At 54.9% G+C, this 47,446-nt stretch carries 33 protein-coding genes, 13 pseudogenes and 1 other annotated feature; of the genes and pseudogenes, 13 read left to right on the plus strand and 33 right to left on the minus strand.

What is annotated here, in order from left to right; translation table 11 throughout:
• Positions 1-120: 120 nt before the first annotated feature.
• Positions 121-1,503, plus strand: a pseudogene (tnpC, locus tag IAG25_RS38945) (IS66 family transposase); the annotation flags it as partial.
• Positions 1,504-1,814: 311 nt separating this feature from the next.
• On the opposite strand, the gene IAG25_RS38955 reads toward tnpC, so the two are convergent.
• The 8 genes from IAG25_RS38955 to IAG25_RS38990 form a co-directional block, all read right to left on the minus strand.
• On the minus strand, positions 1,815-2,414 hold the full coding sequence (locus tag IAG25_RS38955; RefSeq protein WP_187609606.1) for a lytic transglycosylase domain-containing protein: 600 nt from the start codon (positions 2,412-2,414) through the stop codon (positions 1,815-1,817).
• A gap of 115 nt (positions 2,415-2,529) precedes the next feature.
• Entirely contained in the window at positions 2,530-3,594 is a 1,065-nt protein-coding gene (locus tag IAG25_RS38960; protein WP_187609607.1) for an EscU/YscU/HrcU family type III secretion system export apparatus switch protein, read from the minus strand.
• Positions 3,591-4,370, minus strand: coding sequence for a type III secretion system export apparatus subunit SctT (gene sctT, locus IAG25_RS38965; RefSeq protein WP_187609608.1), 780 nt, complete (start codon positions 4,368-4,370; stop codon positions 3,591-3,593). Before sctT ends, IAG25_RS38960 begins: the two co-directional genes overlap by 4 nt.
• A gap of 1 nt (position 4,371) precedes the next feature.
• The gene (gene sctS, locus IAG25_RS38970; RefSeq protein WP_187609609.1) at positions 4,372-4,641 is read right to left on the minus strand and encodes a type III secretion system export apparatus subunit SctS; all 270 of its coding nucleotides are present in this window, start codon (positions 4,639-4,641) and stop codon (positions 4,372-4,374) included.
• A 1,371-nt stretch (positions 4,642-6,012) separates the two neighbouring features.
• Positions 6,013-6,381 (minus strand): type III secretion protein, encoded by a 369-nt coding sequence (locus tag IAG25_RS38975; RefSeq protein WP_187609610.1) that lies wholly within the window; start codon positions 6,379-6,381, stop codon positions 6,013-6,015.
• Positions 6,375-7,694 carry a FliI/YscN family ATPase gene (locus IAG25_RS38980; protein WP_187609611.1) on the minus strand — a complete coding sequence of 440 codons (1,320 nt, stop codon included), beginning with the start codon at positions 7,692-7,694 and terminating at the stop codon, positions 6,375-6,377. Before IAG25_RS38980 ends, IAG25_RS38975 begins: the two co-directional genes overlap by 7 nt.
• Positions 7,678-9,735 (minus strand): EscV/YscV/HrcV family type III secretion system export apparatus protein, encoded by a 2,058-nt coding sequence (locus tag IAG25_RS38985; protein WP_187609612.1) that lies wholly within the window; start codon positions 9,733-9,735, stop codon positions 7,678-7,680. The genes IAG25_RS38980 and IAG25_RS38985 overlap by 17 nt, the downstream gene beginning before the upstream one ends.
• Before the next feature lie 640 nt (positions 9,736-10,375).
• A complete protein-coding gene (locus IAG25_RS38990; protein WP_187609636.1) occupies positions 10,376-11,482 on the minus strand; it encodes an IS5 family transposase in 1,107 nt (368 codons plus the stop codon).
• Between the two features lie 271 nt (positions 11,483-11,753).
• Between IAG25_RS38990 and IAG25_RS42070 the strand changes: the two genes are divergently transcribed.
• The 3 genes and pseudogenes from IAG25_RS42070 to IAG25_RS42370 all read left to right on the plus strand — a co-directional run.
• On the plus strand, positions 11,754-11,894 hold the full coding sequence (locus IAG25_RS42070) for a hypothetical protein (RefSeq protein ID WP_309244019.1): 141 nt from the start codon (positions 11,754-11,756) through the stop codon (positions 11,892-11,894).
• 87 nt (positions 11,895-11,981) lie between these two features.
• Positions 11,982-12,659, plus strand: a complete 678-nt coding sequence (locus tag IAG25_RS42075) for a DDE-type integrase/transposase/recombinase (RefSeq protein ID WP_304502704.1) — start codon at positions 11,982-11,984, stop codon at positions 12,657-12,659.
• An 82-nt stretch (positions 12,660-12,741) separates the two neighbouring features.
• Positions 12,742-12,861: pseudogene (locus IAG25_RS42370) on the plus strand (IS3 family transposase); the annotation flags it as partial.
• A 130-nt stretch (positions 12,862-12,991) separates the two neighbouring features.
• Here IAG25_RS42370 and IAG25_RS39005 read toward each other — a convergent pair.
• The 3 genes and pseudogenes from IAG25_RS39005 to IAG25_RS39010 all read right to left on the minus strand — a co-directional run bounded on the left by IAG25_RS39005 (position 12,992) and on the right by IAG25_RS39010 (position 16,966).
• A complete protein-coding gene (locus tag IAG25_RS39005) occupies positions 12,992-14,521 on the minus strand; it encodes a hypothetical protein (RefSeq protein WP_187609613.1) in 1,530 nt (509 codons plus the stop codon).
• Positions 14,522-14,867: 346 nt separating this feature from the next.
• Positions 14,868-15,347: pseudogene (locus IAG25_RS41850) on the minus strand (IS3 family transposase); the annotation flags it as partial.
• 692 nt (positions 15,348-16,039) lie between these two features.
• Positions 16,040-16,966 (minus strand): hypothetical protein, encoded by a 927-nt coding sequence (locus IAG25_RS39010; RefSeq protein ID WP_187609614.1) that lies wholly within the window; start codon positions 16,964-16,966, stop codon positions 16,040-16,042.
• A 797-nt stretch (positions 16,967-17,763) separates the two neighbouring features.
• On the opposite strand from IAG25_RS39010, the gene IAG25_RS39015 reads away from it, so the two are divergent.
• The 3 genes and pseudogenes from IAG25_RS39015 to IAG25_RS39025 all read left to right on the plus strand — a co-directional run bounded on the left by IAG25_RS39015 (position 17,764) and on the right by IAG25_RS39025 (position 19,552).
• The gene (locus tag IAG25_RS39015) at positions 17,764-18,147 is read left to right on the plus strand and encodes a helix-turn-helix domain-containing protein (protein WP_255504318.1); all 384 of its coding nucleotides are present in this window, start codon (positions 17,764-17,766) and stop codon (positions 18,145-18,147) included.
• Positions 18,030-18,335, plus strand: a pseudogene (locus IAG25_RS39020) (transposase); the annotation flags it as partial. The gene IAG25_RS39015 and the pseudogene IAG25_RS39020, both read left to right, overlap by 118 nt.
• An 83-nt stretch (positions 18,336-18,418) precedes the next feature.
• Positions 18,419-19,552 (plus strand): IS701 family transposase, encoded by a 1,134-nt coding sequence (locus IAG25_RS39025; protein ID WP_187609615.1) that lies wholly within the window; start codon positions 18,419-18,421, stop codon positions 19,550-19,552.
• Between the two features lie 552 nt (positions 19,553-20,104).
• Here IAG25_RS39025 and IAG25_RS39030 read toward each other — a convergent pair.
• The 5 genes and pseudogenes from IAG25_RS39030 to IAG25_RS42375 form a co-directional block, all read right to left on the minus strand.
• On the minus strand, positions 20,105-20,827 hold the full coding sequence (locus IAG25_RS39030; protein WP_187609616.1) for a hypothetical protein: 723 nt from the start codon (positions 20,825-20,827) through the stop codon (positions 20,105-20,107).
• A gap of 68 nt (positions 20,828-20,895) precedes the next feature.
• A pseudogene (locus IAG25_RS41855) lies at positions 20,896-21,454 on the minus strand (IS3 family transposase); the annotation flags it as partial.
• A 598-nt stretch (positions 21,455-22,052) separates the two neighbouring features.
• On the minus strand, positions 22,053-22,694 hold the full coding sequence (locus tag IAG25_RS39045) for a two component system response regulator (protein WP_187609618.1): 642 nt from the start codon (positions 22,692-22,694) through the stop codon (positions 22,053-22,055).
• Between the two features lie 238 nt (positions 22,695-22,932).
• A complete protein-coding gene (locus tag IAG25_RS39050) occupies positions 22,933-25,728 on the minus strand; it encodes a two component system sensor kinase (protein ID WP_187609619.1) in 2,796 nt (931 codons plus the stop codon).
• Positions 25,729-25,948: 220 nt separating this feature from the next.
• The gene (locus IAG25_RS42375; protein WP_375336573.1) at positions 25,949-26,389 is read right to left on the minus strand and encodes an ESPR domain-containing protein; all 441 of its coding nucleotides are present in this window, start codon (positions 26,387-26,389) and stop codon (positions 25,949-25,951) included.
• Between the two features lie 528 nt (positions 26,390-26,917).
• Here IAG25_RS42375 and IAG25_RS41860 point away from each other — a divergent pair.
• The 3 pseudogenes from IAG25_RS41860 to IAG25_RS39065 form a co-directional block, all read left to right on the plus strand.
• Positions 26,918-27,339 (plus strand): annotated as a pseudogene (locus IAG25_RS41860) (Tn3 family transposase).
• Positions 27,303-27,646, plus strand: a pseudogene (locus IAG25_RS41865) (Tn3 family transposase). The pseudogenes IAG25_RS41860 and IAG25_RS41865 overlap by 37 nt, the downstream one beginning before the upstream one ends.
• A gap of 628 nt (positions 27,647-28,274) precedes the next feature.
• Positions 28,275-29,362 (plus strand): annotated as a pseudogene (locus IAG25_RS39065) (IS256 family transposase); the annotation flags it as partial.
• A 43-nt stretch (positions 29,363-29,405) separates the two neighbouring features.
• Here the strand turns inward: IAG25_RS39065 and IAG25_RS39070 are convergent.
• Positions 29,406-30,576 (minus strand): annotated as a pseudogene (locus IAG25_RS39070) (IS3 family transposase).
• Positions 30,158-30,274: a sequence feature (AL1L pseudoknot), on the minus strand. Its footprint overlaps the pseudogene before it by 117 nt.
• A 79-nt stretch (positions 30,577-30,655) precedes the next feature.
• On the opposite strand from IAG25_RS39070, the pseudogene IAG25_RS39075 reads away from it, so the two are divergent.
• Positions 30,656-31,033: pseudogene (locus IAG25_RS39075) on the plus strand (integrase core domain-containing protein); the annotation flags it as partial.
• 335 nt (positions 31,034-31,368) lie between these two features.
• On the opposite strand, the gene IAG25_RS42190 reads toward IAG25_RS39075, so the two are convergent.
• From IAG25_RS42190 to IAG25_RS39140, 13 genes are all read right to left on the minus strand, one after another.
• Positions 31,369-32,520, minus strand: coding sequence for an EAL domain-containing protein (locus tag IAG25_RS42190; RefSeq protein ID WP_187609622.1), 1,152 nt, complete (start codon positions 32,518-32,520; stop codon positions 31,369-31,371).
• Positions 32,521-33,998: 1,478 nt separating this feature from the next.
• Positions 33,999-35,042, minus strand: coding sequence for an HrpJ domain-containing protein (locus tag IAG25_RS39085; protein WP_187609623.1), 1,044 nt, complete (start codon positions 35,040-35,042; stop codon positions 33,999-34,001).
• Positions 35,035-35,655 (minus strand): hypothetical protein, encoded by a 621-nt coding sequence (locus IAG25_RS39090; RefSeq protein ID WP_222946851.1) that lies wholly within the window; start codon positions 35,653-35,655, stop codon positions 35,035-35,037. Before IAG25_RS39090 ends, IAG25_RS39085 begins: the two co-directional genes overlap by 8 nt.
• 11 nt (positions 35,656-35,666) lie before the next feature.
• On the minus strand, positions 35,667-36,251 hold the full coding sequence (locus IAG25_RS42380; RefSeq protein WP_187609625.1) for a type III secretion system domain-containing protein: 585 nt from the start codon (positions 36,249-36,251) through the stop codon (positions 35,667-35,669).
• Positions 36,224-36,916, minus strand: coding sequence for a type III secretion system inner membrane ring lipoprotein SctJ (sctJ, locus tag IAG25_RS39100; protein WP_222946853.1), 693 nt, complete (start codon positions 36,914-36,916; stop codon positions 36,224-36,226). Before sctJ ends, IAG25_RS42380 begins: the two co-directional genes overlap by 28 nt.
• Before the next feature lie 11 nt (positions 36,917-36,927).
• A complete protein-coding gene (gene sctI / locus IAG25_RS39105; RefSeq protein ID WP_187609627.1) occupies positions 36,928-37,179 on the minus strand; it encodes a type III secretion system inner rod subunit SctI in 252 nt (83 codons plus the stop codon).
• Positions 37,180-37,193: 14 nt separating this feature from the next.
• The gene (locus IAG25_RS42385; RefSeq protein WP_375336574.1) at positions 37,194-37,457 is read right to left on the minus strand and encodes an EscG/YscG/SsaH family type III secretion system needle protein co-chaperone; all 264 of its coding nucleotides are present in this window, start codon (positions 37,455-37,457) and stop codon (positions 37,194-37,196) included.
• Positions 37,454-37,672, minus strand: coding sequence for a type III secretion system needle filament subunit SctF (gene sctF, locus IAG25_RS39115; RefSeq protein ID WP_187609629.1), 219 nt, complete (start codon positions 37,670-37,672; stop codon positions 37,454-37,456). The genes IAG25_RS42385 and sctF overlap by 4 nt, the downstream gene beginning before the upstream one ends.
• Entirely contained in the window at positions 37,669-38,409 is a 741-nt protein-coding gene (locus tag IAG25_RS39120; protein ID WP_222946854.1) for an AraC family transcriptional regulator, read from the minus strand. The genes sctF and IAG25_RS39120 overlap by 4 nt, the downstream gene beginning before the upstream one ends.
• A 61-nt stretch (positions 38,410-38,470) precedes the next feature.
• Positions 38,471-38,716, minus strand: coding sequence for an EscE/YscE/SsaE family type III secretion system needle protein co-chaperone (locus IAG25_RS42390; protein WP_187609630.1), 246 nt, complete (start codon positions 38,714-38,716; stop codon positions 38,471-38,473).
• Between the two features lie 40 nt (positions 38,717-38,756).
• Positions 38,757-39,527: a type III secretion system inner membrane ring subunit SctD gene (gene sctD / locus IAG25_RS39130; RefSeq protein ID WP_187609631.1), complete on the minus strand. Its 771-nt coding sequence runs from the start codon at positions 39,525-39,527 to the stop codon at positions 38,757-38,759.
• Positions 39,528-40,071: 544 nt separating this feature from the next.
• Complete coding sequence (locus IAG25_RS39135; protein ID WP_187609632.1) at positions 40,072-41,550, minus strand: EscC/YscC/HrcC family type III secretion system outer membrane ring protein; 1,479 nt, start codon at positions 41,548-41,550, stop codon at positions 40,072-40,074.
• Positions 41,547-41,948, minus strand: coding sequence for a protein EsaB (locus tag IAG25_RS39140; RefSeq protein WP_187609633.1), 402 nt, complete (start codon positions 41,946-41,948; stop codon positions 41,547-41,549). Before IAG25_RS39140 ends, IAG25_RS39135 begins: the two co-directional genes overlap by 4 nt.
• Before the next feature lie 1,642 nt (positions 41,949-43,590).
• On the opposite strand from IAG25_RS39140, the gene sctR reads away from it, so the two are divergent.
• Complete coding sequence (gene sctR, locus IAG25_RS39145; protein ID WP_187609634.1) at positions 43,591-44,232, plus strand: type III secretion system export apparatus subunit SctR; 642 nt, start codon at positions 43,591-43,593, stop codon at positions 44,230-44,232.
• Between the two features lie 107 nt (positions 44,233-44,339).
• A pseudogene (locus IAG25_RS39150) lies at positions 44,340-45,577 on the plus strand (IS701 family transposase).
• A 365-nt stretch (positions 45,578-45,942) separates the two neighbouring features.
• Here IAG25_RS39150 and IAG25_RS39155 read toward each other — a convergent pair.
• The 3 genes and pseudogenes from IAG25_RS39155 to IAG25_RS41270 all read right to left on the minus strand — a co-directional run.
• Positions 45,943-46,449, minus strand: coding sequence for a hypothetical protein (locus tag IAG25_RS39155; RefSeq protein WP_187609635.1), 507 nt, complete (start codon positions 46,447-46,449; stop codon positions 45,943-45,945).
• Between the two features lie 411 nt (positions 46,450-46,860).
• A pseudogene (locus tag IAG25_RS39160) lies at positions 46,861-47,061 on the minus strand (IS3 family transposase); the annotation flags it as partial.
• Positions 47,062-47,327: 266 nt separating this feature from the next.
• Positions 47,328-47,446 (minus strand): annotated as a pseudogene (locus IAG25_RS41270) (IS3-like element IS407 family transposase); the annotation flags it as partial.

Consider the following 47,446-nt stretch of genomic DNA (forward strand, 5'->3'; position numbering starts at 1 on the left):
TGTGGCCGAGAAGCTGCACGCAGCGGCAAGTTCACCACATCAAGATATCTAGCCGCTCCACCTGAGGCAATCCTGCGCCCAGGCGCGCACGCCTCTACACACGGCCTAGGCGAGCCGCTTACGGAGAAAATCGACCGGCAGATCGAACAGTTGGAGTTGCGTCTCGAAGATCTTCAGGCCGACGATGGCGCGGCAACCGTCGATGCACCGAAGCGGCACCGCCTTGAAGGTGGGAAGCCAACGGGACGCAAACCACTTCCGGCTCACCTGCAGCGCGTCGACGTCGTTCACCAACCTGATGATGGGTGTTGTCCGCAATGTGGCGGCAAACTTGGTGAGCTTGGCGAGGACGTTGCCGAGCAACTTGACTACGTTCCCGGGCATTGGCGTGTAATCCGTCATCGGCGGCCCAAGAAGGCCTGTACCTGTTGTGACTGCATTGTGCAGGCGGCTGCGCCCAGTCGGCCAATCGATCGAGGCATGCCAGGCCCCGGACTACTCGCACACGTCCTGGTTGGCAAATTCTGCGATCACCTTCCCCTGTATCGGCAGTCAGTGATTTACGCGCGCGATGGTGTGGAACTCAGCCGATCGACACTCGCCGACTGGGTGGGTCAGTGCAGCGCGTTGCTCCGGCCACTGGTGGAGGTGATTCGCCGGTACGTGATGGCAGCCTCGAAGATCCACGCCGACGACACGCCGGTACCGGTGCTCGAACCCGGTAACGGCAAGACCCGGACCGCTCGGCTCTGGACGTACGTACGGGACGACCGGCCAGCTGGCTCGAAGGAGGCGCCGGCGGTCTGGTTTGCATACAGTCCTACACGGGCTGGAGAGTATCCACGAGCCCATCTGAAGGACTTCAAGGGAACATTGCAGGCCGATGCGTTTGCGGGGTACAACGCGATCTACGAGGGTGGCGACGTGCGCGAGGCTGCATGCATGGCGCACGCGCGCCGCAAATTCCACGATCTGTTCGTCGCACGCAGCAACGAGGTCAACACCGAAGCGTTGCGCCGGATCGGCGAACTGTACGCAATTGAGGCCGCGATTCGAGGCAAGCCGCCCGACGAGCGCAGACGTGTCAGGCAGGAGCAGGCGCGTCCGCTACTCGAAGCCTTCGCGATTTGGCTGCGCTCTACATTGGATACGGTATCGCAAAAAAGCGATACCGCCAAAGCCATCCACTACTCGCTGAATCAGTGGTCGGCGCTCGCGCTGTACGTCGAAGACGGCAGCGTGGAAATCGATAACAACGCCGCTGAACGCGCTCTACGAGCCGTCGCTCTCGGTCGAAAAAACTTCCTGCACTTCGGCTCTGATAGCGGAGGCGAACGCGGCGCCGCCATCTACACGCTGGTCGGCACCGCCAAACTGAACGGCCTTGATCCCGAGGCCTACCTGCGCCACGTCATCGCTCGCATCGCCGAGCATCCCGTCAATCGCGTCGACGAACTTCTGCCATGGGTCGTTGCCGATCAGCTTCACTTCGACAGCGTCTAAACCCGCTACGTCCAACTCTTCGATATCAACACGCTGTCAAGAACGCGCCGTGGTCGGACGCTTACTGCTCATCGGAATACCTCGGCCTTGAACAAACATAGCCCGCCCGTAGATCGTGGCACTGCTCGTATTCGCGATGCCAGGCCTTGAGAGAGTTCTTGGTCGGATAGCCCAACTGCCGAATGGTAGCTCCGATGCGCTTGCCCAGCTTCAACTAAAGTCGAACCGCTCGAATGCGATCTTCGTATGAGAACATGAACTACCTCCAGGTAGTCCAAGATTTTGTCCGCACCCCCGGTTCGCTTACATGGCTATGATTTCTTGTCTACTGCGGGTAACGGGCTTCCAATAAGTAAGTCAAGAATCAACCTTAAGCTGTTAGATTCTCTCGTTGCCTTCCGACCCGCGGCCACCACTGGCTCGGTTGGACGAGAGCGCTCCGCGGCAACTGGTCCGCCACTCAAGCCCGTGTAATAGCCTAGCACTCTACGGACATAGGTCTGGGTTTCCGCATAAGGAGGAACTACGTTTCCGTAACGCGCGACGGCACCCTCGCCAGCATTGTAGCCGGCCAATGCGAGATCGAGCCGCCCCTCAAAGCGTCGCGTCAGCCAACTAAGGTAGGCGACCCCGGCCTCCAGATTATCGCGCGGATGGGCTAACGTTGACTTTCCGAAGCGCATTCCCGTGGCCGGCATCACCTGCATCAATCCTAGCGCTCCCTTGTTGGATATCGCCAACGGTTCGTAGTTCGACTCGGCACGTATCACCGCATGCACTAACAATGGATCGACCCCATACTGCTCCGAGATATCGACGATCAATGCGTCGAACTGTCTTACCCGCGACGACGCCGTTCTTATCTGCTCTATTTGACCTGGATCCGGACCGCCCGCGGAGCTGAGCTCCATTGCACTAGTCGGCGGAAGCGGTGTCGCTACGGTGCGGGGAGTTGGTTCGGAAACCGAATACCACTGTAACTGCTGCGCCTCGGCGGGCGCACACAGTCCAAAGCACAGCACTAGACTAGACCGTAACATCATCCCCTCCTTCGTCGCGCCATCTGTCTTGCACTTCACGGAGCACTTGTGCCACGGCATGGAACAAGGGCTCGGGAATGTAATCGCCAGGGCTGGTTGAAGCCGCCAGTGCGCGCGCCAATGCAACACTCTCCACCACCGGTATTCGCTGTGTCTCCGCCTCCGAGACGATTCTCAGTGCAAACGCACCGCGCCCAATCTCCAGTACTTGCGGTAACGGTGTCTCGCCCGCCTCATACCGAAGGCATACGGCGAGGTGGGTAGGATTGCGTACGACAATTGACGATTTCGCCACCCTTTTTGCTAAGCTACCGCTCTGTACTTGCTGATGCAACTCCCGCCGGCGGTGTTTCACCTCCGGATTGCCTTCGGAGTTTTTAAACTCCTGCTTGATGTCGTCGTGCGACATCATCAATTGCTTAATCAATTCTCGATGCTGCATCGTGTAGTCGGCAATCGCGAACACAGCCGTCAACCCCAACAAAATGGACCACATCCATTGCGCCATTTCCACGCACACTGCCAACCCCGACTCTGGCGCCGCCAGTGGCAAATGCGCAAACGATGAAGAATATCGCTTAATAAAGTAAAAAAAGATGCAACTAAGTACCAGAACCTTAAAGACCATCTTCGCAAATTCAAACAAATTGCGGATCGAAATAATCTGTTTAACGTTCGAAAGTGGACTAATGCGCTGAGCGGATGGCATCAAAGCTTTCGGTGCAAACAGAAATTGTGACTGCACCAGGCCCGTCAATACTAATGCAATCGAGAGAGCCCCGGCCAAACCAAAAACAAACCGAACCATCAATAGCGAGAACTGGCCGCTTAGCTGCGAAAGGGCACTGCGTATCGGTAGGTTGATAACAGATATTGTCGTGGTAATGGTCCCCGCCATGGCTGTCTGTAATGAGGCGCCTTCCGCGATCATCCAAAGTAAAGTCACCGCCAAGAGCACGGCCGCGTTGACCTCCTGGCTCTTTGCAATTTGCCCTTCTTGCCGTGCATCTGACACACGTTTTCGGGTCGGCTTTTCGGTCTTTTGACTCATCGCTCAAGCGTAAGCACGCGCATAAGCCCACCGTCAAAAGACTCAAAGAGCGAGATGAGGTCTGATAGAGAAAACTGGAGACTGATTATAAGCATCAGCAACGTGATAGCGCTCTTGATCGGCATCGATAAGGAAAAGACGTTCAGTTGTTGCACTGAACGGTTGACCAAGCCCAAGGCCAGATCTACCAACACCATCATTACTGTTGCAGGCAACGCAAAGGTAAGGGCCAGGTTGTAAAGGAGATTCCACTGGCTCTTTAGAAGTGGTATAAAATCGACGCCCCATCGCCATGTCACACCGACTACCAAGATTTGATAAGAATCATATATTGCGGATAGAAAGGCGTGGAACCCGCCTAAAACAATATACAACACCCCTAGTATATTGGAGAACAAAGCGCCCAAAGGGGATGATTGACCTCCTAGCATCGGATTGAGAACACCGGCCATCGAGGCGCCGCGTAGTGTGTCCAAAAGAAAGCCGGCGGCATCGACTGCCCAGAACGGAATAGCGGCAGAGAAGCCCAGCATCAGGCCAATGGCAAACTCGCTACACAGGAGGAACGTGTAGACACTAGGTGACTGAATCGGATCGGGTAACGATGTCGATGTTAAGACTGGTAACATTGGAAAGGCCATCAACATTACCATTGAATTTCGGATTAGCGTTCCACCGAGCATGGACGGTCCGAATATTGGTAGCAGTAGGGTCGCACCTAATGGGCGCATCATGGCTATTCCGAGCAGAGGCCACCAGCGGCTGATTTCAGTCATCCTAAACCCCCATCTGCGCGACGAGATCAAAGCAGTGCTGAGTGTACCGAAGTAGCGCGTCGCCCATCCAACGATACGATACTGCGAGGGTGATGCAGGTCGCGACGAGCTTTACTAGAAATGAGACAGTCTGATCTTGGATCTGCGTAAGTGCCTGTACCAGGCTAACCAAAATTCCGACTACTGACGCAACCAATACCGTTGGTAACGACAGCACGAGAACTAACCACAGTAATTCGCTGGTTAGCTGAACGATGTGTGCCTTTCCCATAGAGCTTTAGATGCCTTCTTTCCTATCCAATCGAGCGCAGATCTGAACCGCGCAGCTATCGTCAAAATATATTAATCTGCCCAACGCTAGCGTTCTATTACCGGCAGTGAGTCGCAACATAGCAAATGCGGTGGCCTGCAAGGTCATATGAGACCCGGCGTCCCAGCGGGCGAGCGCTTCGGCTCCAATGCCAGCGCGACCAACCTCAACCGCCATGCAAAGCGTGCCTTGAGGCATATCAACGATGCCACTTACGCCCTCTTCCACCACGGCCCGACCGCCCTCGATCAATTGAATTCGGCCGGGCGAGGCTGCAGGATGTAGCCAGAAGCGGTCGAGTCCAACTGCCTTCCCGTGTATTGGTAACGCGTCCCCAATCGTGACCCTGGCCCAAGCTTCCTCCGTTAGCAAGCACCAACCTAGCCCAAGTTCGAGTTGATGCACCGTACCGGAATTCGGCAGAAACATTGAGAGAACGGACCGGCACCAATGGGCGGAAACACCTGTCAAATAGAGTGGTAGGAATTGGTTACCTATCTGCAATGTGATTCGCCAGTGATCTGAATTAGGTGCTGGAGCGGTCTCTGCATTGGCCGCACTCAAGCCAGGCGAATCCTGAGTCTCTAGAAATTCGTGCAGGGGGGCGATCGTCCAACTCGCGAGCAGCGGTCTCAGTTCGTCTTCGACATCCTTGGCCGAGCGAATGGAGATCTGTGGTGAGACCCAAGCGCACCAAGCGAGTTCTGGGACCCAAAAGGTTAGCGACTCTTCGCCACAACGACAGGAGATACGGACGCCATCGCCAGAAGGGTGTCCCACACGGCAGTTCAATCGATATTCGCCAATCTCGGCAGTGGCCCCAATACGGCTGAGCTCGAAAATGTCGAGAACGCGTTCAACGCGCATGGTGCACCTCGATGAACACTTGCACGGCTAAGTCAGTACACAGTAGTACTTGAAGTTGTCTACGCTCCCGCTCTAGACGGGAGGTCATCGCCGCATTTGGCGCACAAAGGCGCAGGTTCAGACGTTGGTTACGCCATTCCGCCTGAATCACTAGCCCGGCTAGGGGTCCGCTGCTCGCTCGCAACGTCAGCACTTCGCCGTCTAAAGCCGAACGCGCCTGATTCTCCTTAAAGTGATCGCCCAACAACGAAGCCGTGCGCGCGCAGGCCATCTCGGTAGACTCTCTCGCATCCGCATGCTGAACGCTGGTCTGCCCGCGCTGATCTTCAAACGGGACGGTTGCAGGCTCTGACAGCGAATCTAACAATTCCTGGAACCGACGCCCGTCACCCCGGTTTGATGGCCGTGCGTCGCCTCGCGGGTATCCGGAAGGTTCAGCACAGGAATGACGCGAAAGACGAACCATTACACGTTCTCCAACAGAAGCATGAGCTTCTCTTGTTCCCGCAAATTGCGACGCAATAGCGTTTCCTGCTCGGCGCGACACGTGGCAAGCTGACTGCGCTCAGCGACGAGAGCTTCTTGATGGCGTTGAAGTGTCTGATCCTCGCTCTTTAGCTTGGCAAGGTCTGCGCGCAGCGTTGCCAGCTTGTGTTGAGTGAATTCGCCACTTGTTGCCGCGAGGACACGCCACCGCTCTTGGAGCAGGCGGCGGCGTACGTGGAGTGCTTCCTGCTTCTTGACAAGCTTCAGATCATCGTCCGCGAGTCGCGCCAAACTGCGACGGCATCGTTGTTCCCGACGACTCTTTATCTCAAGCAGCTGTTTCAGCATGGTAGCCCCACCGTCTCGGTTAACAGCATCAAAGCCTTCTGGAATGCGCATAGCTCATCAACTGGCTGTCGCAACAGTGCTTCAATCTGTGAGCGCCGAGCCAACGCATCGTCTGCGTCCGGATCCTGCCCGTGCTGATACTCCCCCACTCTGACAAGCAGTTCAACCTCATGCCAGGCTGCCAGAAGTTGCCGTAATCTGGCCGCCGCGCGTCGGTGTTGCTCTGTAGTTACCTGGAGCATCACACGGCTGACACTGGCCAAAACGTCGATTGCGGGGAAGTGATTGGCCTCAGCAAGCTTCCGTGAAAGCACAATATGGCCGTCCAAGAGCGATCGCACCTCCTCCGCTAGAGGATCAATCTGCTGCTCCATTAGTACGGTGTAGAAAGCGGTAATGTTCCCCCGCGCGGCAGGACCCGCACGCTCCAACAAGCGCGGCAGTCGCGCGTACAAACTCGGGGGGTAGCCACCGCCTACGATCGGCTCGCCTGTCGCCAAGGCGATCTCGCGTACAGCACGCGCATATCGAGTGAGTGAATCCACCAACAACAGCACGTGCCGCCCCTGGTCCCGAAAATATTCCGCAATAGTAGTGGCAACAGCAGGTGCTTTGACCCGTTCAAGAGCCGGACGATCCGAAGTAGCAACGACGACAACGCAACGTGCACGCGTTGTCTCGTTCATCATATTCTCCAAGAACTCGCGGACTTCTCGACCTCGCTCGCCAACGAGAGCGAGAACAATTACGTCGGCTTCGCAGCCGGAGCTCAGCATCCCAAGCAATGTACTCTTCCCGCAACCTGCTGGCGCAAATATGCCGATCCTTTGACCGGCACCGATAGTCAATGCCGTGTCGATAGCACGGACGCCGACTGGCAGGACATTGCATATTGTCTTCCGCTCCATCGGGTCCGCCGGAACCACATCGATTTCCCGTCGCAACGCTGTTTGCATTGGGGGCAGGCCATCCATCGGTCGGCCTAGAGCGTCAAGCACCCGTCCCAATAACGAGGGACCCACCGCAACGTCGGCGCGAGTTCCGTTAGGCCGCACCATCATGCCGCAAGTCATGTTGCTTGGCTCTTGATACGGCGACAACATCGCAGTCGTGCCGTTCAGCCCCACAACTTCCGACAGCCCTCCGTTTGGCAGCGTACACAACTCGCCAATTTTTACGCCCGGCAGGTGAGCACGCAGGAGAGTGGGGCCGATTTCGAATAAGCGTCCTTCCAGCCGGACATCACCATTCAAACTTAGCTTCGGCGGCTCCAGGGCGGCCAGAATCGCGCGAGTGTCAGGCAGTCGCCGCATGCTCTTCTCCAATCAACTCAATGTGCCCTAGTACCTTGAGTTCCGCTTCATCCCCTACCTCCTGGAAGGACAGTACTGGCACGCTCGACAACTCCTGCTCGATTAGCTTTCGCACAAACCGACGCACATCAATGGCTGTAACTAGAACCGTGCCGGCAGGCCTACTTGAACTAAGCGCGCGTCGGATCCGCTCTACGATGTCAGCATTCTCCTCGACACTTAGCGCTGAGTAAGATCCCGCTGAGGTCTGCCGAATGGACTCGCGAAGACTTTGTTCGATTTGTCCACCAATCACCCAGGCGCTGATCCAGGTTTGGCGCCCGCGATAACGACCGACAATGTGTCGGCGTAGAGCCATACGAGCGTACTCGGTCAACATGACAGGATCTTTCTCTCTAGGCGCCCATTCGACGAGTGCTTCGAAGATCGCGCGGAGGTCTCGAATCGCAACGCTCTCGGCCACCAGACGTCGCAACACATCAGCAACGCGACTCACCGGAAGATGGCGTTGTAATTCTTTCACCAATTCTCCATAGTGCTGCTCCATCTGATCCATCAAGTAGCGTGCTTCCTGCACACCGATTAACTCTGATGCATAACGGTCCAATGCAAGCGATATGAAATGAACGATTCGCTCGTGCTCACGGTATAGCACAACACCCAAAGCACTCAGATCCGCGGCATGGCCCGGTTCCACCCATTGCACAGTCAAACCATTGAACGGAAGGCTATCGTGCGCCACCGCCTGTGAGACTGGGGTGCTTCTAGCATCAAGTAGCACTAGCGGGCGCAGAGTTACTTCCAGCACGGGCTCTTGGTAAACCGAAAAAGCGATACGCTGAGCGGGTAGACGTTCATCCTCCTGCAGATGGATTTCGGACATCGGGAGACCGAGCTGCTCTATCTTCTGCTGCCGCAACTCGCCTAGTGCGCGATGCAACTTTGGGCCTTGCGCTAACTCCGGAGAGATACGGAGGAGCAATGGGATAGCCCCCACTTTCGGGATCGAGTAGGCGCCTAAACTATCATGATCCGTCGCCCCCGCCGAACTCGGATTAAGTGCCCCGCCCCCTGCCGTGCGACGCGATAGATAAAAGACACCGCCAGCCATGGACGCTGCCAATGCGAAGAAGATTAGCGTCGGAAAACCAGGAAGACAACCAAAAATCACCAGTACCGCGGAGACGATGAAAAGAGCCTGTCGCTGGCGCAATATTTGCGTCGATAATTCGGCAGCAAGATTTTGGCGTATCTCGCCCGGTACGCGGGTCACGATAATGCCGGCCGCGATTGAGATTAGAAGCGCAGGAATTTGGGCAATTAAGCCATCGCCTACGGATAGTATCGCATAGGTTGACGCCGCTTCGCCAGCACTCATATCGTGCATGAATACGCCGACCGCGATACCACCGAAAATATTTACCAAAATTACGATTATCGAAGCAATAGCGTCGCCTTTCACAAACTTCATCGCGCCATCCATCGCTCCATATAACTGACTTTCCTTTTGCACTAAGAGACGTTGGCGACGCGCCTCGTCAGCGTCTATGATACCGGATCGCATATCTCCGTCGATACTCATCTGCTTACCGGGCATTGCATCGAGAGAGAAGCGCGCACTCACTTCCGCCACTCGCTCGGAACCCTTGGTGATCACGATGAATTGAACTATCGTGATAATAGCGAATACAATGACGCCCACAGTGAGATTGCCACCAACAGCGAAACTTCCAAACGTCTGAACGATTTCGCCGGCATCGTGCTGCAATAAGATCAGGCGACTTGTACTTATAGTCAGCCCCAACCTGTATAAGGTGGTGATCAAGAGAAGCGACGGGAACACCGAAAATTCCATTGCATCACGAATGTACAACGACATGAGCAATAGAATTATCGATAATGTCAGATTGATCGCGATGAGCACATCCACAAGAAGAGTTGGAAGTGGTACGATCATCATGAAAATGGCCAACAGCAGCATCGCTGCGAGGACGACGTCCTGACGCCCCCTTAAAACGCCTAACCAATTATTTAACTTCATGTCTGCTTTCGGTAACACGGTCGAGCAATCGGCATTGTTGACGCGCGAGTCTCGCCCATACTTCTGCCCCGCTATCTTGCGGTGCGGTAGCGGCCAACCATAGGCAGCCGCGGGCCAACCACGCTCGCAAAGGTATTCCCTCTGCAGCTTCCGGCGACAACAAGATCAATAGACGCATGAGCGCTGGCACTTGAAAGGTTTCGGCGACTGGCCTTGCTAGCGATACCAGCGCCCGACCGCCCGCGTCCTCTAGATAATGTACATCTTTACCACGATGTAAAGTCAACTGCGGGGCCGGGATGCCACCGGGGGCTTCCATCAGTCGCAACCAAAGTTCGACCTGTCGCTGCCACTGCAGGTCCATTTAGACGGTCCTCACGTGTGATGGAACCATCTTGCCGTGTTGAAACGATATGAAGGATCAGGTGGAAACCTGAGATCACGCGACAACCCTCATCGGGACCGCGACTGCCCATATCGAGCATCGACGTGCCCGGTCTAGCAGGCTGTTGAAATATCCCCTCTTGAACGGGCGCTCGTTCACTCGAAAGAGCCAACGCGGCGTAGAGTCCAACTAATTCGACGCCGAACTTCGTTGATTCAGGTGCTGCTAAGGTCGCATTCTTCTGCGCGTTCGCGCTCATTCCGCCCGAGCGGCCAGCGTTCGCATGCGCGTCAGGTTGTAGGCGGCCTGAGTCAGCACAAAGAGTTGGTCGACGCGCTTCAGACCTCGATACATCACCTGCCGAATCCTCCCGACTGTCTTACTCCAACCAAACACCTGCTCAATGCATTTGCGTTTGCGCTGACTGATAGCGTAGCCGGGCCATCGTGTCGTTCGAGCATCGATGGCGGAGCCGCCCGCGCGGCCGACGTTTTGTGCCACGTGCGGCGTCACATTATTCGCGCGGCATGTTGCCACGAAGCCCGCCGTATCGTAGTTTTTATCAGCGCCGACCGTAATGGAAGTACCGGCGACTCGCGCGGCGTCCGCAAGCATCTGCGCCGCCGTGTCTCGCTCGGCCGTGCCGTTGGCCTGCGTGACCTGTGCGTTCACGACCAGGCCATGCCGATTATCGGTCAGCACGTGACCCATGTAGCAAAGCATCGCGCCCGTGCCACGACTCTTGCGAAACAAACGCGCCTGAGCGTCCGTACTGGATTCATGTGTGTCTTTGCTACGCTTCTGGCCATGCCAGTTCTCTTGAGAACCGGCACCGCCGTCGGGCGGCGAGTCGTCGTTCCACTTCGTCTTGGGCACGAGGCTCTTATGCCCAGCCCAAGCCTGAATGAGCGTGCCATCGACACTGAAATGCTCTCCCGACAGATGACCGCGCACGCGTGCGGTCTCCACCGTCTCGTTAAACAGACTAACAATGACATCGTGAACTACCAGTCGGTCACGGTTCTTACTGAAATTGGAGTGGTCCCAAACCGCATCGTCCATCGCGAGTCCGACGAACCAGCGAAACAGCATCTTGTAGGAGATTTGCTCCATCAACATGCGCTCGCTTCTTATCGAATACAGCACCTGCAACAGCAATGCGCGAATCAGTTTCTCTGGCGCGATGCTCGGACGACCGCCCTTGAGCTTGCTCTCATACATGCGCGAGAAGACCGCGTCCATGCGAGCGAGCGCCTCGTTCAACCACAGTCGAATCGGTCGCAACGGGTGATTGGCCGGAACGAAGTCATCCAGTCTGAACATCGTGAACATCGATTCGGTGTAGCCGTCCGCTCCGTGCATCGCTTCGGTCTCAGTGTCGTTTGATTCCTTCAATCAACGTTTGCCCCTCCAGCCCGGAAGACCCGCGTAGAGGGTATTTCAACAGCTTGCTAGATTTGCGGCGGCACCTAAAGGGGTTCCCGGCCATCAAAACGCCGGACGATTACGGATTCGCGGTCGGAGCGCCACGCGAATCCATCCAGGAGATGGGCGCGCCGCGCTCTATCGAGCGCAGCGAGAATGCCGTGCCTCTCGTCCCTCCGGCGTCTGGAAAACGCAACTTCCAATAGTCATCGGATACGCAGCAACTCAAGCCGGCATCAAGACAAAGTTCATCACAGCAGCAGACTTGATGTTGCAACTCGAAGTGGCGCGCCGACAGGAACGTAACGACGCAGTAGTCCGGCACAACATTCTCGGCCAAGGCTACTAATTTTCGACGAAATCGGCATCTGCCGCTCTCTGGGATCAGGTCAGCCCGTTCCTCGAGATCGTCGCCAAACGCTGCGAGAGTGGATCCATGATCCTGACAAGCAACCTACCGTCGCCAGTGGACGAGACCTTCGGCGGCACGCCACGTTTACCGCCGCGATGCTCGACCGCATTCTGCAAGAAGTTGACGACCGTGCGCCGGGAAGCCGAGGGGCTCGGATGGCTGGATCCGACACAGCCGTTGCCAGATGACGCCACGATCGCTGGCGTTTTCGGTCGCTCGCCGCACTTGCCGCACACCTGCGTGTCGACGGCCAAGCCGTTCCGTGAACAGATCCGCGACTGGGCGGCTGCGGGCGTCCAGGGCACCACCATCCACGCCGCCCTTCAACGCAATCACGACCACACGGGCAGCTATGACGCCGTGAAGCGCATGCTGCGTCGTCTGGGTGCCGAGCGCAAGCCGGGGACCACGACGACGATCCTAGAGTTTCCTCCGTCGGACGCGGCGCAAGTCGACTTCGGCGCCGGCCCGGTGCTCACAAATGAATCCGGCCTTCCGCTCAAGACGTGGATCTTTGTGATGACGCTTTGCTGGTCGCGTCACCAGTACGCCGAGATCGTGCTCGACCAGACGGTAGAGACGTGGCTGGCCTGCCATCGGCGCGCCTTCGAATGGTTCGGCGGCTGTCCCGGCCGGGTCATGTTCGATTTTGTGGCCAGCCACAAAATCTATGTTTTGTGCCCGGACTCGTTTTGTGCCTAGCGAACTGAGACGCGCACCGCGCCTCAAGGCGCGACTGCGAGCGGACACATAACGAGTCCGGGCACAAAACATAGATAACCCCAAGTGTGAGGTCATCGACTGGTTGAGCTTCTACAATCATTCGCGCCTGCACTCAACGTTGGGCTACGTCAGTCCCATGAAATTCGAGCAGCACTGGTACGCCGCTCAAATCTACGGGTGACATAATCTCCGCTCAGCTAAGGGATCTGAAATTCGCGGGCAAGGTCACGCCTCTAAGAAAGGAACCTCGCAGGCTGCATTATCGGACGAACATCTTTTGCGCGACATCGACCGATGTCAGTTTAAGTTGCTTACTGAACGGAGCACTTCTTGCTCGGTTGTTCGCGCTTATCGGAAAAAATCATTCCGTACCTTGCTTCTACGGCTTTTATAGCGCGCGATAGATCGGATGGGCGTACTTGCCCTTTGAATCTGTAAGCAAGAAGTTCGCCGACTTGTTGACGATGAGGGTAACTAAGCGGCGCCAGCATACTTAAAAAACGATATAAGGTGTGCGGCCTGTTGTCAGGAAAACGCAACGATCCGCGCACCCGCTTGACATTGCGCGCGACGGCGAACAAGGCGCTACCTCGGTCGCTAGTATCGAGTCGCTCAATGGCATCGAAGATTCGCTGGTAATATAGGGAGCGGTACTGCTCGGATAGGAAACCGACTTTGGCGAACAGCCTAGCCAGCACGACGCCTCGCTCGGGGACGTCGAGTTGCTCAACATGAGTCAGCACACGAGTGAAAACGTCGCTCCGTTTTTCCTTACGAAGACTATCTATCCTGTCTGACAGGGCGATCAATGGTCCTACTTGATGTGCCATGTTGAGCCGCTTTACAGCACTTAATGTACGTGTGAATGCATCCGTTCTAGAAGGTCGGGGCAGTTCGTAGGTTGCGTGAGCAATGGAGGTCAGCAATCGGCTTGTGTCTGCCACATTGAGTTGCTCGGCAGCAGCTAAAACCCGATCGAGCTGTGTTACGCGCTGATCCCGAGGCAGCCATAGCAATCGAGCAAGAAGTTTGGTCAACGGCTTTTGCCGATGCCCTGGCAGTAGCTTCTCAATATCGTCGATGACTGTCTCAAATTCTTTTTGACTCTTCACGTTGGCGGCCACCTCCATCAACGCATTAGCGTTAGCCACTTCATCGGCATCGAGGGTGGAGAACTCCCTATTGACGCATCGCAACGCATCCAAGTCTCGGCGAGGCATGTAGCTTTGAATCTTCAGCAGCATTTCGACCGGTAGCTCGGTCTTCGAAGAGAAGATCCCCCGCGAACTCGGCTGCTCTGATTGTACGTATGCCGATGTATGTGAGTTCAACCTTCCCACTGCAGCTTGAATCTCAGAATCACGCCCCTCTGGATCAAGGCTGAGTGCTTCATTGAGCGCCGCAGCGATCAGGGACGACGCGAACTGATCGCTCACATCGGCCAAATCTTTGAGCTCATCGCCGAGCCTCGACTCGTTGAAGCTCAGGCCCATCAAGGGGTCGATCCAATCACGGCCGGAATGAAAGCGAAATTCCAGCCCCACGTGACCGCAGTCAGGATTGGCTTGAAGGAGAAACGCACTTACTCCCACTGGCGAAAGGCGAGAGACCAGAATGATTTGCGCCGTCCGGAGATCCCGCGAAGTCAGTCCCTGGACTTCGTCATAGCTTTGACGCTGCGCCTGCCTGGCTAGCGCGAGCGTCGCGACTTGCTGCAGGGCACTTTGCTTGGCATCGCGTTCAAATAGGTGATCGCCCAAGGCGTCTTCCAATGCACTGCAGATGCTGTTGCGGGCTTGCTGGATTGATGATGCAGTAGTGAAATCAACCGAAAGCAGCATTTCTGCGACGTGCTCCCGAGACGCAGGAGACAGCTCTAGGCGGTTACGATGAGTGACCGATCCTGTAACATCTGACACGTTCCAATGTCCTCTATGTTCTACTCATCTCAATGGGGAATCCCTTGGAGCTGATGTAAGGCATTCCAATGATTTCATTTCCATTTGCAGCCGTTGGCCCCGAGAACGTTCGATGTGCTTCCTCGAAGGGAGGTAAAGAACGTCAGACCGGGCGACAAAGGTACGTGTCACGCCATGACGGCACTTTGGCGATGTGGCCTCGATTTTCCGAAATGAGCCGAGTGATAGTTCATTGATTGTGCATGGTGCGACGAAATTCTTGGACTGATCCGAGTAGCTGGTCCTTCAAGTTGTGCAGCGTTGACCGACTCGCACTTGCTTTCTCGGCAACCACGCGTGCGCTTTGCTCGCTGGTGAACAGTTCAATAACTGCTGCCTACTTTACCTTTTTGATTTTGTAACGCTACCAAACGCCCGGCCTGCAATACGTTGTATGATTTCTGGACACAGCTCTTCGATCCAGGCCGCGAGTGTCTCGCGACTCGGAGAACCCAAGCCTTCAGAGTTTCGGCAGCACACCGGCCATAGCTCAAATAATAATCGACGGCTACCTTCTTATCGTCATCCGGATCCCCCCGGGCTTGACCGGACAAAGCCCGCCCGTAGATCGTGGCACTGCTCGTACTCGCGATGCCAGGCTCTGAGAGAGTTCTTGGTTGGGTAGCCAAAATTCCAAATGGTGTTCCGATGCGCTTGCCCAGCTTCATGTAAATTCAAACCCTCGAATGCGAGCTTCGTATGAGAATATGAACCTCCAGGTAGTCCAGGATTTTGTCCGCACCCCCTGTGGTCAGGTTTCAGTGGGCGTTGACACATTGCGGACGTCCACGACGTGTTGCCGGGCTTTGACGAGCGGGAAGTGGCGCGCATTGCGAGTAGAACGAGAGGCATACAGATCAGAAAGTCGTGATCGTGTGCCGGGTCCTTTAACGGGGCTTCGATAAGCACTCTTGACGCCGCGCCGGGAGTAAACCGTGCGCCATGCACCAATGGACAAGCGGGATCGCTTCTACACACGAGAAAAACTGAAGGCGTTTCCTCACGGCCGTGTTCGCACGCGCTCTACTCGTGATAGCACCGGGGGTTGAGATCGGTTGCCCTTTGTATAGACGTTCCTAACATTGAGCGGAAAAATCCAGGTTAGTTGCGTCGGGCATCGTCATGGTTGCATGGAGTGTAGATTGAAGGGGTGCGCGTGACTTCTTGTACTCCATCGGCCTACTTGCGGAGAAAATTCACGCCTAATAAAAGGCGCACCATCCTGCGAGTTACCCATTGCTTGACAGCAGCAAGATTCGTGATGCGACCTGCAAGCATGCGATACATTTTCTTTGACGTTCAACCGACACTGAATATTGCTAACCCTTCACCGCGCATGCTTTCATGAGAAAGCCCGTTTGTGGGGTGTCCTGAGGTGCGGGGAAATCCGGACGCCAGGAGTTAACATAAAATATTGCGCGCAGCGCCCACGTCGCCAATGTTTAAAGTTCCGTGCACAATAAATGTGCAACGCAATGCGTTATCAATGGACGCTTTCTTCGATGCATAGATCTCACATAGTCCCGCATGAATATTCCAGGAATTTCCGTTAATATTTCGAACGTGATCTTCCATTGTTGCGTCGCCAGCCTGTTGACACTGCATTGCGAATCGAATTAGCGGGTGAATCATTTCGAAGTGTTCCCCGGCTTCATCATATCCGTAACAGCCAAACATGGTGCGGTAATCTATCTTATTTCCATTTATCTGGCTTAAATACAACTCTTCGAGTTCTGGCAGCTTGAAACCAGCCTTGATTGACACCGCCTCCTTGATCTCTTCCCCGGGCCGATAACGCTGCTGCATCGACTCTTGGATACTCGTTTGATATGCCCGCAAATCCAAATATCCGAATGAGTCATAGTTTTTCGGATCAAGACGCTCGATCCGCAAACGGAGCAGAATCTCCATTTCGCCAGAGGTCAAGCCTGGCATCCGACTCCAGTCGCCCGCGTGAAGCGGAGAAGCTTGTGCATCAGGGACATAAGCGAAAGCTTCGAACGACTTCTGGTTAGGCAAACTGTAGATTTCATTAAGCAGGTTGACATCCCTTTCATTAAAATTATTGTGACCTAGGTTTGTCAATGCGATATCGAAACCATCATCGAAGTACAGAGAATAGTTTCGAATCATATCGACCTTGATGTTCTCTTTCAAATCCGCCAGAGTGAGTCGCTCCAGAAAGACTGTTTCCATGCCCGATCGAATCGTGACGCCATCTTCGGTCTCTTCAAAAGACACTTCCCCTTGCTCAGTCGCTATGGTCATGGATTGACCGCGCACGTCAGCAAGAAGTATTCCCTTTGCGAGATCCGCGTACTCATTCATCTTAGCTCGAGAGTTAAGATGGTTGTACAACGCATAGATACCTGCAGCGATTCCGAAGGAAAGCATACTTAAAATGCATCCAATGATATTTGCGCCCTTAGAAAGTGGGCACAGCCTCGCCGACGCTATACCCCCTTCGGAAAGACCTCGATTAATGCTACGCAAAGACAATTCACTCATATCAGTTGATATATTGGAAAGTAAAAAATACAAGAAAGAATTCGCAACGGAGTCACTCTATGCGTCCGCAACGCTCCACCCGAACTTCTTCAGCACCTTACATAAATAAATTCAACGCTTCGCCCAGAGTTGATCACCCACCATCTTTATGGCGCAGTCCGACCGTCGTTCTTGCTGTTTCCATGAAATTGATCGCCAAGAGGTAAGGCGCTCGTGACGCAACTGCTGTTAGCTCTTCGCCTGACGAAGATAAAGGTAACGGTCCCAGAATGACCTCCGTTCAAACACTACCAACTCGATCCTGAAGATCTTGATCTTCGCGTTCCCGCAGCGTTTGCCCAAGAACCTAGTTCAATCACGATTCTCTTGAGCACCGATTGTCGCAAGGCTTCACAGGACATTCATTAGCAAAGTTGGCACGTCGTTCGTGTTTGAGGAGCCAGTGAGGTTTGTGTTGCGTCTCGCCGACACTGGCTCGCTCTCGTCGGCGCAAGCGAGGCCCCGGGATGACAGAAACCACCCCCGTTCGTGGTCGCTCGCAGGCGATTTTAGGCTCCCTAGTGCATTGCATCATTGAATTGGCACCCCAGGTGCCTTAGATGCAGGTTATGGGCAAAATGAATCTGACCGATACCGAACGCGCGCAACCGCTGTCGGCGGCGCGCAGCCGAACGGTGCGTGCGGCGAACGTACGACGCGCGAAATTAATCCTGATGCTCGAGGACGGCGAACCGCGCGACAGCATTATGCGCACACTGGGTTGCGACTCACGCTTCATCGCGCGCTGGTCGGGGCGCTTTCTTAGCGAGCGACTGTCTGGCATGTACGCCCGACGCCCCGGGCGCGCTCCCAAGCAGCCGCCAGCCAGACTTGAGGCGCGTGTGCTTATCCACCTATCAGCGGTAAGCGTGATAGACCACGATCGAAGCCTCGTGTCGTTCAGGGCGAGAGAGGTTACGACCACGACAAATATCGACGTCCGCTACATGCAGCCGGCATAGCCACCGAAATCGCTCGACGCGGACAGCCACATGGGAGCGGGCTAGGCAAAACACGCTGGGTCGTGGAGCGGACCATCTCATGGCTGCACAACTTTTGCCGACTACGCATTCGTTTTGAGCGCCTCGCTTTCATCCACGAGGCCTTCCTCAAAATCGCGTGCTGCATCATATGCTGGAGAAAACTGTGAACGTCATTTTGTTAACACCTCTAACACTACAGCCGTAGTTATTTTTCCTATACTAAGTTAGTATTACTACTTTGCATAGGACCATGAAAGAGATTGCTAAAGCATGGGAACGTGAACTGGATGAATTGCATGAGAGATTGGCTGGCCTGTTCAGGCGCGCTGAACCGAGACAGCGTTCGCGAGCCTATCTAAAAGGTTTGCTTGGTACAGTCGAACGCAAGAACGGCTGGCAGCTTGCCGAATGGATCGGCGAAGCCACGCCCGATGGTGTGCAGCACCTTCTCGAGAGAGCACAGTGGGATGCCGACGCGGCGCGCGATGTACTGCGCGAATACGTCGTTGAGCAACTCGGCGAGCGTGAGGCGGTGCTGATTGTGGATGAGACGGGATTCCTCAAGAAAGGTGAACACTCTGCCGGCGTGCAACGCCAATACAGTGGTACAGCAGGTCGCATCGAGAATAGCCAGGTCGGTGTGTTCCTCTGCTATGCGGGCAATGGAGCGAGCGCATTTATTGACCGCGAGCTGTATATGCCCCAGTCATGGATCGACGCTCGTCCTCGCTGCGAGGTTGCGGGCGTCCCCGATACGATGGGATTTGCAACCAAGCCGCAGCTCGCGCGCCAGGTGCTTGAACGGGCGCTCGAAGCGGGAGTACCTTGCGGCTGGGTCACCGACGATGAGGTGTATGGCGGTGACCGTCCTTTGCGGCTGTGGCTCGAGTCGCGCGCACAACCATTCGTGCTGGCGGTGAAGAAGAACGAACCACTCTGGTGGCAAGGCCCGACCACTATGCGCGCCGACAAGATTGCACAAGCCTTGCCACCGCAGGCTTGGCGCCGCCTCTCGGCCGGAATCGGCGCAAAAGGCGCGCGTCTGTATGACTGGGCGCTTACGCCGTTGTGGCGCCTGCAGTTGAGCGCCGAGGAGCGTCGGTTTGGTCATTATCTGCTGGTGCGTCGCAGTCTTGACGAGCATCGCGAGCACGCGTATTTCGTCGTCTACGCGCCCCGCAGCAAGGTCACCCGTCGGATTCTGGTCAACGTCGCTGGCAGGCGATGGGAGATCGAAGTCGCCTTTGAGGCCGCCAAAGGTGAATGCGGCCTCGACCAATATGAGGTGCGTCGCTGGCAGGCCTGGTACCGCCACGTCACTCTGGCGTTGTTGGCCCACGCGGTACTTACTGGCCTGAGGGCGCAGGCCAAAAAAAACAGCTGAAGGATCACTGCCATTCAGCATCCAGGAGATCCGCCGACTATTGTGTCGCCTGACATGGCGAACGCTGCACTCCGTCGAGCATGTGATGTCGTGGTCAATATGGCGACGACAACATCAGTACCGAGCACAGCAGTGTCATTATCGACGACGCGGCGGCGTGCTCCCGGCGTATCTACGGCTGTAGAACTAATTAGTTCGACGTGCCTCCAAACGAACATAACGCTTCGCTAGGGAATGGCAACGCATTCTGTCCTGCCAGTCGCAACGTCGGCCGAGACAAAGCCGTACCCGAAGTCGTCGTCGATCTCGGCGCCTCCGCGATGCTCGAAAGAAATCAACTTCGAGGAACCGAAAAGAGTTTATTCCATTGAGAAAGCGTCCGGATTGGCACCGCACGGCGACTTGCGATGCCGATCCCGCCAGCACATCGTCGCGAATCGAAAAAGCCTGTTCTCGCACGTCACGAAGTAGTCAGTCGGCATGGCGGAATTGATTTGATTCAATCGGTGGCGAACGTGCTTAAATGCAGACATGACTGCCTCACGTTTCGTTTCAAATGTAGTCAATCTTCATAAGGGCTTCCTCCTCTCCCGCTAAAAAATCATCCCTTGTTGCCAAATTGGATTTAATCCATACCATCCATCCGGTCTCCCCTTCGTCGTATTCGTTGAGCTTTCCTGATGTATTGTAGTATTTGTCAAAATCCAATAGTTGATCATCCCCACCCTCTGGGTAACCGTGCCGCAAATCCTCCCACTTAGGGGTACTCTTTAACCGATCAAAGGTTCCCGTCCCGGAATTATGCTCAAGTATTTCGTCGAACATAATTGATCCGAAATCAGAAATAGTCACACCTTCGATCCGAAGGAAATCAACACCATCGTATGACACCCTAAGGAGTGGGAGGCCTTGGTATCCGAGACTGTGTATTTTGAGCGTTTTCCCTCCCACGTCCTCTTCGATGAACTCGTCGCCGGGCTGGCATGCTTTCGCCTTGACGTGTAGAGCAGAAATAAGGGCCTTTAATTCCTCGGCTCTCCGCTCTTGAGTCGCAAGCTTAACCCAACAATAGATCCCGAATGTCAATACCGAAAGAATGAGATCCTTCAAACCCACCGGCTTAGAAAACCCTGACCCTCGCCGCACAATATCGCCCGCCGCCGGAGCTCTTGCATACAGTAGCATACCAGACTGGTTAGTACGGTGAATATCCGTTTTGCGCTCGGGAGCAAAGGCTTTTGTCAAAACACGCGGTGTTATCAAGGTTCCAGGCATAACAACGACTCCCTTCCAATATGCGGTTGAACTTATTTTGGATAGACTGAGATTCTACGCCCAACCCACTATACTTTTGTCCTCGAGAAGCATCTTTGCAAAATGGGTAAATCATCTGTAAATCGTCTCGCAGAAGTCACTCCTGCGGCGTCTGCATTAAGACGCCCGTTGCATTTGAGCCGCATCGGGTTTGTCGATACCACCGAGTTTGGCGCTACGCCGCGAGCGAAGCGTGCCATATTCCGAATGTAGACTTCCTCTGCTTCCGCAGGCTATGCGTACCGAGCGGGCCGAGCAATCGATGGTGGTTATACCAGTGCACCCATTCGAGCGTGGCGAGCTCGACGTCTTCGAGCGTACGCCATGAACGCCGATGTACAACTTCGGCCTTATACAAGCCGGTGATCGTTCAGTAATAGGAAAATCCGCGACCCACAGCGCGTTCGGCCGCTCGGCCCGGAACTGACGTTTGACCCGGTCCAGCGTGCACGGCACCGCATCATCGCGCTGCGTCGTCTTAATCCGGCGCCCACGCCGCACACCTTCGAGGCCCATCACCTTCATCAGGCGCGCAACGGTGCAGCGCGCGACGATCACCCCATCGCGCAACAACTGACGCCAGACCTTGCTGCGTATTTCGGACGAAGGTGACCGGCCGTTTCGGGATCGTGACCGACGATTTCGGCAACGTGGCCGTCCGGCGACCAAACTACTGTGGCAGGCGCTGCGAAACATCACCGCCGACTGGCATCGCGCTGCTCACGACTGGAAGGCCGCCATGCGCCAGTTCGCGATCCTCTACGAGGATCGCTTTACACGACCAGGCGCTTAGCCGTCAAACCATCATCGTCAATGTTTGAATAACTCAACTGCCTTGAACACGAAAACCCTGACAGTCCCGGTGCGAATGACTTTGACCCCGGCTGCAACTCGTGCGAGTTGTTCAGCTATGTCCTCGCCAAGTAGCTGCAATCAGCGGATACGACATACCAGCGGACACACATAAAGATCACATGAGGCGGATAGTGCAAACCCTCGAGCACCGGTGTGAAGTTCGAATTCAAACTCGTTGCCAAGTGTCCGATCGTTTGAATTGTCAGGCACATGATACATGACGCTTACTACCACAAAGCCGTCCCGGCTCTTCAGCTCGCGCATCCTCGGTTATCAATCCGTTCAGCCGGAACCCTTAGCTGATCCGCCGGCGCGTCATTTGCACCGGAACCTAATATTCCAGCAATCCCAAGCGTCGTGCCCAGTTACTCAGTTCTGCAGCATTGTGGGCATCAAGCTTCCGCATTAGGTTAAGGCGATGAGTCTCAACTGTCTTGAGACTAATCGTCAAAAGTTCCGCAACCTCACGATTACGCCATCCCTCAGCCACTAGCTTCAATACTTGACGTTCACGTAATGTAAGCATCGTCTCTCTTAATACACGCTCACCGACATCCAATGTTTCCGGCTTGAGAGCTGCGTCAATATAGCTCTTTCCCATCGCCGCGTGTTGAATCGCGGCAAGCAACACTTGCTGCGAACTTCGTTTGAGTACATATGCCAAGGCCCCGGCAGTAATCGCAGCGCGGACACGGCGCTCCTCAGTGGATGCGGTGACCACAACGATACGCAGTGTCTTCCAGCGACGTAGCAATTGATGAATAATGTCGATACCGTCCATGCCTGGCAAACCCAGATCCAGCAAGACCAGGCTGGGATTCAACCGCTGGCAAGCTTCACGAACCGCTACCCCATCCGAGACAACGCCTACGACTTCATATCGCGGTTGATTGGCAAGCAGATTGCGTATGCCATCAATGATTAGCGTATGATCTTCGACGATCAAAATGCGAAGTGGGGCAGCAACGACCATGCTAAATACTCCTTTACCCATTTGGGGCATTCCGAGGTGTGTTCTTCGAGTCGCGGCGCACCACCTATCCCGGTTTCTTCAGCGCCTTCGATAAGGCACTACTCAGAACCGAGTGGAGTGATACTAAAGCACCATTCGCTCTGCGCGCGCCCACACATTAATGACCAGTACGTGCAACGATCCGAAAATTGTTCAACGTCCTGATCATCCAAAAATACATCGAAGCTCGGAAAACCGTTCACGATATGACTTCCTCAGAGAGCTCGGAGCGAGCAAACATCTCGATCTCGACCTCGATCAATCGCATAACCACCTCCTGCACACTTTTTTGCATCATTCCAGTCCTACTTAGACCATTTTCGAGGTCTTCGATTGATTCACAGAGCGCTCGAAGTCCGGCCTGTCCAGCGACGCCCTTAAGCCTATGCAACATGGCAATATAGCTTTCCCTGTCTTGCGCGGACAAAGCCTCTCTTAAAAGCTGATAAGAATGCTGCAATTCGTTACCTATACAGGATGATCGCGCTTTATCAGCGATTAGCATGGGCTTTCCGCATTGAACGTTAGCAGCCAATTCCATCCCTCGCACTAGCTGCAGATCAGCCGCAAGATCAAGCGCACGCGCCAACATGGGCAAAGTAAGCGGTTTAGTCAAATACTCGTTGAAACCTGCTTGCAGCAGCCGTTCACGCTCACCGGGCTGTGCGTTTGCCGAAATCGCTATGATGGGGCAATCCGAATCCAGCATAGCGCTAGCCTCGTCTCGCCACAACAATATCGTGTCGATACCGGAAAGACTTGGCATGCGCACATCCGTCAGTACCAAATCGAAAACATGAGAGCACCCCAACACCAAGGCTGCCTCGCCACTTGCGGCTTCCCACACCTGATGCCCCTGCAGTCGTATCATCTGCCCAACTATTTCTCGATTCGTCTCAACGTCGTCTACGATGAGCACCTTTAGCGCCCACGCGGACATCGGAATTTCGCCATCAAGTGGATTATCATTCGACGTGGAGTCCAGCAGGAGTCGTTGACGCAGTTTTGCCGGAAGATAAACGAGTTCCGGTGCACTTAATGCTTCATTGTCACCTACAACGGGCCGAAAACCCCAAATACGCAACTGAGAATGCAATGATGCCGGCGCGGTGATTTCACCGCGATCTGATACCAATTGCAGATTGCCTCCTTCATAGGGTAGTTCAAGCTGGAAGCAGGCACCGCTATCGACAGGAACTAGATATAGATCGCCGCCCAACAACTGAGCCAAGCTGCGTGCGATTGTAAGGCCCAACCCGCTTCCAACGACATGGCTATCAAATTGCTTAAAAGGAACGAATACTTCATCCCACCACTCCGCTGGAACCCCGGACCCGGTATCACGCACGCTAAAATAGATTTTTCCATCCGCCCTCCAGGCCTGCAATGTCACACTACCTTGGCCCGTAAATTTGACAGCATTGCCGAGCAAGTTGATCAGAATCTGACGCAGTCGCAGACCGTCGGTTATCAGCAGTGGTGGGAAACTCGAAGCAAGTTCGACCCGTAGCGTCAAAGACTTTCTTAAAGCGGGTAGCTGTACATTAAGCATGGCCTCATCGATAAGAACGAACGGGTCCAATTCGCGTTGCGTCAGCAACACATACCCAGACTCGATCCGAGAAAAATCTAAAAGATTGTTTATTATCTCCAGCAAGTGATCTGCACACTTTTGCGCAGTATCTATCAAACTACGCTGATATCTATCACAAATAGTTGTATTAAGTAACGTCAATGCGCCAACGAGGCCATTGAGAGGAGTCCGTATTTCATGAGTAATGCTGGTTAGCTGGTCGCTCTTGTTCCTGCTGGCCCGTTCTGCACGACACTTGGCTTCGTCCAACTCAAACGTGCGCTCCTTCACTCTTGCTTCAAGCATCCCATTCTTCGTTTGTACGGCATCTAATAAGCCATTGTAGGCTTGGGCAAAATGACCGAGTTCGTCGTTCCGTTCCTGAGGCAAACGTAACTGCTCGTCAACGAGGTCCTGTGTCCGGATTGATTGAATGAAGATAGCAAGCGGGCGCCCCAGACGAGTCCATAGAATAATATAGATTAAGAGAATTGACAGGATAAACGATATAGCCGTTACCAGAAGACATACCTCCAGGTTCTTCCATGCTAGTTCGCGTAGCAAGACCGACGGATAGATGTAGACCATACGCCAGCCCGTCGACGTGAGCGTTGTGCAATTTACTTGCATCTCTCCTGCGCTTTGCGGGTGAGTGCCGTCGCATCTCGACAAAGCCCTCGCCAAATCCAAAGGCACCAATTCCGGCGACGGCGTCAGTTGTTTCCCTTGTTCATCTAGCCAGATAAACGAAGCGTCATTCATGACATCCAGGTGTGCTTGCGGAAAAAAACTCGAAGACAGTTTGACTGTAATACCTACAATCGCGCCCGTGCGAGCGTCCATACTGCCTACCGGAACATGCCACTCCCCACCGACGGTCCGATAGGGTTCCCCCCAGATCAGCTCGTCCTTGGCTAGCAATTGCCGCAGCTCAGTTATGTTGCGACGATCTTGGGTATCAGTTCCCGTACAGCACTCAGATACGCTATCAGCTCCCGCTATCGCGTAGCCCTGATTGAACAATACAAAAGTATTGACGAACTTTTCTATTCCCGAATTTCCGTATGTCTCGACAAACAACTTCGCGCGATCGATGAGATCTTGGTTGCCCTTGCGACTAGTTTTCTCTTCGACGTAGCGAGCCACCAGATATCGACGATTCTCAGAATGGCCGTCTGGTAGCATTTTCCAGCTTCTCAGTAGAATTCTAAGGTCGTTCTGTATGTTTTGTAGTTCTATGCGTTGTCGCGCCACATGACTTGCGATTTCTGCGTCCAAGTGCCGAAGGTACAGTTTTCGACTGTCTCGGAATTCGAAGGACAATGCGATAGTTGCACTCCCCAACCAGAAAATCGCTGTAGCGATTCCTAACGACAAACTAAGACGAAAGGAGAGCGAGTCTCTCAAAAGCAACCGTTTCATAGAAACTTCTCAGTGTCTTCGCACAAAAGATATTTTGAAAACACCAATGCTAGTGACCATCTCTTGGTTGGGTACAAAACGTTGCCGCCATCTTGTCGACTCGCATATTCTGCCAAGCGCGTTGGTGAGGCGCGGTCTCATATTGCGACACACACTTTTTTCTTTTCTTCGACTCCACGAAGTAACTTCGGAGCAGACCAATTTCGCTGGATTATGCGCACTATGCGCGCCTAAGCTCCGGACTGTTGAAGAAACTGCGCCGCGTACGCCTCAACGAATCGGTTTGAGCAAAGGCATACAGGCGTGGATCGGAACCGGCTAGTCTGTGCAACACGGGCCAGCTGGCTCCACCACACCAAAGCCACGTCGGCGAGGGCGCCGCTGTACTCGGGGGCCCTGGTTCGAGTGAGACGCAGCACGAATTGGATGTGAGGGGAGCGGCGTAGATCGCGAGGAACGTGGTGCCGCCTTGCCCACTGGTTTGAGCCAGTGCGACCTTCTGGATGGTCGGGAGCAGAGCCAGCGCCGTGCCCCGCCGGACTTTCGCGGTGCGCTTGCAGGACATGCTCCGGACACGGGCAAATTCGACGGCCGCGACCCAGGCTTGCCGAACTTCGTTCCAGACGAGGCGATAAGTATGATTCAAGGATGCGCGGAGCATGGCATGCCGTAAGAAATTGTCGGTTTATTATAGAAGTTGGTTAGAGTCGACAAGACAATTACTTTCCGTCCAATTGTGTCAATGTCTGACATGGCGAATGAATCCAATGGAACTCTGATATGCGTCAAAACCGTCCAGTTAAGGTCTTTTTCTGAGATACCGAACGGCGTAACGTAACGGCTATGGCGCGATCTAACGACTGGGACGCAGGTGACGGCCAGGTCGCAGGATCGCGACCATCTGTTCTTCCGTGGACCGGCTCTTCTTCACGACTCCCTTCCGAAAATTCCGTGGCAGGTCGGAATCTGATCGAGCAGTTCGACTTCACCGCGAGATACGAGAGCGTCAAACGCGTCGTTGCGCGCTTCTATAGGTTGATGACGAGCAGTTTGACTGCCTTGAATTTGGTCCGGGCCGAGGAAGCTCAAGACGAATATGATGGGGCGTGCCGACGCGCGAACCCAGGACGAGCAGGTGCCGGAGCCTGGTATCCGTCGGCGCATCCCGTCTTGAGCCGAAGTTGACGCGGTGCGAAGGTGTTTCCACCGTAAGCACCGGAGCTACGCGGCGGCGGAAGCAACAGGTGACAGGCTCGAGGCCGCGCAGCGCGAGTTGATCGAGCTATACCTGCGGCTCGATCTACCAAAGCACTGGGGCGACGGCAAGACGGTAGCGGCCGACGGCACTCAGTACGACTTCTACGACAATAATCTGCTTGCTGGCTACCACTTCCGTTACCGGAAAATGGGGGGGTCGCATACCGCCGCGTCGCCAACAACGATATCGCGGTTTTCCGGCATTTCATTCCTCCGGGCGTCTGGGAAGTGATCTATGTAATCGAAGGGCTGCTCAAGGCGGCCTGTCCGTCAAGGCCTGCACCGTGCATGCGGATACGCAGGGACAATTTGCCGCCGTGTTTGCGTTCACCCATCTGCTGGGCATCAAGCTGATGCCCAGAATCCGCAACTGAAACGATCTCGAGTTGTACCGCCCGTACAGCGACACGAACTACAGGCATATCGACAGCTTTTTCACGGCGACCATCGACGGGTGCTGATCGAACGGCACTGGCAGGAGGTCATGCAGGTGGCTATGTCGATCCAGGCGGGAACGATTGCTTCACCGTTACTGCTGCGCCGCCTTGGGTCGGAGAGCCGCAAGAACCGCCTGTATCTCGCTGCACGCGAACTCGGCAATGTCGTGCGGACGGCCTCTCTGTTTGAATGGTCGGCAGCCGGGAACTTCGCCAGGCCGTGACTGCAAGCACCAACAAGATAGATTCGTACAACGGCTTCGCGAAATGGCTGTCGTTCGGCGGTAATGTGATCGTGCGTATTTCGGCGAAGCAGAACAGAGATTTCGGTTGATGTCGAACAGGGTTGTCGCTAGAAGATGAAGAAGCGTTTCGGTTGAAGGCGAACAAAGACGTGGGTATTCCGAAACGGTTGTTTGATTTGCCGAAATGCTTGTTCGGATTCCCGGAATGAGTGTTCGGCAAACCGAAACGGATCGTCGACTTCGTCATGGCGGTGCTGCGTATGGACCAATCTGCCGGCATTAAGGTAGTCCCCTTTGGGAGTTATCGACGATGCCGGCTCACCGAACGAACATGCGCGGAATCAAGGGAGTGCTCCGTCTGAAGTGGGCATTGGATAGCGTCAAGCAGCACGGCCGGCTTACCGACAATCATTTTGGCCGGTCGACCGGAATGATTGTCGGTCGTTATCCGGTCATCGATGTCGCTCCTTGTTGTTGGTTGTCGCCGGATGATTGTCGGCGCCTGTTGTTCTGTTTGTCGCTGGCGGTGCGGAGCCTGTCAGAATTTTAGTGTGCCGAGGTCATGAGACGATAACGGGAATAGCGTCCTATGACCGAAGCCACCGTGATGAAGAAGAGCAAGAACCCGAAGGCACCGAAGCTGTTTTCCGATGAGCTGATCGACCAATTGCTTGCGCAAGTCGAGAACAAGGATGCCGAGTCGGTCCTGAGCGAATCGGGGCTGGCGGGCCAACTCAAGAAACAACTGGCCGAGCGTATGCTCGCAGCCGAGTTGAGCCACCATCTGGCAACCGAGACAGAGCAAGGCCAACCCGGCAATCACCGCGATGGCACCAGCCCCAAGACGGTCCTGACGCCCAACGGCGAACTGAACCTGGATATTCCGCGCGATCGGCAGGCGACGTTTGAGCCGCAATTGGTCGGCAAGTATCAACGCCGGCTGCCCGGCTTCGACGATCACGTCATCAGCATGTATGCACGCGGCATGAGCGTGCGCGAGATTCAGGGCCATCTGCTGGAGCTGTATGGTCTGCAGGTCTCGCCCGATTTGATTTCGACGGTCACCGACGAGGTGCTGGCCGATGTCGAGCAATGGCAGCAACGCCCGCTCGAGGCCATGTATCCGATCGTGTACTTCGACGCGCTGCGGCTGAAGATTCGCGATGAAGGCACGGGCAAGAACAAGGCGGTGTATCTGGCGCTGGGCATCCGCGCCGATGGTCGCAAGGAAGTGCTGGGTTTGTGGATCGAGCAGACCGAGGGCGCCAAGTTCTGGCTGAAGGTCTTCAACGAACTGAAGAATCGCGGCTTGCACGACATCCTGATCGCGGTGGTCGACGGCTTGCGCGGCTTTCCCGAAGCGATCGAGGCGGTTTATCCTGCCGCCCAGATCCAGACCTGCATCGTGCATCTGATCCGCAATTCGCTGAGTCTGGCGAGCTGCAAAGATCGCAAACCTCTGGCCAGCGCCATCAAGCCGATCTACCAGGCCGCCACAGCCGAGGCGGCGGCCGTGGTGCTCGACGCCTTTGCGCAAGCGAGTGGGGCCGCAAATTTCCGACCGTCGCGGCCATGTGGCGGCGCCAATGGGAGCAGGTGATTCCTTTTTTCGCCTATCCGCCCGAGGTGCGTCGCATCGTCTATACGACCAACGCCATTGAGAGCACGCACATGCAACTGCACAAGATCGTCAAGGACTGAACCGCGCCGGGTTTGTCGGAGACCGCCGAGTTTGGCGCTACGCCGCACGAGCGGAGAGCACCAGATTGTGATTGTAAGCTTCCTCTGCTTCCGCCGGCGACACGTACCCGAGCGGGCCGAGCAACCGATGGTGGTTGTACCAGTGCACCCATTCGAGCGTGGCGAGTTCGACATCCTGGAGCGTGCGCCATGAACGCCGATGCACATCTTCGGCCTTATACAAGCCGTTGATCGTTTCGGCCAGAGCGTTGTCGTAAGAGTCGCCGACTGTTCCGACTGATGGCTCAACGTCAGCATCCACCATCCGTTCGGTGCACCGAATGCCGAGATATTGCGACCCGTGGTCGGAATGATGAATGAGCCCGGGCGGCGGCTGGCGATCGTGCAACGCCTGGTTCAGCGCGTCCAGCACGAAGTCAGTCCTCATCGATGCCAACACGCGTCAACCGAGGATACGACGCGCAAACACATCGGTCACGAAGGCCACGTAGACAAAGCCCGACCATGTCCAGCAGTAGGTAAAATCCGCGACCCACAGCGCGTTAGCTTGATCCGGCGCCCACGCCGCACATCTTCGAGGCCCATCACCTTCATCCGGCGCGCAACCGTGCAGCGCGCGACCTTCACGCCATCGCGTAACAACTGGCGCCAGACCTTGCGCACACCATACACGCCAAAGTTTTCGTCCCAGACCGCCCGGATGAGGGCCTTCAGTTCAGCATCGCGACGCGCTCGCGCTGGCCATTGCTCCGGATCGCTGCGCCGCCCAGCATGCCGGTAATACGTCGACGGTGCGATCAGCAGCAGGCAGCAGATCGGCTCGATACCGTAGACGTCGCGATGCTCGTCGATGAACGCGATCATGGCTTCGATCGGCGGTCGAGCTCCGCCTGCGCGAAATATGCGGAGGCCTTACGCAGGATCTCGTTGGCCGTGCGCAATTCACGATTCTCGCGCTCCAGCTCCTTCAGACGCGTCAGTTCCGAAGTTGTCGCGCCCGCTCGTTGGCCACGCTCGCGCTCAGCCTGAATGATCCAGTTGCGAAGCCTCTCGCGCGACATCCCCATCTTCGAGGGCGATTGAGCGGATCGCCACCCCCTGCGTTTGGACTCGTCTTGGTGCTCAAACACCATCCGCACCGCCCGCTCCCGCACCTCATCTGAATATCGCGTCCCGGTGGGCTTCCTTACCTTGCTTTCGCTTTCCATACTTCAAATCTCCAATTACAGCCAAGATCCGAAGTCTCCTACATGCCCGGCGCGGTTCAAAGCGATACAGCCCGCCCAGGTGATTCTGCATTCGGACAACAGCGGCCCGACGAAAGGCGCGACGATGCTCGCTACCCTTCAGGCGCTGGGCGTCATGCCGTCGTTGAGCCGCCCGGGCGTGAGCAACGACAACGCTTACTCCGAGTCGCTGTTCAAGACCCTGAAGTACCGACCTGCTTACCCGCTCAAGGCATTCGATACCCTGTTGGCCGCGCGCACGTGGGTGGGCGAACCGGTGCGCTGGTACAACCAGCAGCATCGTCACAGCGCGATCCGGTTCGTGACGCCGGCGCAGCGTGATGTCAACCTCGATCAGGACATTCTGGATCGACGCGCGGCGCTCTACGAGACTGCCCGGCAATGCAATCCGCTTCGATGGAAAGGCCGCACACGCAACTGACAATGCGTCGATGCTGTGCGCCCGAACCCGGATCGAATCGACAACCAGAGCGACGCCCCACAACACCGAAATCAAGACAGAGAGGCTGCCTGAAATCTAATCGTTGAGGCGACAACTACCTTGAAAATTTCCGCATACTGGATAAGACTGACACGCCGATGACCCTCCCCCGTCTGGCCGTTGCGTTTGAACACTACAATGAGCGCCACCCGCACAACGCACCGAATTATCGCTCACCTCGCGAGTTCAGATGTGCAGCGGAGTCACCCATCTACCGGCGTCCGGCTGTCCTGAGTTACGGGGGAAAATCCTCCTCCTTTTTTTAAGGCTTCTTAAACGGCAGCGCGGCCGGGTACTACTGGCTCGGTCGGACGGCCCAATAGGTAGCCTTGAACCCACTGACATCCCGCGCGATCAACCAACTCAAAATCGCTCGGCTCTTCAACTCCCTCAATCACAACGATACTAGACAACTCTCTTGCCAGATCAGATATGCCGATAAGGCGTCCTTGCCCCCGCGCCCCGAGTCTCGCATTTTTCAGAAGCGAACCGTCTACTTTGATGATGTCAGGAGACTTAATTTCCATCCCCGTGGCCATACCGTAATGCACTCCGAAGTCATCGATCGCTATCTTGCAACCTAGCGCTTGCAAGCGCTGAACAAAGGAGCGCCCTTTACTTGGTACGAGGGGGGCGCTCTCGGTGACTTCTATCACAAGCCTCTCCGCAATATCTGGCCGCCGCCCGAGTTCCTCAAAAATAGGTAGCCACCAAGCAGCCTCGACCGCACTCTGAGCAGAAATGTTGCAACCAAGCACCATGCCCTGGTTTGCAGCAAGCTCGCCGATCACCGATCTAACCACTAACCGATCGAACGCGCTCACGAGGCCCGCACGTTCGATGCTCGGGATAAAACTTCCCGGAGGCATAACTTGATTAGTGTCCAGAAGGACTAATCGTGCTAGGCATTCATCATACAATACATCACTTGCCTTTCCAACACGTCGTATAGGCTGACGGGACAAGGCTAATCGATTGTTCGACACTGCTGACAAGACCTCCTCGGCTACCGCCATGTGCATTTGACTCTCTCTCGCCGGAATCTTCAGGACCCTCACACCCTGCACGCCCCCTGCAGCTGAAGCATGCACTTCCAACGCTGCTAGTGATAAGAGACCCTGCAGCTCCTTCGCTGGCGCAATCCGGGTCAAGATTCGCTCAATCGAAGCGTGTGTCTCCGAAAAACCCAGACCCGCCGGCAGCAGGCGAGGGAGTCTAATCTGCCCTGGCTCCACGAGAGCGACCACTGAGTCATCGCCAATAACGTCGTTGACGCCGTTGAGCAAGACACGATTCATAACGTGAATTACATCTCGAGCGTATCGCTGAACAAGTTGGCGGTAGTTCATGATATTCACCACAACATCCAACCGATCATTCTCCGAGATCTGCACCGAACGTTCGGCAGTGTTGAAATCGCTCACAAGATCCTCATTTTCACATTTTCCACCGCTCACAAGAGCCATAATCTCACCTCATCCTGGCATTCGCATGATTCATCGGTGAGCCGAAGGAAACGCGGAGCGATTTCATCGGAAATAATGGATGGTACAATACACGCCCCGGCACCCGCCAATCAGACCATTTTTGGTATGGAGGACAATTAACAATTCCTCTGCCATCGCTGGCGCCGACCCGTCACTTCCACTACACACGGCCCGTCAAGGCGTTCAACAGGCTTCTGTCGAATCAGGTATTGCTCTTACATCACTCCAGCGAATCTGCCGCCGCAAGCTCAACACTTAAACCGAACGATAGCATCGGTTCGTTTCAATAGTTTTTGAATTTGAGCTCGTATTATCTGCCAAATACACAATGTGCTTGTCTACCCGTGGTAGTCTGCCCTGTAACTCAAGGCAGGCGGACACCGTTCGATTGATGAATCCGCTGCACGCCTGAACTCATGAGCCGAACTATATTGGAGTTAGCGCGGTTTCATGGGCACCTCAGCTATATTCCGGCCGCCGAAGCTGAGGCAAGCGACTAACGTCAAGTTGATACGCCTGCCGCTGAACCCGACTTACCTAAAGCCACCCAGCCACCACGGTTCTCGGGGCGTTTCACTAGCCCTTACTGTTCACGAAAGACCAGCCATACATGCCTGCAACTGCTGCATCTGTGTCACTGCCGGGTACGTCTATTTGCGTGGGCCGGGCGTGGCAACGAACGGTTCGAGCTCGCGGGGCTCGCCGGTAGGTGGATCGCCGATTCCCGAGCCTGTTAGCAGGTTAGTCGATACCGTCGATGAACAGCTTTTCGCCGGACACGTGGGTTTGACTGCGAAGCGTCATCGGCAATGACGCCGTCCGGCGTTCGTATCACTTGCTGCACAAGCTATAACCGCTCCCATCCGGCTCCTGGGTTTTGTAGTCGTCACGCATCAGGTCGAGCGACACGCCTTTCCTGCCCGTCTCGGAATGTATCCTCGACCAGTCTGGCAACGGACGCGCCTACCGAGGCACCGGCGCGAACAGGCGGGCATCGTGTGCGAGCTCGTCAAATTGCAAGAGCTGTTCGGAGCCCAGTTGCGTCCCCTTGGTCTGTTAGAGTTGTTCTCATCTATTCGGTGCCGGGCCGCCGAATATTCTGGCGATCTCGCACTAGCGGTGCCGGTAGCCGCAGTGCAATCGTGGACTTCCTCTTTGCCGCTTGGATGATCTCGCCCTGGGAATTCGCACACTCGACAAAAACCGTCGAGAGTATCATGGTTAGCAAAACAAAGGTATTGACAAACGTGCCCCATGCAGCAATAGCCGCATGCTAACCCGCGTTGACTCCCCAAGCCAGGGCGGCCCCTGCCTTACGGAAAATTATACTGAATCTTACCCGTGCTTCACCCTTACGTTGCCGCTCCATCTGTCCGACTTCCTGTTCTATCAAATAGCGACTAATACACATCGACTCAACTATCCAAGCATCGATCGCGTAGCTCAGCGATTGCGCCTTCAAGTTGACCCTTGTGTTCAGAATCGACAAAGCATTCGTCTGGCAACAACTGAACAAGCTTGCTCAGCGCGTGTATCAACCGATATTGCTGCTCGGCGACAACAATCGGGAGCATCTCCGAAACCATGTCTGCGCTCACCCAAATTTGCTCCACCAGAACCACGACACTTCGCAATAGCGACTCCCCGTTTACCAGCGGAAGCGATAGTGAAGCAGCCATTTGACCGCAATGGGCCTCCAATCCGAGCATGAGTAGTAGTTGCTTTATATCGCCAATGACCGCGGCCAAATGGCTACCGACGATAGGCTGTCCGCTAATCGATAACTCGTACGCCAAGAGGCGCAACATCGCACGGAGCTTACGTTTTCTGTGCGCGCCCTCGCCGAGCGCACTCAGCCATTGCGACGGCTTCTGGCGCGATTCACTGGCCCGATGATAGAGACTCCTTAACTGACGGTGTAATCCGGCTGAATGCTCTCCACATTCAAGTACACCAAACAGCGACAACGCCATGTCATCGTCACCGGTCAACTCCTCTAAAGCACTCTCCAATTTACGCCGTAGTCGATTACTTGGCTTGCCTCTGACCAACACGCCCATGAGCATAAGCGCCATCTGCCCTGGGTCAGTCGTGTGATTCTGAAGCGCTGGCAATAACTCTGGCGCATCCAGCCATACCATCGATCCCTCTAGCACGTTTCCCAATTCAATTGAGTCATCGACGGCCATCTGTGCAAGGAGCTTCTGTGCTAACACCCGCCCACGAACACCTTCTTGACTGCCCGCGCCCCGGCGAGCGTCTCTAAGCCTACCGCCTAAGGCGAAAGCAAGGTCTTCTTGAGTCTCTTGTAGCGCGCTGCTCTTCGCCTCCCTCAGTTGTGACTGCGCGAGAGCGACGGGAGATACATCTCTAAGAGACTCGACCCTAGGTTTTTCGGAGAAGCTGTCATTTAAATCACTTGGAACAACAGGTATCTGCGCTTGATCCAATCTAAGCATGATTCACCCTCTCGCCTGTGTTTACTAACCGCTCTATCAATTTCGTCTGATACTCTCGCTGGTCAAGGTGTAAACAGAACAGCCCATTGTCCAACTTAGCCTGTCCGCCTGCGAGCTCCGCATCGGAGACGACCACCACTTCGGGCCTATCGGCGAAAATCAACTCTGCGGTTATCAATGCTGCAGGCTCCACATATAAGGTGAGCGCTCCATGTGGGAGTTGCTCCGCGACCTCGCGCTCGACTCGACGGAGCAACAGTTCGTTATGCTCGCTCTTACCCAGAAGTTTCTCGATAATCTGTGCAGTTAGTTTGCGCCAACGCACGGTCAGCTGACTGGCAATTTGCCTTTCCATATCATTCTCTGTGCACATCCACCGCACCGCGTCGGAGATGGCAGCATCACGCGCTCTGCGTTTCAGCAATTCCACCTCTTCTTCTGTCGCGCGCAACGCGGCTTCACGCGTGGCGATCGAATCCCTCTCCGCCTGCTCCAGCTCCGCTAACGCCCGTCTTCGAAGCGATTCGATTTCACTGCGCGCGGCGAGATTCGCAGCAGGAATCACATCCTCCGGAGGTAGAGTCCCCGGAAGCACCAGCATCTCGATATTCAACGGATTCGCACTCATAACCACCTGAGGAGCTTCTCCAAAACGGCTTCGGGTGCAGCGAAGGTACTCATGGTCCCGCCTGCCGGATCCCAGAGCAGACGGCATACGACTAGCGCAGGATCTGCAGAGCTACTCAACCAAGCGACGCCGGACCGCAAGGCGGTTCTCAGCAAATCCTCGGGCGCCACCCTTGCTTGATAGATAGAGTCTAAAGGCATCAGTGCTATCAATTGATCCAATGCCCGACTATCCAAGGTTGGCGATAGCGCAGTCCTGAAACGCCGGAGCACGAGATAGTCGGGGCACTGCAAAGAAATGAGACCCAATGCCGCGCACAGACATTCGCGACGTATTCGACTCGTTAACATCTCCTCTACCAGAGGACTCATCTTCGGAACCGGTCGCGTTTGCCCCAAGCGCCGAGCAATCATCTCATTCAACGTTGGACGGATCAATGGATGACGTGCGTAAGGCTCTTGCCACTTTGACAGACGTAATGTGCCCCACCAACCCGAGGCCATCTCCTGTCCTGGTTCATGCCACAACGAGTAAAGCCTACGTCGGCCCAAACTCACGCTGAAATCCCTTTCCGGTTCCATAGCCGCCAAATCACAGTCACAATTAGGAGCAGCAACAATACCCCTCCCGCTCCAACAATAAGCAAGCGTGACATCGACCCAGATGTTGCTTCAGGCATCTTTGCCGGCGTCATGTATCGGTAATCGGCCCGCTGCATGGTAAGACTAATTCGCCCCGGATCCAGACCCGGTATCCCGTTGCGTACAAGCGCGCGGATTTCAGCCTCGCGCATCGTAAAGTTGACATCCGGGCTGTACTTGATGAACACAGCCGCGGACGCTGGTTCTGTGGTCTCATCGTCACGCAGACTCCGTCTTGCCACTGCAACGTCGGCAACAATCACGCCGTCAATGCTGGATAACATCTTCTCTATCTGTTGACTCTTAAGATAGTTCAGCTTTGCTTCCTCCTGTTCCGGAGAAGACACCAACTGCCCTGACGGGAACAAGTCCTGAATGGTTGCAGTCTTGCGCTGGGGTAGGCCGTGTTGGCGCAATACTTCGACAGCGTCAACAAAACGATCGCTATCAACCGATAGACCGACGCCCTCCTTACTCGCTGTCTTGCTAGCAGGAATCTTATTGTAAATAAGCAAAGCTAGCATCTGGTTCGCGTCCGCCTCGTCCAGATTGCTGTAAAGCTCACTCTTGCAACCGCCAAGCACCAACAACGCCCACAGCAGCAAGATCCGAAGCCTCATTGCATACTCACCAGTTTATTTACTGTCTGAGTCAGTAAGCCAGCAACTTTCGCTGTCAGATCTGCCCCTACGGTCACCTTCGTTAGCTCCATCTGCGCCGCAAGTAAGGCATCAGGAGAACTCACAGCTTCCGGGTTATCAAGCAGAGCAGCGAACCGCTCCTTGGCCGCGTCGGACGGCACGGTTGCCGATGACTGACTCACTTGCAAAACTGCAGATGCGGCACCGATTAAAGGCAGAACATTCATGAATTAATCTCCCATCATGGTTGCTTCAAAATCGCGCGGAGAACCCCACATTCAGGGACATCAAGCGTAGTTAATCGTGCGGCGGCTGCCCGCCGATGCCCGAGCCCAAACAACAATATCGCCTCGACACGAGCTACCTGTGAAGAATCATTGACTAGATCCGGAACTGCAGCGAGAATATCCCTTATCTCGGGGCGCAACCCGTGATTAACGGCGGCGAAACCGGTCTCGACTATCAGGCGAACGACATCAGGCGACGGTGATCTCATTGCTCTCATCCGATCTTTGATATAACACCCATCATCATGTCCTTGAGTGCTTTCAACACGGAACTCTCATAACCGAGCATCACGGAATATCGGTTCAATTCGAACTGCGCCTTAAGCATATCTTCCGGATTGTTTACCACATCAGACCTCATCGCGGCGTCGGCATCGCTAGCAATACGAGTGATCTGATTACCCATCCCTGCTGCAATGGCATCTATGTTCATAGTACTTTCCCTTTCGTGAGACGCTGCACTGGCGCGTGGTTCCCATAAGAGTGCGTGTTCTCGCGAACACCACGGGGTGAAACACCAAAATGACGCCGAAATCGATCTGAAAAATGGGCGGCGTTCCCAAAACCAGATTCCAACGCAACATCAATTATTTTCTTCGGTGATGTCTCTAGTAACAACTTAGCATGCTCAAGCCGCTGCGCTAGTAACCAATGCTTGACTGAAACACCGAACTTATCCTTGAAGAGTTCATTGAATTTTCGTTGCGACAATCCAAGTGTGTCGGCATAGCGTGAGACCGGCCAATGCTCCAACCGATGGTTGTGCACAAAATCGAACAAGCTTCTATCGGCCGCCACGATATGGCGCAGTAGCGCTGTGCAACGATAGCCGTCCTGAGTCAAGCTATACGCGAGCACGAAACGTAGCATCGCCTCGGCATCGACCTCCGCAAGCTGCTTGACCGCCCGCAGCACGTCCTCGCTGGCTGGAACTGTAACAATCGCATCGACTCTTACACTATGATGGCCGCCCACCATCAGCTGCTGGAGTTCGCGAAACACCGACTGCACACTTGCCGTTGTAAAGTGGAATGCTTTGCAATCCAAAGGCAAATCAACCGTAGGGGAGCCAGCCACCAACAGCACGCACGGCCCTACCACCGCCGGCCCTTCTCTAACGATCCGAAATTCGCCCCTCTGTGCAAACGGAATAATCTGTAGCGTCGCCATCACGTATCCCTTTTTTACTATGAAACCATGATCGCGCGGACGCAGGACACGTGCTATCAGGTCATGGCCTGAATTGGATACCGCTACGATGACAACGGTTCCATACAATATCGATCACCCGCAACGCCGCTTGACAAGCCAAGTGCTGCCGACTCAACGCGAGTAAATGAGCAGCCGGCTGCTGTGGCTGGCGCTGTCGTATGCAAATTTCGTCGATTGCAGCCTCCAGCGTGAGGCGCAGCTCACGACGCCAGACCCCAAGGTTGTCAGCGGATAGTCGATCTTCGAGTTCAGTCAGTGTGTGCATTCAAGCCTCTCAGTCGATTGAAGTAGTTGCATATTTCTACTCAACGCTGGGACGACAGGAAGAGCAGACGATGATCGTTAGTAAGTGAAATGCCCGTTGGGTTGATGTCGACGATGCGCATACCTCCCAACACCGCACTACCGGGCTGCAAGCGAGTCCCATTCGCTAGCTCCAAGAACGGCTCGTCCGCATTCCCACTGATGCTCGAGATTGCCGCCGGCAAGTAGTCCGCGGCATGCACTATGCTCGCCACGCTGACGAAGCGCAACGAAGTAGCACGCCCAGGCTCAGCGTTCCACAGAGCAACGACATGCTCGAGCGCTGTCTGGCGTACCGGGTCCAATTGTCCGGATAGAACCCATCCTTGCTCACTTCGAATCGCACTAATTCCTCCTAGAAGATTTGCTGCCCGCAACCGGGCGAGCAGTTCGGCCAGCTCACTCGCTCTACCGTCCGAGAGCTGCCAGTCGCGCAAGCCGGGCATCTTGTCGAGCGCCTCGACCAGCACCGGAAAGAGCTTATCGTCTCGCACTGGCCCATCAATATAGATGTGGTCGCCGTCAGTCAGCGTAACCGATGCATTGCTGTAACCGTAATCAGCCAGCAGCGCGCGCACCGAACGTTCCAATTCGTCGTCACAAACCGCCATCTGTTGTATTCGCACGCCCTGCGAACGCAGTTGCTCGATTGCTGAGCCCAGTTGCTCCGAGTTTCGACAACGTCCAGAGAGTACCAATGTCCCATCATCCAGCCAGCGCGCCCCGAGCTCGGGATGGCTACGCTGAACTCGCGCTACCAGATCGCGCGCCACGCGCGCACCGTCTGGCGTCACTTGAGGCCTGAGCAGCCAACCCTGCGCGCCATCCAGTCGCAGCCCGTCCAGTCCGGAGACGAAATCTCGGCTCCGTGAGACCACGTCACCGAGAGCGAGGCGAGCGCCAGACGCCATGGGCCGAGTCAGAACCCAACCTAAGCCTGCAACTAGAACAATTAAGACAGCAACCGTCAACCAACCGCGTCGCTTAGGACTTCGTCGCCGCTTAAAGCTCAGTTCAGGTAACGGAGCATCTGTGACACCAAACGTGAAGTGCAAGCCGGCCAGATCGATAAACCTATGTTGAGGCAGCGGCCCAGACCGGTGTGGGCGTCCGGATACCCAACAAGGTGTATCAGTCAAAAGAGTCAGTTCTTGTATCGATACATTCAGCTTAGCAGTAACCTTACCGTCTAGCGGCTGGGCCAAGTCACATTCGTCGTCTCCAACAGTGAACGAGCCAAGCGGGAGAAATAGCTCCCGACCGGAGAGTGGACCGTTGAGCAGCTTAAGCTTGAATCTTGCCTCCATAGAATAGCCCTCACCCGAGAGACAACGGCTCAGCTTTTATCAAAAAGAGACGCACTACACTGCGTTCACTTTGCTCGGTGTTACGGAACAACCTGCCCAATAGGGGAATATCGCCCAATAAGGGGATCTTGCGAAGTCCCTCTTGCTTCTCGTCCTGAACAAAACCGCCGAGCAACAGTGCCTGACCTACGTTCAGGCTGGCCTGCGTGGCGATTTCCGCGCTCTGAATTTGTGGCAACGCCTCGGTACGGCTCAATGGCTTGTCTTGACGGCCGTCCTGGATATTGAGTGTGAGCAAGACCCGATCACCCCCGTCTTCATGAATTAACCGTGGCGTTACCCGCATCAACGCGCCTGCGGTGACTGCCTCAAGCTGCGCGTTCTTCTCGCTCACTAGCTTTGTGTAGAATGTGATACTACGATCTAGTACAGCCTGGACGTTGTCTAAGGTTACAACAGATGGGCGTGACACGATCTTTGCTTTTGACTTTTCCTCTAAAGCGCTAAGACGCACCATAAAAGCACCAGAACTTGAAACCAAGGAAGAAAAGCTATCTGACGCTAGCGCACCTCCACTGTTGAATCTGATCGCTCCTCCACCAATCCGAGCTGAAGCCGACCAGTCAATGCCGAGTTCGTTGATGTCCGAAGCATTAACATCAATGATAGACATTGAGATCTCGATCAGCACTTGCCTTCGATCTAACTGTGGAATCAAATCGGCGTATAGCGCTAGGTTCTTTCTACGATCACGAACCAACACTGCATTTTGGCGGGAATCCGCGGAAAACATCGGGAGTCCGCTCGCGTCCACCGGTACAGGCGTCTTGTTGTCCTGCAATGGCAGCGCCCTCCCTTGTGTCATGTCGCGCAGCACCGACACCACACCAGGCACCACAACGGCTTGGTTACGATACGCATAATTGGTGTCGGCCGCATTTGCGTATTTAAGGGGGAAAACGGATATTGCTTCCCTGTTCTGCTCTTGATTCAGATTCTGCTCGTCAAGCTGCTTTGCGAGCGCAGACACTCGAGCCAAACACACTGGCACACCACTGATCTGCAGCGCATTAGCGCTCCCCATGCGACTCAGTCGACAGGAAGCATCGTCTAACAAACCACTCGACTCGATGAAACGTGACAGTTCCGATCCGCTCAAATACACCGGAGCGAGCAGCGCCTTATCGACCTCCGTCGCTTTATAAACGTAAAGGGCACTCCCGTCGTAGTATGGCAATAGTTGATACAATCGCGCCAGGTCCATAAGGGCGCTTCCACGCGGCTTGTCATGCAACTCGCCAACATAGATTTCCGTGATTTTCGGGCTAACCACCACTGGCAAGCGATAATTCGAGCCAAGACTCTTAAGCACTGATGCGAGAGTAGAGGTCCGACTAGATACAAAGAATGGTGGGCCCTGCCAAACGATAGGTTGTGCGCTCACAGAAAACGCAATGAGTATGATAAGGGCTGGATATAGTTGCCTCATGCGTACCTTCCCGCAATCGGCAAAGGAACCGCGTCGGCGCCGCTGCTCAAGGCCAACAAGGCCGCAAGTGCCAATTGTTGCTTGAAGAGCAAATCAAGTTCAGTCTCTGTGAGTGACACCGGATATCGACGTAGCAACCAGAGTTGCGATTCTGCTAGGTAAAGCGAGTCATCAGACACTTCTGGCGTAGCAGCAAGGAGCAGACAGGCTTCAGCTGCGCGGTCGGGCGGCCGATCCAGCGTCATAGCTATTGTCACTCCGTTCACGAAACTGCGGGCGCGTATTGCACGTGCACCGAGCTCGCCAACTAGAACTGTCGAGGCTATCGCCCAATGCGGCGCGACGATTCGTGCGGCCAGCCAGTTCAATACACGAAGAGGGTCAATCATTTTGTCCATGGGCTCTATGCTGCCAATATATGTATGAGCAGCGCATCCGGTCTTTACCTGAAACTTACCACGGCCTACCCCTAAACTCAGGTCTCGACCGGATGCAAACGAAGACCGACACAGTTGACAATGCGTCAGCCTCTTGGCTTGGACCATCGACAGTCAACACTTCGATATAGTACGTGCCATTTTTGCCCGGGGTGGACCATGTGAAACGGGTCGAGACAATCGGAGCGCTTGTGCTACGTGTACAGCTGATATTCGTTTGATATAAGTAGACCGAGTGCTCGATAGTGTTCACGCGTCCCACCTTCGCCAAGGTACGTTTGTTTTCCGTATCTGACTGGCAATCGGATGTTAAGGGTCTAGGGCGGTGGTACGAAACCCGATCGACGAATGACGAGAGTAACGGTTGTGAACCGCCTCAATGCGGCAGAACAGCTCCGTGACGGTGGCACGTTTCGCGGCGTAACATCTTCCGTGCAGCCGTAGGTCCGCCAAACTTCTGGAGCAATTTACTGTAGGAGTGAAGCTTCGGGCCCGTACGTCGTAACTCATCGAGCTGGATTCGTCCGAGCGAGGGACTTAAATTCGAAGGATATTATTTTGGCTCTTAGGAAGCGAGACACACATTGTATCGGGCGCCGGTCTTCCACAGACGCATGCCTGCCGTTCGGCGTCAGCTCGCTGTCCCGATCTCGCTTTCATTGGGTCGCCACACATTCTAAAAGACGCAATATCCTATCCGAACGCGAGATTCGAGTCGCGCAACGAGGGCTCACGCTTGATAGCGCTATAGTCGGTCGACGGCTTACGACTGCCTCGGACATGACTGCGCCGCGCGGCGCATGGTACTCTATAGCGTGAAGCGCAAGTACCTTACTTATCATGGATACTTCGCGTGGCAAAGGATGTCTTATCAAAGCTCAACTTTTGGACGCGATGTTTCCCTGGCTGGCTTCGCTTTTTGACACCGTTCAGCTCGATCCACGCGAGCAAGTGCCCATCGGTCAGCCTATGTGTCGCGACAGAGCTTACGCACCGCTAGTCGCGCCAGCTAGATATGCTCCCTGCGAAGAGTTCAATCGGAGCAGCGAGCGGCTAAAGTACGCGCGGCCCTATGCGAGCTGTATTTTGGGCATCCCGCTGCCGATTGTCTTCTGCGCTTCGAACCCGGAAGCTCGCTCGATTTGTCTCTCTCCGGGGCGCTAGCTGATATCCAACCGTTGCTTTTCGAGCAAGCTGCGTACCACTTGATAAGGGCATTCCGATCTCACGTACTCGACCGATCAGCCTTGGTCCCTTTTCACGATCGGTTCCATAACGGGGCGCACGCAGATCCGGCAGAATGTGCCCTGCCTTGAGCGTGATTCTCTGCGCCGGTTTTGGAGGATGATTCCAAGCGCATTTGCGAAGCAGTGGAGGTCGGCAGCTCTCCTGATCGAAAGGGCAGAGGGCCACTGGTGAGCATAGCTATATTGCGCTAAAGAGGCATAAAGCCAGCGAGGTAGTTATAGCCTGTTGATTAGAAGACGCCGTACAGCTCAGCGAATGCATGTGATAGGACTCGTCCATCAACAATGAGACAAACCAACGATCAGGTCTGGCGGTCGCCCTCCTGCGCAAGCAGGTACTGCATAAGCAAATTATCATGAACATTGCCAACCAATCCATCGAACTGATTTCCTTGCTGGTTTTGTTGTCGCTGCTGCCACTCTTAGTGGTGATGGGTACGTCATTCCTTAAACTTTCTATTGTATTTTCGTTGCTGCGCAACGCACTTGGAATTCAGCAAATTCCTCCGAATATTGCATTGTACGGACTAGCACTTGTTTTGTCGTTATTTATTATGGCGCCAGTAGGTCTGGCGGTCCAGAACCGACTTGCCGTCTTGCCTGCGGATTCGGGTCTGTTGTCCCGATTAACAGACGACACACTTGATCCGTATCGGGAGTTTCTTCTCAAACAAACAGCTCCAGCACAGCTCAAGTTCTTTCGCGATACGGCTCGCAAGAATTGGCCATCGGAAGTGCGAGACCGAGTGCGCGACGACTCGCTACTGTTGTTGATCCCCGCATTCGCCATGAGCCAAATTGTAGAGGCGTTCAAGATTGGTCTATTGTTGTTTCTTCCCTTCATTGCGATCGATTTAGTGGTTTCAAATGTCTTGCTTGCGATGGGAATGATGATGGTGTCGCCGATGACAATCTCGCTTCCGTTCAAGATACTGGTTTTCGTGCTAGTCGGCGGTTGGGATCAGCTCCTCAGCCAACTGTTACTATCTTATCGTTAAGAGGCGAGCCTTGTTTTTGGCTCACGTCTAGTAGAAAGTAGTTGAATTTTGCTCTACCCGAGATGCTGGCATTATAGGAGCCTCTTCATCCTTTTGATGAGGAAGCGATGGACTGGGAAGCATCGTTCGACGAGTAGCTGGACACATAAACGACACAATTGGGCACAGTGATCGTCGTGCCGGCCTCGAGGGTTGAGCCGCGGGCGGCCCATCTCGAGCCGCACCGCGTAAGCGCGCGGCACCAGTCTCTGCATCACTTCGTTTCAAAGTCCGAATGGTCTGACGCCGCATTAGTTGAACAGGTTCGTCGCTGGGTATTGCCGCACATGAATCCCTCAAGCGGGCTGTATTGGATCATCGACGATAGCGGTTTTCCGAAGAAGGGAAAGCACTCGGTGGGCGTGGCGCGGCAATATTGCGGGCAGTTGGGTAAGCAGGGCAATTGCCAGGTAGCCGTGACCCTGTCGGTAGCCACCACGGAGGCGAGCCTGCCCGTCGCTTATCAGCTTCACCTTCCGAAGGAATGGCGGACGATCCGGCGAGACGGTGGTTGGCAGGGGTTCCCGAGGAGATTGGGTTTGCGACCAAGCCGCAGATCGCCATCAAACAGCTGCGCGAAGCACGGCAAAGCTGTGCTCCGAATGGAGTGGTGCGGACGGATGCGGGCTATGGGAACTACACGGCGTTTCGTGACGGCGTTAGTGAAATGGGCCTGCAACACGCCGTGAGTATCCAGTCGACCACCCGCGTATGGCCACCGGGCCTCGTGCCACTGGCTGTCGAATCTCCAACAGGCAAGGCTGGCCGACCGAGAAGCCTCAGCGACGGGTACCGGGACATAATCCCGTCGCAGTAAAAGAGCTTGCGCTTGCGCTCGAACCATCCCGCTATCAGATCGTTTCGTGGCGCGAAGGTACGCGTACCGCCCTGAGTTCCCGCTTTGCGGCGTTGCGCGTGCGGGCCTCGCACCGCGATTATTGGAGGGCCGCGCTGCGCGATGAAGAATGGCTGCTTATCGAGTGGCACAGTGGCGAGCTCGAACCAACCAAATACTGGCTTGCCAGACGATACGGCGGTCGTACATCTCGTTCACGTTGCCAAGACGCGCTGGCGCATTGAGCGTGACTACCAGGACCTCAAGCAGGAGTTCGGCCTTGGACACTTCGAGACGTGGGTGGCGCAGATTTCATCATCACGCATCGCTAAGCATAGCTGCCTGCGGCTTCCTTGCCGCACAGCGCCTTAATGAATGCGGTAAAATAAATCCGCAATCCGCAGTGCGCCTGCATTACCCACGGACTACATCGCGCGCGGCTCCCCAGCGAATGCAGCGACACGTACCTGACTCGATCCCAACGCTGCTCTGGCGGAATTGCTGCACACATCACCAGGCGATTGAAGAGATGTCCGTATTGCTCCGTTATCTCAAACGCTTTTCGACATAGTATTACTTGTTGGTCGTCCGCTACTCTATCGCGGACGAAAGCCCGGCTAAGCCAGTGAAGTACTCGAGGATTTTGCAGCGATGCCGTCTTCGGCGTTACGAATTGGAATGACGGTCGCTACGCAGCTTCAAAAATTGCCTCATCAGCGAAGTTGGTCCTGCCACTCTTCCCGGGAGACGCACGAAGTTCAGTGAGTTAAGCTTGATAAAATGTCCGCGCTGGCCGTTCTGGCGAGCGATTCAATGCGAGCTGGCGGCGGCCTCCATTACGACGTTACAGTGCTGAAGCGCGGCGAAGAATGCGAGCCACTGCTCGCGTGAAAGCGGCTTTCGGAACTCCACTTTGCCAACGAGGTCTTGGTCGAAAATTGAAAGGAATGTCGCCCAGATAAATCCTGATCATCGTAACGATTGTCGTGATAATAGCCGCCCGTAAAGGGCGTCTCTTTCACAAATTTCACAAAATGTCTAACAATATGTTTCCGTTCCTGAAGCCTTTCCTTTCCCTTGCGCGACTTGCGGCCCACGGAGTGGTTCTTTTGGTCGGGTCTAGCGCTTTTGTTTTTTTCAATGCTATGGCGAGGAGGATCAACGATATTTGGCAGATCAAACGCATACACGAAAGAGCTTATGCGCGAAAACAGGAAAGTCGAACGCTTAATGGAATACCACAACATTATGGCAATGCCACCGCTGTTGCATGCAACTGCTATTGGATAGAGCCACATCCAAGCTTCGCTGCCGACGTCGGCAGCGCAGCGCTGCTCGCTCACTTCGGGCTTTTCGAACAGCTAGCACCAATGCTTTGCATTGCATTGGTTATTGCACTGGCAGTCGCCTCGGTTTGTGGACTTTTTCACTTACTGCTACGCAAGCGACGGCCTGCGCCGAGCAGCTCTACCAAATCGGATGCAAGCGACAAGAAAACAGGGTGATTCCGATTTCCCCAAGGCTGCTCACACTGAAAGCGGCGCGAATCAGTGTCGGTGGCATGCGACACCCAGCCAGCTGCCTCGTCAAACAAAAAGGACGCGCCCGCTTTGCTAATGAATGTCCTACGAGATCTTGCGAGAATCTCCTCTCAAGAGCATCGTGCATGAAACTTAATTTCGGGAAGATACTTTGCCGTTGGTGACCTTCCCCCGTTTGACGAATCGGGGGTGCGGCTATTTTCTTGGACTGAGTTATGCCGCGATTGCAAGACTCTGCGGGTATTCGACCGGGCTCAGGGAGCCGAGCAAGAGTTTGATCCGTTTTGCGTTGTACCAGCGAATGTATGAGTCAACGATTTCGATGAATTGATCAATGGTCGTAGCTCTCCAATCACGAGTGCGTATTTCGGACGAAGGCGACCGGCCGTTTCGGGATCGTGACCGAACGAACCGGACGGCAGGACCGGCGTTGCGCATGACATCAACCACGCGAGCTATGCTCGCCGGCTTTTGCCGGAGAGAGCATGCCCGCGCACCGGATGAACATGCGCATGATCAAGGACGTTTTACGACTTAAGGAAGGTCTGAATAACGCCTTTTGAAAGCGACTGTGTGCCACATTCGAATTCGGCGTGTCTTAAGAGATCGTTTATCCAACGATCGCGATGATAAAAGTCGCCGAAAAATTCACTTCCATTGTCTATCTGGCGCTGGGCATCCATGTCGAGAGTCTCTTTAGTGAAATCGTCGACGATTGTCAGGCACTTCAGGCGCCGTCCGCTGGCAAGCGAATCCATCTCGAAATTGATTGACCAAACCTCATTGGGTGCATTCGGCA

This window comes from Caballeronia sp. EK (assembly GCF_014384845.1).
Classification (GTDB): Bacteria; Pseudomonadota; Gammaproteobacteria; order Burkholderiales; family Burkholderiaceae; genus Caballeronia; species Caballeronia jiangsuensis.

Coding starts and splice junctions, on each gene's coding strand:
- IAG25_RS39030 (WP_187609616.1), bottom strand. CDS start 20,827: ATGCCTGGAACCTTGATAACACCGCGTGTTTTGACAAAAGCCTTTGCT.
- IAG25_RS39140 (WP_187609633.1), bottom strand. CDS start 41,948: ATGGACAAAATGATTGACCCTCTTCGTGTATTGAACTGGCTGGCCGCA.
- IAG25_RS39045 (WP_187609618.1), bottom strand. CDS start 22,694: ATGGTCGTTGCTGCCCCACTTCGCATTTTGATCGTCGAAGATCATACG.
- IAG25_RS39005 (WP_187609613.1), bottom strand. CDS start 14,521: ATGCTGCTTTCGGTTGATTTCACTACTGCATCATCAATCCAGCAAGCC.
- sctS (WP_187609609.1), bottom strand. CDS start 4,641: ATGGGAAAGGCACACATCGTTCAGCTAACCAGCGAATTACTGTGGTTA.
- IAG25_RS38985 (WP_187609612.1), bottom strand. CDS start 9,735: ATGAAGTTAAATAATTGGTTAGGCGTTTTAAGGGGGCGTCAGGACGTC.
- IAG25_RS39050 (WP_187609619.1), bottom strand. CDS start 25,728: ATGAAACGGTTGCTTTTGAGAGACTCGCTCTCCTTTCGTCTTAGTTTG.
- sctT (WP_187609608.1), bottom strand. CDS start 4,370: ATGACTGAAATCAGCCGCTGGTGGCCTCTGCTCGGAATAGCCATGATG.
- sctR (WP_187609634.1), top strand. CDS start 43,591: ATGAACATTGCCAACCAATCCATCGAACTGATTTCCTTGCTGGTTTTG.
- IAG25_RS38975 (WP_187609610.1), bottom strand. CDS start 6,381: ATGCTGAAACAGCTGCTTGAGATAAAGAGTCGTCGGGAACAACGATGC.
- IAG25_RS42390 (WP_187609630.1), bottom strand. CDS start 38,716: ATGCACACACTGACTGAACTCGAAGATCGACTATCCGCTGACAACCTT.
- IAG25_RS42385 (WP_375336574.1), bottom strand. CDS start 37,457: ATGAGAGCAATGAGATCACCGTCGCCTGATGTCGTTCGCCTGATAGTC.
- sctF (WP_187609629.1), bottom strand. CDS start 37,672: ATGAACATAGATGCCATTGCAGCAGGGATGGGTAATCAGATCACTCGT.
- IAG25_RS39085 (WP_187609623.1), bottom strand. CDS start 35,042: ATGCTTAGATTGGATCAAGCGCAGATACCTGTTGTTCCAAGTGATTTA.
- IAG25_RS42380 (WP_187609625.1), bottom strand. CDS start 36,251: ATGGAACCGGAAAGGGATTTCAGCGTGAGTTTGGGCCGACGTAGGCTT.
- IAG25_RS39010 (WP_187609614.1), bottom strand. CDS start 16,966: ATGAATGAGTACGCGGATCTCGCAAAGGGAATACTTCTTGCTGACGTG.
- IAG25_RS39135 (WP_187609632.1), bottom strand. CDS start 41,550: ATGAGGCAACTATATCCAGCCCTTATCATACTCATTGCGTTTTCTGTG.
- IAG25_RS38955 (WP_187609606.1), bottom strand. CDS start 2,414: ATGGAGCTCAGCTCCGCGGGCGGTCCGGATCCAGGTCAAATAGAGCAG.
- IAG25_RS38990 (WP_187609636.1), bottom strand. CDS start 11,482: ATGCACGGAGCGGACGGCTACACCGAATCGATGTTCACGATGTTCAGA.
- IAG25_RS38980 (WP_187609611.1), bottom strand. CDS start 7,694: ATGCGGCGACTGCCTGACACTCGCGCGATTCTGGCCGCCCTGGAGCCG.
- IAG25_RS38960 (WP_187609607.1), bottom strand. CDS start 3,594: ATGAGTCAAAAGACCGAAAAGCCGACCCGAAAACGTGTGTCAGATGCA.
- sctI (WP_187609627.1), bottom strand. CDS start 37,179: ATGAATGTTCTGCCTTTAATCGGTGCCGCATCTGCAGTTTTGCAAGTG.
- IAG25_RS39015 (WP_255504318.1), top strand. CDS start 17,764: ATGAATCTGACCGATACCGAACGCGCGCAACCGCTGTCGGCGGCGCGC.
- IAG25_RS42375 (WP_375336573.1), bottom strand. CDS start 26,389: ATGCTCCGCGCATCCTTGAATCATACTTATCGCCTCGTCTGGAACGAA.
- IAG25_RS42075 (WP_304502704.1), top strand. CDS start 11,982: ATGATCCTGACAAGCAACCTACCGTCGCCAGTGGACGAGACCTTCGGC.
- IAG25_RS39120 (WP_222946854.1), bottom strand. CDS start 38,409: ATGGCGACGCTACAGATTATTCCGTTTGCACAGAGGGGCGAATTTCGG.
- IAG25_RS39025 (WP_187609615.1), top strand. CDS start 18,419: ATGAAAGAGATTGCTAAAGCATGGGAACGTGAACTGGATGAATTGCAT.